This window comes from Desulfosporosinus sp. FKB (genome assembly GCF_002196705.1).
GTDB lineage: Bacteria > Bacillota > Desulfitobacteriia > Desulfitobacteriales > Desulfitobacteriaceae > Desulfosporosinus.
The window spans coordinates 173,015-230,685 of the sequence record NZ_NADJ01000036.1; the positions used below are offsets into that span (position 1 = coordinate 173,015).

The following is a 57,671-nucleotide window of genomic DNA, read 5'->3' on the forward strand; positions in this document are numbered from 1 at the left end:
ATCAGGAGAAATATCTAAGCGAAAAACATATTTCGGCTGAACTCCTTCAAACCCCTTCCCAGTCTCAGCAGACCTGAACCCGCGAGCCACTAAAAATTGCTCCAATTCCTTTTCTGAAGAAGGAACATCCGGATCAACTTTCAGAAAAACAGCCCCTCTTTTCTTGGCCAACTTACGAATCTCCGCCAATACAACGTCAAAAAGTGCGGTATTCTTCCAGTCTAATACCGGACCACGCGAAGCATAAAAAATAGGAATCCCCAGAACGGGAATCTTACGTTCCAAAATAGAAACTGCCGCAACAATTTCTCCCTCTTCCTCAACAACCAACCTCCATGGCGACCAGCCAGTATGGCTCTTAATCTCTCCCCATTCCCAGGACTGAAGCACATGTCCTTTTTGATGCTTGGCCAGAAACATATTAAAACGGGATTTTTCACCTTGATCAATCCAGCGTGCCGTATAAGCCATCCGTCAATCCCCCCTTTAATCATTCTTGCCAGGGTTACCTATAGCTAACCAAAGAAGCCTCTATTACACAGGAAGAGTCCATGCAATCCCCCTTAAGGCCTAGCAGAACTCTCCCAAGTTAAATCATAGTTTTCCTTCCAAAGAACAACCCAATCCGTCCCAAGACCAGGACGCAGTGTCACACGAGCGCGAAGTCTTTACGTAAGCAGAAAAGCAAACTCCGTGAAAGCGACCCCAGATACGGGGCAGCGCACAAGGATTTGTGTCAAGGGGACCGTCCCTCTAATGTGTCAAGGGGACCGTCCCTCTAACACGCCTCTAACACGTAAACGCCCCCTGTTTCAACTACCCTCATCCATTTCCCAAAACTGACGGCGCACATGAAATGTGCCGTCTCCCGAGCCTCCGGTCGGGCCTTAACGTCATCTGAGGAAATACTTAAAGTTCTCCAAAGAACAGCCCAATCGGCCCGAGACCAGGACGCAGTGTCACGCAAGCGCGAAGTCTTTACGTAAGCAGAAAAGCAAACTCCGTGAAAGCGACCCCAGATACGGGGCAGCGCACAAGGATTTGTGTCAAGGGGACCGTCCCCTTAACACGCACCCTTAACACGCAAGTACCCTCATCCATTTCCCAAAATTGACGGCGCACATGAAATGTGCCGTCTCCCGAGCCTCCGGTCGGGCCTTAACGTCATCTGAGGAAATACTTAAAGTTCTCCAAAGAACAGCCCAATCGGCCCGAGACCAGGACGCAGTGTCACGCAAGCGCGAAGTCTTTACGTAAGCAGAAAAGCAAACTCCGTGAAAGCGACCCCAGATACGGGGCAGCGCACAAGGATGTGCGCTGCCGCCATTGCGCCAAGGATGGCGCATATGGTGCGATAATCTCCGGTGGAGATTATCGCCGTAGGCGGGTTCTCCAAAAAATGCTATCGCCGGAGGATGTACCCCGCTCCCCAGAGAAAAAGCTTGAACGGTAGTTTGCTCTGCGTCGTATGACTGAGCGCTGTGTGACACAAGTCCCTACTTAAGCGCCGCCCTAATAAACTCCCTAAACAGCGGATGAGCCCGATTAGGACGAGACTTAAACTCCGGATGGAACTGAGACGCCACAAACCAAGGATGATCCGGATATTCCGTTATTTCAACAAGCCGTCCATCGAGGGACGTTCCCGAAAAACGCAGACCGGCAGCCTCTAACTCACCACGGAACTGATTGTTAACCTCATAACGATGACGATGCCTTTCATAGATCACCTGATCTTGATAAGCTCGAAAAGCCTCACTGCCCTCGACGAGCTTGGCAGGAGATATTCCCAGCCGCATTGTACCGCCCTTCTCCTCAACATCCTTTTGCTCAGGCAGAATGTCAATAACGGGATAGGGTGTATCGGTATCAAATTCCGTACTGTTGGCATTTGTCATTCCGCAAACATTGCGGGCAAACTCAATAATAGCCGTCTGCATGCCTAAACATATTCCCAAAAAGGGAATTTTTTGTTCTCGAGCATAACGGATTGCCTCAATTTTTCCCTCAATACCCCGATTCCCAAAACCGCCGGGAACGAGAATGCCATTAACCCCTTCAAGATACTTTTCCGCAGATTCTTCTTCGATATCCTCTGAATTTATCCAACGAATTTTTACCTTGGCGCCATGCTCCGTACCCGCTGAGCGCAAAGCCTCCGCAACACTCAAATAAGCATCAGGCAGTTCTACATATTTACCTACAATCGCGATCTCAGTCTCTAAGGTTGGAGATTTAATCCTTTCGACCATCTCTTTCCAAGCAGTCATATCGGCCGGAGGGGCCTTAATGCCTGAGCGACGAAGAACAATATCATCGAGGCCCTCTTTTTGCAGCATTAGAGGTACTTCATAGATCGTTGAAGCGTCTACACAAGGAATAATCCCCTCTTGCTCTACATCACAAAGTAAGGCCAATTTTTCTTTCATTTCTTTAGAAAGTTCTTTTTCTGTCCGGCAAATAATAATTGTTGGTTGAATCCCTATACCTCTCAGCTCTTTAACAGAGTGTTGAGTTGGCTTTGTTTTTAATTCGCCCGACATTGGTAAATAAGGGACTAGAGTAACGTGTATGTAAATCACATTCTCCAGGCCGATATCATTTTTCATCTGACGGATTGCCTCAAGAAAAGGCAAGGATTCAATATCCCCAACCGTTCCACCGATTTCAGTAATGACAAAGTCAGGATGACTTTCTCGAGCAACACGATAAACCCGTTCTTTAATTTCATTGGTGACATGGGGAATAACTTGAACGGTTCCTCCCAGATAATCCCCTTTACGCTCTTTGCGAAGAACGGACCAGTAAATCTTTCCTGTAGTAACATTACTGTTTTTCGATACCGGCACATCAATAAAGCGCTCATAATGACCTAAGTCTAAATCCGTCTCTGCTCCATCATCCGTAACAAAGACCTCACCATGTTGATAAGGGCTCATCGTTCCAGGATCAATATTGATATAAGGGTCAAACTTCTGAATAGCCACTTTTAAGCCTCTGTTTTTCAAAAGACAACCCAGGGACGCGGCTGTAATCCCCTTACCTAATGATGATACAACACCGCCCGTTACGAAAATAAATTTTGTCATGCGCTTTACCCTTTCCTTTCAGACCTTAAATAATTGACCGACTCAAACACATAAATAAAGCTAGTCTGCAAATGTACTAGCTTTACTTTATCCCTCAGAAAGACCTTATTGACATGAATACACCGAAGCCATGTCACATTTTTCTTTCTCGTATCCTATTCATCTATTTTAGCTAGCAAGCCCAAGGATGTCAAGCCGGACATCCTTGGGCAAATGCCATTCTTACTCCCATGAAGCTTACCATTTTTCTTCAGACTGTGCCTCAGTTGTTTCTTCAAAACTTTCATCCATCTCAAGGGAATCTTCATCTAACACATCATATTCCAAATCCTCAGCATCAACTTCCAGCTTATTGTCATCATCATCCTCTGAGGGCTTATTCATTAACGTGACAGCAGAAGATCGCCGAGAGACTTTTGCCGGCTCCCAAACCTTTAGCCCCCATTCTCCCCGCCCGAGAAATGCAAAACGAGTATCAAGGTTAATCTTGGTCAGCGCCTCGGCAATCCTCACAGCCTCCTTGGATATCCCTAAATGTTGGAGGACTTGATCAATTAAATTTTGATAATGCATAGGGTTACCATGGGCTTTTAGAACCTCATAAGCAATATCTGCCTCTGTCGGTTTATCCTTTTTACTTAAAGAGTGGCTCAAAGCTCCACCGCCCTTCGTCGTTTTGAATATCACTATATTCGGTCCGCCCCTAAATATTTCCTGCTAATCGCTCCTTCAAACCATAAAAATAATCTCAGGAAACTCACATTTTTTCCGGGGCAGAAACACCTAGAATACCTAACACATTAGCAATAATTTGTTTCGCAGCGCGAACCAAGCTAAGACGGGCTCTGCGCAAGGCCTCATCCTCAACCAACACTCTTTGGCTGTTATAGAATGTATGAAACAAGGCCGCTAAATCAAGCACATAACGGGCCAAACGATGGGGTTCCAATAATCGAGCTGCCGCCGCAATCTCCGTTGGCAAATCCGCCATTTTTTTGAGAAGGTCTCGCTCCTCTGAAGTCGTTAATAATTTAAGGTCTTCTTCAGATGGATTGCCGACATTGCCGAGCTCTTGGGCCTGCCTTAAAATACTGGACAAACGTGCATGAGCGTATTGAACATAATACACAGGATTATCTGAAGATTGAGCCTTTGCCAAATCCATATCGAAATCCACAGTGGAATCCGGATCCCGAAGATTAAAGAAGAAGCGTGCGGCATCTTTTCCAACCTCATCCATGAGCTCCCGCAGAGTAATATATTGTCCGGAACGTTTAGACATTTTAACGACTTCGCCGCCCTGAATCAAGCGGACAAGCTGCATTAAGATAATGGTTAAATTGTCCGCGTCATACCCTAAGGCAGACATCGCCCCCTTCATCCGTGCGACGTGTCCATGATGATCAGCACCCCAAACATTGATAACTTGATCAAAACCACGATCAAATTTATTACGGTGATAAGCAATGTCCGCCGCGAAATAGGTCGGAGTTCCATTACTCCTAACGACTACTTCGTCTTTCTCATCCCCGAACAATGTTGACTTCAGCCAAAGTGCCCCTTCTTTTTCATAAATATAGTCTTTCTTTTGAAGGTCTTCCAAGGCTGAACGCACGGCCCCGGAATCATGAAGAGATTGTTCACTAAACCAGACATCATAGTTGACGCCAAAATCTTCTAAGGTCTCCCGGATATTCCGCATTTTTTCATCAAGAGCATACCTCACCAGAAATTCCCGCCTTAAGTTGGGTTCCACGGAGAGATATTTATCTCCGACTTTAGAAATTAAGCCTTTCACTGTCGTAATCAAATCTTCTCCATGATAGCCGCCTTCCGGAAAAGGAGCATCTTGGCCTAATTGTTGCAAATATCGAGCTTCTAACGATAAGGCAAAGTTTTGAATTTGGTTTCCGGCATCGTTAATATAAAACTCACGGGAAACTTCATATCCAGCCATAGCGAGTAAGGAAGCGAGGCTGTCGCCGAGAGCCGCCCCGCGAGCGTTACCCATGTGTAATAATCCTGTCGGGTTAGCACTTACAAACTCGACCTGAACTTTCTGGCCCTTACCCATATTAACCTGCCCGTAGCGTTCCCCCGCTTGAAGTATTTCATTTATAACACCCGTAAGCCATAATGGATTTAAACGTAAGTTAATAAAACCAGCCCCGGCAATTTCAGAGGCTTCAATCCAAGTGCCTGTTTTATCCAGATGTTGAATGAGCGTTGCGGCGATGTCCCGTGGAGAACGTTTCGCTTGCTTAGCCATGACTAAAGCTAAATTCGTGGCAAGATCTCCGTGCTGCCGTTCCCTTGGCTCTTCTAAAACGAAGTTAGGGAGTTCCTCGAAGTTTAGTTCCCCTTTTTCTTTGGCACTGTTTGCAGCCTGTTCCAAATGACTAATTATTTTTGTTTTAATATCCTCATAGAGACTCATTGAGGGTTATCCTCCTTTATGGTTACCCACAGCAAATTATGACTTACAAAATTATCATCGACAAAAAGGTCATATTCTAGACTAATACGTCCCCTCTGCGCTGTCAAGTCACTCTCAACACGTTGTGGCAAAACCCTCAGCCACAGTTTCCCGTATGGTGTAGAATATTTGCTGATGCTTCGAACACCAACTTGAAATTCTTGCAGTAAATCGACAGAACCTTTACGATTCAACGTTACACAACCCTTTTTACAGGTCAAAAATGTCGTTACTTCTTCAAATCCACTGACACTTTTCGGTTCTTTATAGACAACAGTGAAGGCGTTGTTCCTTTCATAAAAAGTTCCCGGCACAGACAATTCCTGCTGATCTTCGTGGCCTTCAGAGTACTTTTGGCTGCCCAAGATTTGTACAGTCACTTTCTTTTGCAAATGAGTTAACCCCTATCTATTAAAAATTATAATGCCTATTCTCGCTTACAATGAAAAACTCCTTCATAAACGTTTAAATTCCCTTTTAAATTACAAAATCCTAAATAACCTGTTCTTTTATCCTTAATATTGAAGAGCGAGAGGGGACCGTCCCTCTCGCCAATTGACACTTGATCTTAAATTTTAGCCAATCGTAAGACTTCCGCTTCTACAAGTGGGAGTGGTTGATGTTCAGCTTTAGCTGAACGAGTTCACTGCAGATACTCTCCACGCGGCGTCTTGATAATTCGCTGAATTTTTTCCTCAGTACCATTTTGGGCATTAAGATAAATGAGATAATCTTCACCCTGATATCGTCCCCGAAACTCATATGCATAAATTTCCTGATTACCGCTTTTGGCAATAACTGCCAGACGACTCTCTTGTATTTTAAAATTGGTGCGAAGTTTTTGTACGGCCTGGTTCATAGTAATCTTTGCCGGAAAGGTTCTTGTATGATGGAAGGCATAATAGGGTGCTGCATCAAGTCCAACCAGCTGTCCGTTATCTAAAGCCACCATTAATCGGACTTTATCTGGATAAAGTCTTACACCATTCTGCTCAGCGACTGCATCAAATTCTACATAGGATCCGAAGTCCTCACTTGAAGTAATCACAAGATTCCAGCCAAGAGTTGTCAAAATCTTCTTAGCCCTCTGAGCAGCATCGTCAATACTTAGGGTACGTGGATTAATAGAACGTTGGTCCCGATAAAGGGTTACGACACCTCCTTGACGGCTGATCTCAAGGTAGGCATCCTTGTATTTCCAGGAATATCCTTTGAAATCGCCATTGGTTTCTCCGACAAAGCCTGGAGCCGCATCGGCATAACCTACTTTGGTTAAAAAGCTCCGCGCTGCACTTTGGGCCTGTGTTTTGTTGACCTGTCCCGTCGGAAGACCCAGGGGTTTCTGGACAACCCTTGATGAATACTCACCAGTATAGGTGAAAGGAGGTAATTTTTGCAGACTTGCATCTAACTGATCTAATCCCGATCTAACGGATTTAGACGACGCTTCCGAGCCGTCGGCTGCTGCTTCTGCGATTTGCGGCCCTCCAAACCCTAACTTTTGTCTCAGGGAGGGTCCAGGATCTGTCCAGGCTAAATTCTCTGTATCGATCCTCGACATAAGGGTTTGAACCTTTTGATTGACAGGTATCAATTGATCGTGCATCGCTTGAAGAGTTTTCGTATCATCGGCTGTAATCGTCCCTCCACCTGCCACTTTCTGGGCCAATGTCCTCGTAAAATCACCTGACTGCGTTAAAAACTGTCCAATGTAACTCAATCCCGCTTGATCAGCAGGAAGCTGCGAATAATCTTTTAGAGCACCTTCACTTTTACTCGATACCTCACTTAAGTAATATATCTGCTGGTTGGGAGTATTGGCAACGTTGCCCTTCGCCATAACTGTCTCCATTTGATCGAGATGACTCGCAAAATCGCTGAATGCCCTGCGGCTATTATTTTCCGAAGCAAGACGATAATCCCCTGCCAGGCGATATTCATTAATCCCCCAGCCTAAGGAGATCAAAAGAGCAACAGCCAAAGTTCCTATCCATATTCTTTTATGCATGTCTCTTCCTCCTACTTCGTAAAAATATGATTTCCTATTTTGACGAGCTCAGGCCGGGACCAAATATATTTATTGGTCGTTTTTGCGGGGTTAAAAAAGAAGAGTGCACCTTTTGAAGGGTCAACCCCGCTTGCCGCTTCTTGAGCTGCGCGAAGGGAAGAAGCTGTCGGCGACAAATTAATTTGCCCATCATTAACACTTGAAAAGGCACCCGGCTGATAAATAATGTCGGCTATTGTCTTGGGGAAAGCAGGATCTGATATTCGGTTAAGGATAACCGCAGCAACAGCAACCTGTCCTAGATAAGGTTCACCTCTGGCCTCACCATTTACCGCATGGGCTAATAGATTAATATCAACATTCTTATAACCAATAGCCTTCCCCGAAGCGTTCGTACTTTGTCCCGTTAAACGTTTTAGTTCGCTGATAGTTTTAGTCCCTGCCAAACCATCAACCTTTATACCGTGATCTTTCTGAAAGTTACGTATTGCTGCCTCAGTTTTGGTACCGAATTTCCCATCGATGGGACCGACACCATAACCTAACTGTGCCAGCCCCTTTTGCATTTCTTGAACATCCGGGCCGCTGCTCCCTCTGCCCAGCAAGCGATCCCCTAAAGCCCCATAAGCAATGCCTGTTAGGGTAATACTAAGAATCAATCCCACGATGAGAACAATCCACCGAGATCTAAAACGCAAGATCATACCCTCACCTCACTTTTTAATAATCATTAGTGTGGCAAAAGAGTAAGAAAATTATCCAACATATCTTCGAAATCTTCCGACCGAATAAACTGCTATTGATAAAATAATTGGCAGGTACTTTTTAAAAGCTTGTAGAAAAGATGTCAAAACAAAACAATTATTGGAGGGGATACTGTGAATTATGAAGGAATTCTCTATCGTCCGCCCAGTGAAGCCAGAAGCCTTATTCTCCAAATTACCGTCGGCTGTCGCCACAATGCCTGTACTTTTTGCACCATGTATAAAGACAAAACCTTTCGCATAAAATCGCGTTCAGAAATTAAGGCTATGATCACTGAAGGCTTAGTCCAGAACCCAAGAGCAGAGCGTGTTTTTTTGGCGGATGGGGATGCTCTGGCTGTTGACACCTCTCTGCTTCTGGAAATTCTCGATCAACTTTATGCAAACTTCCCTAACCTTCAACGAGTCGGCATTTACGGAGGGCCCAAGGATATTCTCGCTAAAACACCTGAAGAGTTGGCCTCCCTGAAAGCACATGGGCTAACTATCGTTTATTTAGGTGTAGAAAGCGGAAATTCTGAAGTGCTAAACTTTGTCCGTAAGGGGGTCGACCCAGAACAAATGATTAATGCCGGTCGTAAGCTCAAAGCAAGCGGCCTGATTGTCTCTTGTACTGTGATTATTGGTTTGGGCGGAAAGGCCTTAACCCAGGCTCATGCCCGCGATACTGCCCTGGTCATCAGTGAGATAGATCCTCAATATTTAGGTGCTTTGACCCTGATGGTAGAACCGGAAACCCCCTTGTACGAAGTTATTCAGCGAGGTGAATTTCAGCTTCTTGATCCCTGGGAATCTTTAACTGAACTCAGATCTATGCTGGAGAAACTTGATGTTTCCCACTGTATTTTCCGGAGCAATCATGCTTCCAATTACCTGCCTCTTCGCGCTGCGCTTCCTGAGGACCGCACCTCAATTCTAAAAACCCTTGATACAGTTTTAGAAAACTCTGCCCTTGACGAATTGCGTCCGGATTATTGGCGAGGACTCTAAGAGAACTTACGCTAAAACAGAAGGCAAAGAATCATTTTAACCGATTCTTTGCCTTCTGCTTGACGTTATCACCAATTGTAACATTTCTTCAACTGCTCGTTCTGCGGAATGTCCTTCAGAGACCATTGCCGCTTTAGTACGCATCCTTTCGATCTCCTCAGGATGTTCTAAAAAGTAACGCAGCCTTTGATCTAACTCTTCCTCACTTTCAGCGATGCATCCAGCCCCAACCTCTCTGATATACTGTGCGTTTTCTTCCTCTTGTCCGGGAATCGGCCTGAAAATTACCAGAGGCAAGTGTTTCGTCAAGGCTTCCGATACCGTTAATCCCCCAGCTTTCGTAATAATCAAGTCAGAAACAGACATCAATTCTTCAACATTATGTGCAAATCTATAGCGCAGCAAGGGATTTCGGGCCTCTGCGATCACTTCGTCTAAAGAATTATAGAGTTTGTCATTATGTCCACATACAATAAGGCATTGAACAGGTACTTGAGAATTAGCCAGCTTCTGGCAAATTCTTTTGGTGCTTTCACATACTCCATAAGAACTGCCCATGAATAAGACGGTTGGTAGACCTAGCGTTAATCCCAATGTTTTACATATAGACAAACGATCGGCATTATATTCAAATCTTGGACTAACAGGAATACCTGTTACATGGATATTTTGAGCCTGTATCCCCCAAGACATCAACAGATCCTTAACTTTAGCACAAGCTACTATATAGCAATCAACTCCCGGGTGAACCCAATGGCTGTGGGCCGTATAATCTGTGATTACTGTAGCCACCGGAACAAGCAGAATCTGTTTAACTCTTAATTGGGCGAGAATCGAAGATACAGTCGGGTAAGTACAAACAATTAAGTCCGGTTTAACTTGCTGAATGTAATTGAGAAAATTACTCCGCCCAATTTGATTTAACAACCGTTGACTCATCGATTGCGGCTGCTTCTTGCCCGTTTTATAATAAAAACGGCCCCAGAGTTTTGGAGCTCTTCTGAGAAGCCCGCTATAAAAATCTTTTATGATGGAGTTAACTCTTATATTTAAAAATGCACCGAAATCCAAATGAATAATTTCAGCAGAAGGCACTTTCATCTTTATTCCTTCAATAACGGCTTCAGCCGCTCTCAAATGTCCATTGCCAAACGAGGCGGAAAATACGAGAACCCTAAGTTCTTTCAAAGTCGGCCCTCCCTCTCATAGACTAACCTGATACGAATCTTATCTTCGTGGTACCTGTTTCTATTATAGGGATTACCCTTCAAAAAAGAAAGGAAATTAAAAGTATCTGCTAAATTAAAACACTTTCTTAACAACCGTCAAGAAGAATCAGCAAAATAACAAAGGAGCACAAAAATCATGCGTAAAACCAATGCTGCACGTATCCTCGATCAATTGAAACTATCTTATGAACTTAAAGAATACCCTGTCGATGAATCAGACTTATCGGCAATTTCCGTTGCTCAAAAGGTAGGTCTTCCCATCGAACAAGTTTATAAAACCCTAGTCGCCCGCGGCGATAAGACCGGAGTCATTGTAGCCTGTATCCAAGGTGATCTTGAACTCCATCTGAAGGCTCTTGCCGCTCTGAGCGGAAATAAAAAAGTAGAGGTTGTCCCTCTTAAAGAAGTCCAACCTCTGACCGGATATATTCGGGGCGGTGTATCGCCGCTTGGCATGAAGAAATCCTACCCCACCTTTATTGATTCTGCAGTTACTGTCCAAGAAAAGGTTGCTGTCAGCGCCGGTCTGCGCGGACTTCAGATCTTCCTGCCTTCATCCGACTTAATTAAGGCTGCAAAAGCACAAGTCGGCAAGATCACAACCGAACCCAGCTAATTTATCCAAGCGTAAGACTCCCGCTTCGAGAAGTGGGAGTCATTCCCATGCCTTACTTCGGAAGTTCAAAGGAGCTTTTCAGAGATACAATACGATTGAACACGAGATGATCCGCTGAAGAATACAAAGGATCAACATTAAAATAACCATGCCTAAAGAATTGGAATTTGTCTTGAGATTTTGAGGTTTTCATAGTTGGTTCTACAAAACCATCAGCGATCTCCAAAGAGTGGGGATTAATATGCTCTAAAAAGGAAGTTCCATCATCGGTCTCATTTTCTAAAATCAGAGGTTCATATAAGCGAAATTCTGCCGGGACAGCATGTCGGGCATCTACCCAGTGAATCGTACCTTTAACTTTTCTTCCCGTAAAGCCTGTGCCGCTCTTAGTTTCCGGATCGTAGGTGCAATGGAGCTCTATTACTCTCCCAGATTCATCCTTAACAATCTCATTACATTTAATGAAATAGGCATTTTTCAAACGTACTTCGTTGCCAAGATAAAGCCGATGATATTTTGGCGGCGGATTCTCTGCAAAGTCATCCTGTTCAATATAAATCTCCCGGGAAAAAGGAATCATGCGAACACCCATTTCCGGATTTTCGGGATTGTTTTCCGCTTCCAGCATCTCAGCTTGATCTTCCGGGTAATTCGTAATGACTACCTTTAACGGCTTCAGAACGGCCATAGTGCGCGGTGCTTTGAGTTTTAAATCTTCTCGAATAAAATGTTCCAGCATTTTAGTGTCAACCACACTGTCTGCTTTCGCAACCCCTATTTCCCGGGCAAAATTGCGCATTGCCTCAGGAGTATACCCTCTTCGTCGAAGCCCGGAAATCGTCGGCATCCGCGGATCGTTCCAGCCATCAACAATCTTTTCTTCAACAAGTTGTTTAAGCTTACGCTTACTCATAACCGTATTTGTAAGATTCAAGCGGGCAAATTCATATTGGTGCGGCACGTTTTCCATTTCACATTCCCGCACTATCCAGTCATACAAAGGACGATGGTCTTCAAATTCCAAAGTACAGATCGAATGAGTAACACCTTCAATTGCATCTTCCAAAGGATGGGCAAAATCATACATAGGATAGATACACCATTTATCGCCGGTATTATGGTGGGATGCGTGAGCTATCCTATAAAGGACAGGATCGCGCAAATTAATGTTCGGAGAGGCCATGTCAATTTTCGCCCGTAATACCTTTTCTCCGTCTTTAAAAGCTCCGCGCCGCATTTCCTCGAAGAGTTCCAGATTCTCTTCAACAGATCGCTCCCGCCAAGGACTTGGCTGTCCTGGTTCCGTCAGAGACCCTCTTGTTTTCCTGATTTCCTCTGCAGTCAAATCGCAGACGTAGGCTTTTCCCTTTTTAATTAGCAAAATGGCACGGTTATACATTTCCTCAAAATAGTTCGAAGCAAAAAACAATTCATCCCATTGATATCCCAGCCACTGAACATCTTCTTTAATGGACTCGACATATTCTGTATCTTCTTTTGTAGGGTTTGTATCATCAAAACGCAGATGAGTTTTTCCTTTGAATTCATCGGCCAATTCAAAATTAAGAATAATTGATTTTGCATGCCCTATATGTAAATAGCCGTTAGGCTCCGGTGGAAAACGGGTAACAACATGGTCGGCTTTACCCGCTTTAAAATCTTCAAGAATGATGTTTCTTAGGAAATTCGATGAGGATTTATGTTCCATCATGATCAACCTTTCTAAATCGTGTGATCCTGTTTGTGCTTATTTATCCTTAATATTAAATAATACATTATACCTGAAAAGAGTTCAACTTTATGTTTTGAACTTTATCGTTCTAAACCCACTAAAGGTTCCACTATACTCAGAAAAGCTTGCATCTTAGAAAATAATCTCTGACACAAGCAATTCTTCGCACTCTACCAATAGTATGCAGTTCTTCAACAGTTTATCCAATCGTAAGACTCCGCATCTACGACTGGGAGTGATGCCCGAGTTTACTGAGATTTAATCTCTGTCAATGTCACGGACACATCTAAACTCTTATTATTGCGGAATATTGTAACGGTTACTTTATCCCCTGCCTTATATTTGAACAATTCATGCGTCAACTCCAAAGAGCTCTTAATGTCTTTGCCATTAATTTTTGTGACAATATCGCCTGCTGCAATACCGGCTCTCTGGGCCGGTCCTCCCAAAACGACTTTGGAAACGTAGGCCCCGGCAGGCCAACCTCTTTGACTTGCATATTCTGCTGTGTAGCGCGGGTCGATCTGCACATTTAAGCCTGCATGACTGGCATACCCTTTTGCAATTAATTGTTCAATCGTTGGCAAAGCATCCGAGATGGGGATGGCAAACCCCATTCCCTCAAAGCCCTGTTCCTGATTTTTGGCTGAATTAATGCCGATAACTTGACCTTGATAATTAACAAGAGGACCTCCGCTGTTTCCCGGATTAATAGCGGCATCTGTCTGGATAAGATTAAAACTCGATTCACCAGGAATATCCAATATCCGATTCGTTGCTGATACCACTCCTGTCGTAACAGAACGGGCAAATTCTTGACCTCCCGGATTACCGATAGCCACTACAGGTTCTCCAACTTGAAGTTTTGTAGAATCTCCTTCTTGGGTTGCCGTTAATTTGCTGGTATCGCTTATTTGTACCACGGCTAAATCCGTGCGGTCATCAGCGCCTACTAACTTTGCATTGAGATTACGTCCATCTGCCAGACTGACAACCAGTTTTTCCGCTCCGGTTACTACGTGATTATTAGTAACAATATAACCGTGCTGCGCATCAATAATAAAGCCTGAACCACTGCCTGCTTCTGTTAGGCCTCCACCGCCGAACAACGATCCTTGGGATTGAAAATTGGCGATTCCTACAACGGCAGGGCCGACTGCTTTGGCAATTTGTACTACTGGGAAATTAGCTGTACTCCCTGTATTAATGGACGGAGTTGTTCCCGGTCCGTTTAAAATGACTTGATTCGTTGGAGACGCCTGTTTATTTCCATATACGGAAGGAATTAAGGCAACTGCAATAATTCCGCCTATCGCAGCGCTGATTACGGCAATCACCAGGGTTGAAAGGAAACTTGGCCTTCTTTTCTTTGAGTAATCATTTTGGTCGTTATAATAACTCATAGATACCCTCCTTACCTTAATTATTCCCGCAAAATAATTAGTTCATGCGGAGTATGGCGTGGGGCTACATGTACTTTTACCTCAGGGCACGTTTGGGAAACCTTCGATTCCTTGAGGATATTCAGTACAGTTGACAAGGCGATTTCAGGAGTGTTGTTCTCCTCACTTAGATGGGCCAGCACGACCCGTTGGGTATTCTCTTGAATCCACTCCGTTAATCCTCTTGCCAATTGAGAATTTTCCAGGTGTCCAAAATGTCCGCTGATACGTTTCTTTAAATACGCCGGATATGGACCGTTATGCAGCTTTTCATCATCGTAATTTGCCTCGACAACAAATCCGTCACAGCCCTTTAAATATCGGTTCATCTCATCAGTTATTCTGCCGCTGTCAGTAGCAATTCCCACCATTAAGTGGCTCTTGCCCCCTTTTCCCGGCCGCAGGATTTTTAAGCCATAACTTTCGCAGCTGTCATGAGATGTGGGATAGAGCAACACGTCAAGACCCGCGCAGGTGAAGGACGCACTAACTTCGACACACTGATTCCCCGCAAGCTTTCCTAAGAAACGGCCCATGGCCTTCCATAGACCGGCAGTTGCATAAACAGGAATTTTCAACTTTCGAGCCAGGATACCGACTCCCCGAATATGATCAATATGTTCATGAGTTACGATAATTCCCTCAATTTCCGATTCAGCAATATTAAGCTGAGCAAGATTCGTTAATAAACTCTTGCCGCTTACCCCACAATCCACGAGCAGATGCCTGTGTCCTTCACCGACAAGGATTGCATTTCCCGAACTTCCGCTGGCCAACGTTGTAAAATGCAAGATACGTCTCCTCCATCTGATGTTCTCTAATTCTCTGTGAGTGAGTTACTTACCTGCCGGTGCGGGAGTTGAGGTCCCCTTATTCAGAGCCGGATTTGGGTTGGATATACCACCCGATGTCGCGTTAGATCCTTTAAGCTGACTTTGGGCCTGGCTGATCATGGCAGCAATTTGATCCTTTACCGTACCCGCAGGAGCTGCCTTCTCCGCTTTCTGCCACTGGACAATAGCCCCGGATAAATCGTTTTCCGCATACGCAAGAAATATACCATAATTCACTAAACCATTAACAAAGTCCGGCTTGAGGCTCAAAGCTTCTTGATATGTTTTCTCTGCCAAAGCATTTTGACCGCTCTTAAAGGCTGAAGTTGCCATATCTACCATGACATTGGGATCCTTGTTGACCTTTAAGACGTTTTGATATGCTGCTACCGCCTGCTTATAGTTTTCTGCCGACTCTGAAGGCGCTGCCGTTTCTGCCTCCGAGCCCGCATCATAATATTCATCGCCAAGATCCTTTTGCAGAGCAACGTTGCTCGGATCCTTCTTGGCCCTCGCGGCTAAATCAGCCAAACGCGCCTTCTTTGCCTGATAATCCGCAGCAGTGTTCACGGAATTCGTTGCTGAGTTTTGGTTGGGAACCTGAATTCCGCTGCCGCCAAAAAACAAAGCAAATCCCGAACCTACCATAGCGATGATTATGAGGCTCACGAGAATGATAGCAAAAACGCGGTATTTACCTTTCCTCAAACCTCCCGCCTCCCAATCCTGTTTTCCAATTATTGTAACACACTTGCTTTATCTGCCCAACCCAAAGTTAGTCCAAAAACCATTTTCGAATCTGACATCGCATATCGTAGTAGGAAGTGCTTTCTCCAATATCAGAGCATTTACCCAGGATCAATTGATTAACCCCCAGCCCTTCAGACGTTGTCCCTTCGGGAAGGACCACCGTTTGAGGATGAATATCTTCAGATATAGCTACGGAAGCAACAAGCTGCCCGTACACAGTCTCAATGATTGCCCGGTCGCCATGATTGAGACGATATTTATCCGCTAAATCTGGATGGAGAAACATTATGAAGCCATCATCCTGATGGAACTGAGAATGCAAAGCCTTACCAGGATGGGGAGTAATCAAATGCCAGGGGAATCCAGCCTTATCCTCCTGATCCTCTGTCGGCATATATGTTGCCACCGCTTCCCCCTGTTCTTCGCGGGCAAGTTCTGAAGAGAGTTCAATTTTTCCGCTGGGCGTTTTAAAGTCTTTGTCTTCCCATGCCACTCTAGGTATATAAGGTGCATAGATCGGCCCTTGGGCGAGGGTATCAAGAGTTATCCCATATGCTTCGCTCAAAGGTCCAATGACAAATTCCAGCCATTCTCTTGCCGCGGCATAGGGAAAGTCCTTTTCCAACCCCAGTCTTTTCGCTAATTCAATGAAGATCATTGGTTCCGCTTGAGCCTCTCCCTGGGGTTCAAGAACTTTTTGAGCATAATGAATAAGTGGACTCCACGAGGTCCTCACTAATTCCTCCTCTTCGAAAATCGTCGCCACGGGTAAAACTAAATTCGACTGCCTGGCCGTTTCTGTCAGAACCGTATCTAAAACAACTTTAAAGGGGATCTTTCGCCAAAGCTCTCGCCAGAGCAGGGAATTTGGCTGCTGAACTAAAGGATTGGAACGAGTCACAACCGCTAATTGAACAGGGGGATTGGCTTTAAGGAGTTCTTCCACAAGAATCGGGTGGGGGTAAGTTCTTGACTGATAGCGTTCTGGAGACAGCAGCAAGGAATTCATTTTCCCGCGATGATACTGATGGGCATAATGTACTCCTGCGCCTGCCCAGCCAATATTTCCGCTGATAGCGGCCAAGCCGTCAATAGCACGAACTGTATTACCGCCACTCACATAACGTTGAAGCCCATAACCCAGGATAAAGGATACAGGGCGAGAGTGGCTTATAGATCTGGCAAGGTCTGTTATTTCCTTGACACTTACACCGGTTATGGCTTCCACTTTCTCCGGAGAGAATTCTTTACTTCTTCTGGCAAATTCTTCAAAGCCATGAACATAGTCTTGAATAAAACGTGTATCCTGCCAGCGCTCCCGCAAAATGATATGACTAAGTCCTAAGGCTAAAGCTCCATCTGTGCCAGGTTTTACCTGGTAAAAAGCATCTGCGAACTCCGCACTTTTAACACGAATGGGGTTGATTACCAGAACACGGGCTCCCCTTTTCTTAGCCGCTAAGAGATGGGGTATAAGATGAACGTTCGTCACTGCTGGGTCTCTTCCCCAAAGGACAATGGTCCGAGCATCCTCTAAATCGTCCCGGGAATTTGAATAAACCCCGCCAAAATCTAATTCTTGAGCCCGATATCCTGCACCCCAGCACATGCTCCCTCGTGGTTCCGTGACACCTCCCAGGGCTTGAAAAAACCTCTGGTCCAGCTCCCGGAGGACACCGTTATTTCCATAATCGTAATGATGGAAAATCCCCCAGGGTCCGACGTCAGACAGAGTTTCTTTTATCTTTTCCGTCAGTAGAGCGTAGGCTTGATCCCAGCTCAGCCTTTGCCATCCTTGCCCTTGTCTTAATAAGGGAAATCTCAGCCTATCCGGGGAAAAGACACGTTTTGCCAAAGCCTGTCCCTTCGAGCAGACAAATCCTTTCGTAATACTATTTAAAGGGTCCCCCTTCACTCGAAGACCGTTTTTCGTCCTCTCTACGAGAAAGGCACATCCATCAGGACAATTCAACGGACATGCAGAACGTACCAGTGTCATTACTTGTTCCTCCCAAATATATCTGCCTAAAGCACGGCCATCCAAAAATTACAGTTCGTCACAATTTTGTTGGATTTCTTTAATCTTAACGTATAGAGCCACTTCTAAACGTTTTCTTTGCAGTTTACATCCGAGTTCATATACTTCGGTCAGTTTCTGAGTAAAGGCCGTGTTAGCGGCATGACATCCTCCGCTGCAGGCAAAACGCGCCCAGCAATCCTGGCAGGTTGGTTTAGCATAGATATTCGCGGTGCGGAATTCCCGGACTAAATCCGCCTTAAGCTCTAAGGGATCTTGATCATAAAGAGAGCCAAGTCTAAAAGCCTCTTGCCCGACAAATTGATGACAGGGATAAAGATCACCCTCAGGAGAAATAGCCACATATTCGTGACCTGCTCCACAACCCGACAACCTTTTATGCAGGCAGGGGCCATTATCAAGAGCAACATTAAAGTGAAAGAAATTAAAGCCTCGCCCCTGAGCCCGCCGCTCAAGGATTGCCTCGCCTAAGCGGTCATAGGCCTCATAGATTTTAGCCAAATCCCCTTCTTGAAAAGCATAAGGATCCTGCGGTCCCGCTACAACGGGCTCAACGGAGATTTGCTGAATTCCTAAATCTGCCATGTGTAAAACATCACGGTCAAAGTCACAATTAAAATGAGTATATGTACCCCGCACGTAATAATAGGTACCTATAGCATAGGGCGACGTTTTCGGTCTCAGGGAAGTAAATTGCTGAATTCTCGGCACAACCTCCCCGTAACTTCCGCGGCCATCAGCATGAGGACGCATTCGGTCATGAATCTCCGGTCGTCCGTCAAGACTTAACACCACACTGATTTCCTCTTCTTCCAGGAAATTTTGGATCTCTTCATTCAATAACACACCATTGGTCGTTAACGTAAATTTAATTGTTTTGTTTTGAGCTCGTGCTGCTTTTTTTCCATAGTCAACTAAGGCTTTGACGACACCGAAATTTATAAGCGGTTCTCCGCCGAAGAAATCCACCTCACAATGATCCCTATGTCTTGAGGCCGCTAAAACAAAGTCAATTCCCCGTTTACCTGTCTCCAAATCCATTAATGTTCTGCTGCCCCCAAAAGCCCCGGTTCCGGCAAAGCAGTACTCGCAGCGCAAATTGCAGTCATGAGCAACATGGAGGCAAATTGCTTTGACAATGGGTTTCTCAGGATAAACCGCTGCAATCTGTTCCGGTTCTCCGGAGAACAATGTCCCTTCCTGACGAAGTTCCTCTAATTCTACTAAAATTTCGGAGACTGTTTCGTTATGGGTAAAATTCCCGGCCAATCTAAGCGCCTTTTCCAAAGCTTCCTGGGAAAGATGCCCCTCCGTTGAGTTTACATCCTCCAAGGTTTTTAAAATCAAAAAGGTCTCTTCATCCAGCAAATGAATTGAACCTGAATTAACATCGTAACCGATCAATAAATCTCCCTGTTGGAAACAATGAACATTCTTTTTAAAATTATAACCTTCTAGTTCCTTAAAATTTAACATTGACGTCCTCTCTCTCACTTCTTAGTACATAGTATAAATAGAACAGAACCCAGCCCGAAATGGATTGGGTTCTGAGATCATGTACAAATTCAGAGCTACATTATTTAACACACACTTGGTTACCAACCGTGCAAGATGTCTTGCATGCTGATTGGCAAGAGGTTTGACAATTTCCACAACCTCCAGTTTTAACCGTAGCACTTAGGTTTGCTTTCACAATCGTCTGAATGTGTTTTGCCATTCAAACACCCTCCTCTCGAATCATAGGTAATAATCCATCTTTGATTATATCATATGGACAAGAGAAAAGGCAAAACTTCGCCAAGGCCTTTCATACTTAATATCTTGCCGCTCCTCCCTTTTCCCGGCTGCGTCCTGTCGGAGCGTCATTAAGTATCTTTGAGAAATTACAAGCAATCCTGATTAATCAAAGGACATCGAGTGAATATTTAATTAGTAAGCAAAAATGTTGACGAATTTAATAGATTATACATATAATGAAGTAGACAAAAATCTCTGTTAGGTGAGGCTCCTGCATAAACATAAGCCACTGCCCAGAAATGTCGAGAGACGCCAATTGGGTAGAACAGGTATTACCGGCATAAGGTTTTACTTAATGTGGCTGAGATAACCCTCTACGCTATGCAGTGCTAAAACTCAACGAGAAGGGAGGTCACATGTTTTACCCATGACCTTCTATTTTGTGTAGAGGTCTTTTTTATACGTTCAATTATGAAAAAAGTACTCATGGAACATTATAATTTGGGAAGATTTAAGGAGGTGGTTTTGTGGGTTCTGGCCCTTATCATTTATGCAGTTATTATTTTCTTAAGCCCCAAGGGAGTCTTTTTGCCATAAGTGCCAGACTCCGGCATTAGAAGGAGGGATGTCAATGAACGATTTAAAAGTATTAGGTGAGTTCTACTTCAGCCAATTATCCAATAAACCGATCTGGGATGTTCAAGGACACCGCATTGGCCGATTATACGACCTTGCCATGCGTTGGGATAACCTCTCACCCTTGGTTACTGGTATTCGTTATGCCAAAAAAATTCCCGCCCTTATCCCTATCGAATGGGTCGAGTCCTGGAATCATGCAGGCCTTCGTTTAAATGTTACTTTTGATCCTCAACGGACCTGCCCTTTACACGATAATGAAACCTTTATTGGAAAGTGGCTATTAGATAAACAAATTATTGATCTGGAAGGCTCAAGAATTGTACGAGTCAATGATATCTCATTATCCTGGGTGTCTCGCGACGACCACCAATTTATTGTCCTGGTTGCCGTCGATATCGGAATTCGAGGTCTATTCCGCCGTTTGGGTGTTGAATTTTTACTAAATCGACTTAACAATAACTTTGTCGGCTGCCAATATATCAAACCCCTGGAGAATCGAACCTCCTCTCTCCAACTGACGCGGGAAAAGGAACAACTTCGCCAGCTTCACCCTGCAGACATTGCCGACCTTATCGAGGAAATGGATTATAGGCAAAGAGCAACCTTTCTTGAAGCTCTTGATTCTCAACAAACTATCGATGCCTTATCTGAAATGGAATTAGATACCCAAGTCGAAATGATTACTCAGATGGACGAAGAACGTGCCTCTGATATCCTGGAGGAGATGCCTGCCGATGAGGCCGCAGATATCTTAAGCGTCTTGTCCGCCGAGAAATCGGAAGAGCTTCTTCGCCTCATGGAATCAGACGATGCCGAAGATGTACGTGAATTGATGCAATATCAAGAAGATACTGCCGGCTCACTCATGACTACCGAATACATTGGCTTACCCGTATGGCTCACGGCCGATCAAGCCATTAATGAATTAAGGCGCCTTGCTCCTGAAGCAGAAACGATTTACTATCTGTATGTTGTTGACGAACAGGAAACCCTTGAAGGCGTACTTTCTCTCCGGGAACTCATCATTGCAGCTCCTGATACCCCGCTCAGCGAACTTATGCATAAAAAAATTGTTAAAATATCACCCTATGATGATCACGAAAAAGTTGCGGAAATCATCCATAAATATGGTCTTCTCGCTGTTCCTGTTGTCAATGATCGTGATCAAGTTTTAGGGATTATCACCGTCGATGACGTTCTGGAATTATTAATGCCGGATCGTCCGCGTGCTGAGATTCACTCTACCCTAATTGCACGCCGGCGGCTGCTGGCGAAAGGGGGGCATAGTGAATGAACCGCAGAGAACGACTTGGACTATTTCTTGCTGTAATGGGGCCGGGGATCGTGACAGCTTTTGCTGATAATGATGCCGGTGGAATCGCAACCTATGCTGCGGCGGGAGCTAAATACGGTTACTCACTTATCTTTACGATGCTCATAAGTACGGTTCTCTTAGCAATTGCTCAAGAAATATCTGCACGAACGGGTGCCGTGACCGGACGCGGTCTCTCCGATTTAATTCGTGAACACTACGGGGTAAAATGGGCTTTCTTTGCCATGAGTGTTCTCCTAATCGCCAACCTTGGCACGACAGCTTCGGAATTTTCCGGTATTGCTACAAGCTTTGAAATCTTTGGCGTCAGTAAATATATCTCCGTACCTTTAATGGGCGCCATAATTTGGTGGCTTGTCATCAAAACAGATTACGGAAAAATTGAGAAACTTTTTTTAATCCTTTGTTTAACATTTTTTAGTTATTTTATTTCTGGGATTATGGTTAACCCTCCCTGGCATCGGGTTTTAATTGAATCAATTACTCCTAATTTTTCCGGAACCCCGGCTTATTTGATGATGGCAATAGGAGTTATCGGTACCACTATAACTCCTTGGGGACAATTTTATGTCCAGGCTTCCGTCGTGGACAAAGGGATTACAGCCAGGGATTATCATTATACCCGCTGGGATGTCTTAATAGGATCCTTCTTTACCGGGTTTATCGCTTTCTTCATCATTGTAGCTACAGCTGCAACGCTTTTTGTCAACAAAATCCCGATTGAAACAGCTAAAGATGTGGCCCTGGCCTTAAAACCTTTAGCTGGAGAATATGCGACGTTTTTGTTCGGTTTTGGTCTGCTCGGAGCTTCAATGCTGGCCGCCTTTGTCCTTCCTCTAAGCACAGCTTATGCCGTTTGCGAAGCCTTTGGTTTTGAACACGGAATTAGCAAATCCTACAAAGAGGCTCCTATGTTTTTCGGCCTTTATACCGTTCTCATCGTCCTGGGAGCTGCCATAGTTTTATGGCCAAATCTTTCTCTCTATCACGTTATGCTGACGACTCAGGTTGTCAACGGGGTACTTTTACCTCCTATTCTTATCTTCATGGTTCTCATTGCCAGCAAAAAAAGCCTTATGGGTGATTTCGCCAATACTAAATTTTTTAACATCATTTCTTGGGCATTCACCATTATCTTAATCATTCTTACCCTTCTTTTGCTTGTTTCAACTATTTTCCCTAATTTCGTTACTATGCTATTCGGAATGATCGGCATGAGTTAGTTTTAGGAAACCGAAATAACAGTAAGGGTCAGTGTTACTGGAACGAGTTCAGTACACTGACCCTTTTGTTTAATTCCCCAAAATAAAAATTACCCCCTATGAAACTGTTGATCATTTGAGGTAAGACTAAAATCTAAAACTATATCCTGGTTTTCGTTAACCGTCCGCTTATGAAGCTAAACTGCCCAATTCTTTCATTAAATAATACTCATTGAGCAGCCTATCCAAACATTGACTCATATTCACAATTTCCGGATCCGTTAGGCTCTTACTTTCAGCGGTATCATTTAGCTTTCTCCGAGCATCTTCAATTAAGGACATCAAGGCATCCATTTTGACAATCGCACCTCTTTTTCTCAATAAAACCGTGAAAAAAAACAACCGTCTTCCTAGGCAATCCCTTTACTGGTATATTTTAGTATATTGTGTTTAAAAAAGCAAGCACAATTATTATTATCCTCGATTTTTGAGATAGCTCAATGCTGCCGATAGGATACGAATTAACTCCTTACTGTCATGCTCTCCAAGATAATTCGTTAAACCCTTTAAAAAATCAAAGTGTTCTATTCTCATTGCCTGAACTATTTCTTTGCCCTTTTCCGTAGCTCTCACCAGCACAACACGCCGATCTGTTGGATCAGCAAGGCGTTCCAAGTATCCTCGTTCTTCTAAGGTATTGATAATGTGAGTAACGCCGGCGGGCGTTATTTGCAGTTGGACACTTAAGTCTGAAACTTTAATTCCTTTGGAATCACGTTCTGTACACTGAATTATAGTATGAAGCAATGTAAATTCACTGGGTCTTATAGCATGTGAAGATTTGATTTGCCCGCCAAACCTCCTAAATTGGGCCATAGTCCGCTCTAATTCCTCCACAATAGCTTCATTTTTATCAAGTTTCACCTTTTACCACCTAATCTCAACGATCTCATTAGTTAGTAAATTATCTAATATGAGTTTATATTTGTCAAGGAAACGCGCTTCTCTGTCCCAAAGGTTATTCTTATCAAACGATTTTATGAGAGTTTGTATTTTCAGAGACAGTAATCTCTGCTCCCTCTATCCAATCAGGCTTTAAAAATTCCCTGCCTTTGATAACCACCTTTTCAGCATATACCTCTACAACTAAGCCCGGAGCTGATTTAAAAATATGCCGTCTGTTTCTGTCAATCGGATAAGCCAGGGATGAACTGTTGACAATTGCATAATTTGCTTCACTGTCCATAGTATTGTAATCAATTTTATAATGAGTATGCCCATTAAATAGAATCACCTCTGGATGTCGCGCTAAAATATCGTTTAGCCTTTGCCACTGAAGGACATAACCGCGCTGAAATCCTCCCAATGCTGCATATGGAATTGGTTGATGGAGAAAGACAAATACAGGTTTATTAGGTGTTCGATCAATTTTAAGTGTGTTTTCAAGCCAATCAAGCTGTGCATCTGATAAATAAGCTGAATCCATGTACCTTCTATCACTCATACGCGATTTTTCAGTCCCTAAAAAAATAAAATGATAATCTTTGATCCAAGTATCTCCATAAACTTTGTCTCTCTTGGCAAACGTTAGAAACCGATTAATAGCCTGATCATCAGTTTCTTCATTAGGAAATGTTCTCGGTGACCAGTATCCATTTCGATAAAAACTTCCGTAAAATTCATGATTGCCAATCGTCCAATAGATTGGATAATTAATTTCCAGTTTATGCCTGTAAAGTTCGTTACTCAGCAAACGATAATCCCATGGTACACCATCGCCCAGGTCACCAACGACAACCATTGCATCTGGTTTGGAATTAAAATTATCCTCAAGTAAGGCAGAGAAATGATTTATAGCGTTCAAGCGGCCAATGTGTATATCACTGACGACAACAAACGATAATTTTGTGTTTTGATTATCCGTCCATTCTTCAGTACGTAATGATTTTGAAATTGCAGCTTTCGGCAGCATTACATTCCAAGATAGTAATGTTCCAACTCCCAACCCCGCCAAACATTTCAAGAAATCCCTTCTTGTCGCCATATTTTTGCTCCTAACTTTCCTACTATTCTGTTAATTATGGCTAAACTTTAAGTGAAGTGCTTGGTAATGAGCTTATAAAATTTGTTATTATTGTCCATAATATCACAAATATCGACACGATTCTATACCCTTTTTTTGTTAATCCCTCAATTATAATTTATGAAAAAGGCATCCCCATTGTGAGTTCCAAAGAACCTGCAGTTGCCGTTGAAGGGGCCGCTGCAATGCGAGCTAAAATAGTTCGTATTGCAGCGGCCCCTTGTTCACTATAATTATCCGTTTGCTTTACTTTGCTAAAACCGTCAATAAAACATTTTCTTCAAAAATAGAAAAGGAAATATTCGCGATATGGTTATCTTTTTGAGCGACAAAATTTATGACTTTAGTTTCCTCGTTAATGGTCCATCCATCCTCAATTAGAATGGCCTTATAAGCCTCGTAAACTACAGTATCCTTTGATTTATGAACAAGATATTTTGCTTTGCCCAAAGGTTCCTCGGTAGTTGCCGGAGTGAACTCAGTGGCTTGCACCCAGTGGTATGACGGAAGATACGGAAATTCTTTTGTACATGGTATTTTTATGTTTGCAGAATCTTTTTTATCATGATTGCTATCCTGATTATCATTTTTAGAGCCAAACACTCTCGAAAGAAGTTTACCCAATAAAATCACCCCGAATATTATTTCTATGATATTTTAATAGCTAATATTTAATGAATTTTATACGCTTTGACTTAAGATGTCAAACTTAATCTCAATTCATTTTGATAAATTGTTAAGCTTCTTATTTTCAAGTACAAACGGCATTAAAAAACGTGAAATTTCCCAACTTCGTTTTGAAGTTCCTCGGCTAAATTGGCTAAACTTTGACTAGCTGACGCAATTTGTTCAATAGAAGCAGTTTGTTCCTCCGTTGCAGCGGATACGGTTTGAGTATGATTTGAGTTTTCCTTGCTAATATTATCAATTTGGCGTATCGAAGCCACAACTTGCTGGCTGCCGTTAGCCATTTGTTGTGTCGTTGCGGAGATTTCTTGTACTTGAGCTGCCACTTCAGTGACCGATTGCGCGATTTGTATGAAAGCTTCACCTGCTTTAGAAACGACCTCAATACCCATTTGTACATCCTTTGCTCCTGATTCCATTGAGCGAACGGCTTCTTCAATGTTGTCTTGATTTTCATTAATCAACGACGCAATTTTGTTTGCAGCTTCGGCGGATTGTTCTGCTAACTTCCGAACCTCTTCAGCTACCACAGCAAACCCCCGGCCTTGTTCCCCAGCCCTTGCTGCCTCTATAGCTGCATTTAAGGCCAACAAATTAGTTTGTCGAGCGATCTCAGCGATGACATCAGTGATCTCTCCGATTTCTTTAGAGCTTGTTGATAACTTATTAATTGCCGACCCTATTTGAGCGGTCCCGAAGGCAACGGTATCCATTTGCTTAACCGCATTTTCTACAGCTTGTTGTCCTTCTTCTGTAACTGAGGAAGCTGATTGGGTATGCTCGGCAACTGTGGCCGCTGTAGCTGCCATTTGCTCGATGCTTGCAGACATTTGTTCAATTGCAGACGAAGTTTCATCGAGAGCACCAGATTCTTCTTCGACACCAGTGGCAACATTGGCAATCGCACTGGCAATTTGAGCTGAAGCCTGGGAACTCTCTTCGGCACTAGCATTCAATTCTTCAGACGATGAGGCAAGCTGCTCGCTTGTTTTAGTAACATGACCAATTAACGTTTTAAGGTTAGCCGACATCATATCAACGGCCTTTGCCAATACACCTATTTCATCCTTAGTATTCAGATTAACTCTTTCTACTGTGAGGTCTCCTTCTGCTATTCGATTCACTTCTGCTACCACTTTCTTAAGGGGAACCGTAATCATTCTTGCAATCAGCCACCCGATAATCAGAGAAATACTCGCCGCAATAAGTGATAAGCAAATTGTAATTTTAGGGGGGATTTGAAAATAACCTGCGGCACCGACTGCTATCATAAAAAGAGACATTAAAATGACAAGGCCTATGATTCTAGTACTTATAGGAAGATCCCTGAACCACTTCATTTTTGCACACTCCTTAAACTCGTCACCCATAGAAGAGGACCAGCTCATTTTTCATTCATTCTATAAATTTCTTAAAATTGAGAAAGAAAAAGCCGCCATACTACGGCGACAAAAGATTCTTCGGGAGTCTGGCAGCCATCAACTCAATTTGGAAGGCCCATAACTTTGCGTCCTTAGCTTTCGCTAAGTTTGCCCTTGTCGAAGTGTATAGTTGATTAATTTTATTGTTACATAATGTAGAATTATTCACAAAGCCACTGGCATTTATATTGTACTCCTTACCACAATGAATAATTTGTCGAACTTTGGTGAACAAAAAGTTTTTATCCTCAAATTTAATGACGATCTCACCTATACAAAAATTGCGAAAAGCTCACAGCACTTTACCAGCAAAATAGACTATCCTCTTTCACAATAAGTTGACATATTTAATCGTAACGCTTATAATTTTCTTTGTCGGATGAACTACTATTGTTCAAACGGAAATTGATAATCTATTAAGCGGACGTGGCTCAGCGGTAGAGCATTGGCTTCCCAAGCCGAGGATCGCGAGTTCGAATCTCGTCGTCCGCTCCATATTGCTTATTAGTCACTGCATAGAGGCAGTGACTTTATTATTTTTTATAGGCCCCCCACTTCTACAAGTGGGGGTAGATCCAAGTTCACTTATTTTTAGATTGGATAAATCATAAATATTTAAACTTAAAAATAATAAAAAAGAGTTCTAACTCTTTCTCAAAGGAAATAGTCAGAACTCTTATTTTGTGATGTTGTTTAGCTGATTGCATAGTAACGTTAAAATGGTGCCTCAGGACGGAATCGAACCGCCGACACGAGGATTTTCAGTCCTCTGCTCTACCGACTGAGCTACCGAGGCATTTTATGGTGACCCGTACGGGATTCGAACCCGTGTAGCCGCCGTGAAAGGGCGATGTCTTAGACCGCTTGACCAACGGGCCTTTTCTCGTGTGGAGTGGCCCTCTGCTTAAAAGCACAAAACCCAGCTCACAGATATGAATTTTACAGGAAAGCCCGCCTGGTGTCAAGTACTCTTAGAAAAGGAAATTAAACATTAAACCTATTTAAAGCTGCTTGCAATTCTTCAGCCATAGTAGACAGAACTTTACTGGAGGAAGCGATTTCCTGAACAGAAGCGGTTTGTTCCTCTGTGGCTGCAGATACTGTCTGAGTTTGATCTGTAATGCTCCGGCTTGTCTCAAAAACATCTGAAACCGAGGCAACTATTCGTTCGTTGCCCAAGGCCATTTGTTGAATCTCTTCGGAAATCTCTCCGACTTGTGTCGAGACATCTTCAATCAAGGACGAAATCTGACTAAAGGCTTGACCAGCCGTTTCAGCAACCTCAGTACCGAGTTTCACCTGATGTGTTCCTTCATTTATCGATAAGACGGCCTTCTGGGTATCCTGCTGAATTTCGTGGATTAATGCAGCGATTTGTTGTGAAGCCACTTGGGATTGTTCAGCCAGTTTACGAACTTCATCAGCGACTACAGCAAAACCTCTGCCCTGATCCCCGGCACGAGCTGCCTCAATCGCGGCATTCAGAGCAAGCAGATTCGTTTGTTCAGCAATCCCTGATATAGTATCAACAATTTGCCCAATTTCTTTAGACCGTTCCCCTAATGTCATAACAACTTCTGCCGAACCGGTTACAGTTTGATCAATAGTCGCCATTTGTTGAATCGTTTTATCAATGGCCGCACTTCCTTCTGAAGCAGAAAGGGCCGTTTTTTCAGAAGACTGTACGACAACCTTAGCGTTTTCCACCATTTGCTGAATCCCCGCCGACATCTCCTCAACAATAGCTGACGATTCATTCATAGCATTCAACTGTTTTTCAGCCCCTTTAGCAACTTCCATGATGGATGAAGCTACTTGGCTGGATGCTTGAGCAGATTGATCAGCTCCCGCACTAAGTTCTTCTGATGATGCAGCAACCTGTGCTGCAGAGGAGGATACTTGTTGAACCAACTGTCTTAGGTTATCTGTCATAGTATTAAAGGCCTTTCCTAGTTGGCCTAGTTCATCATTTGTATCTGTCTCTAGTTTATTAATATTTAGATTTCCTTTAGCGATTTCAGCGGCAGTATCCGCTACTTCCCTGATCTGCTTCGAAAGTTTGTTGCTCAAAATCGTTCCCAAAACTAAGGCAACTCCAAATGCTAAAATCAGAGACAAAATGGTATAGGTAACGCTTTTCTGTCCAGCTTTCAGAACCTGCTGCTGTTTAACTGCCACAAGCTTATCCATATCATCAACCCAATTGCCCGTCCCAATAACCCAGTTATAGGGCTTAAAAAGCAGTGTATAGCTCCTTTTGGGCAGCGGCACTGTTTGATTCGGTTTGGCGAAGGTATAGTCTGTATAACCCCCGCCGGGTTTCAACCCATTAGAAATAAAATCTTTAACGTAGTATTTACCCTGAGTGTCCTGGGCATTAAGACGTGATTTACCTTCATTGGCAGTTCTGCCCAGCAGGACAACATTAACCCCTTCTGTTGTATCGACCCAGAAATAATTTTCTTGGTCATAACGAAGGTCTCTAACTAAATTAGCCGCCGTGGTTTTGGCTTGCTCAGGTGTTAACTCGCCCTTTTGCTGTCGATTATAGATATCTTGAACTAAGCTATAAGCAGTTTGAACTTCCAGCTTGATTTGTCTGTCGAATTGTTCATACAACGTTGCACGGTATTGAGCTATATTAGCTTGTTCTGAAGTAATGGTACTGTAAATATTATACCCGCCGAGAATAAAAGCCATAATTAATGTAGTGATCAATAAGAGCAGTAGAATCCGATATTTAATTTTTTTCAATCTTGACACCCTTCCCTTCCGAAATAGATTGATTTACTTAAAACAAAATCGCCGTCCGCAAGGGACAGCGACTGAGTCCTTATTTGGTAACTCGGCCATCATCCTTATATGGAAGACCCGTAGCTTTGCGTCCCCAGTTCTCACTGAGTTTGCCTTTTTCAAATGCTCTTTATGTTTCACTATGTAAATCCAGGTTTCACTAAAATTCAGCTAACCTGCCTTTTCGCTCAAACCCCCATGGGTTTCCAAAGAAGGATGGTGAGCCATCCGCGACTCGAACGCGGGACACCCTGATTAAAAGTCAGGTGCTCTACCGACTGAGCTAATGGCTCTTACCGGTCTAAATGTTACAGGAAAGTTACAAATGTGTCAAGATTCAATTTTTTACAACAAACTTTTATTATTTAAAAAATTGATCCCCGTACAATAGTTTGTTCCCGGCCTGGACCAACCGCAATTAACGTTGCAGTAACACCCGTCAATTCTTCAATCCGCTTAATGTAGTGCTGAGCGGCCTGAGGCAGCTCCTCAAAGCGGCGCACCTGGGTCAGATCTTCCTGCCATCCCGGCAGTTCCTCATACACTGGTTTACAAAGATTGAAGATCTTCTGACTTTGAGGAAATTCGTAGATAACTTCATCATTGACCCGATAGCCAACACAAATTTTTACTGTTTTTAATCCTGTAAGGACATCAAGTTTTGTGACTGCAAAATCTGAAATCCCGCTGACACGTGCTGCATAGCGAGCAATCAAAGCATCAAACCAGCCACAACGACGAGGGCGGCCGGTTGTCGTTCCGAATTCGTGTCCATTGGCCCGCATTTCTTCACCTACCTCATCGAGAAGTTCTGTAGGGAAGGGGCCTTCCCCAACACGTGTGGTATAGGCTTTAACAACCCCAACAACACGATCAATGCGCGTAGGGCCAACACCTGCGCCGACACAGGCTCCCCCGGCAATCGGATTGGAAGAAGTTACAAAGGGATACGTACCATGATCTATGTCCAGTAAAGTACCTTGAGCACCTTCAAAGAGCACTTTTTCCCCACTTCTGAGGCATTCGTCTATGGCTAATGAACTATCTGTAACCATCGGGCGAAGCTGCTCAGCATATCCTAAGTAAGTGTCATAGATATCCTCAAATTTCATGGCTTCCTTACCATAAACTTTGACAAAAAGGTTATTCTTTTCTTCTAAATTTCGACGCAGTTTCTCAGCAAACTCTTCTTTGTCGAGTAGATCGATAACACGAATTCCGACTCGTGAGGCCTTATCCATATAAGCAGGACCAATGCCCCGTTTCGTTGTTCCGATTTTATGGTCCCCGCGAGCCTCTTCTTCCAAGCCGTCTAACACCAGGTGGTAAGGCATAATTACGTGGGCATTGCTGCTAATTAGCAGCTTCCCGGTTTTAATTCCTCGCTTTTCTAAATAACTAAGTTCTTCCAATAAAACTTTAGGATCAATGACTACGCCATTGCCAATGACACAAGTCTTGTCCTGGTAGAGAATTCCGGAGGGGATAAGGTGCAGCTTAAATTCCTCTCCATCAGCGACAACGGTGTGTCCCGCATTATTGCCGCCTTGATATCTAACGACCATATTCGCCTTTTCCGCAAGGAAATCCGTAATCTTACCTTTCCCTTCGTCTCCCCATTGAGATCCAATTAATATAACTCCAGCCATCAATAATTCCCCCCGTCTTTCAATCTAACATCCCTTTAAACTAAAGTTCCCAGATCAAAACATTCTACTCTAAACCCAACCGTTTAAAAATATCATCAACATGTTGGAGATGATAGCTCAAATCAAAAAGACTGTGCAAGTCCTTTTCCGTTAAATAATTGCCTATACGCGTATCTTGAGAAACAACTTCGATAAAATCTTTTCCTTGATCCCAAGCTTGAAAAGCATCCTGCTGAACCCAAGCGTAAGCTTCTTCCCGCATACATCCATGTTCCACTAATGCCAGGAGAACGCGTTGTGATGATGTTAAGCCATAGGTTTTCTGTAGATTTCGCTTCATTTGTTCTTCGTGAATTTTCAAGCCGGAGATAATGCGGGTCATTTGCCTGAGCATATGGTCCAGAAGCAGGCAACTATCCGGCAAAATTACTCGTTCCACCGAACTATGGGTCATATCCCTTTCATGCCAGAGAGCTATGTTCTCCATCGCCGCTAAGGCATTGCCTCTCAGAAGTCTTGCCATGCCGCTCACCTGTTCGCAGACAATAGGATTGCGCTTATGAGGCATTGCTGATGAGCCTTTCTGCCCCTCAGCAAAGGGCTCCTCCACTTCAAGAATATCCGTTCGCTGCAGATTTCGAATTTCCGTTGCCATCTTTTCCAAAGAACCGCCAATTAAGGCAAGGGTAGTCATAAAATGAGCATGTCGATCCCGTTGTAATATCTGGTTACTAACTAAAGCCCTCGTTAGCCCTAAATGCTTGCACACTGCATCCTCGACGTCCGGCGAAACATTTGCGTAAGTTCCGACTGCCCCGGATATTTTGCCCGCGCTTACCGAGGATATTGCTTGATCCAGGCGTTCCACCTGACGATCCAGTTCAGCAATCCATAACGCGAGTTTTAAACCAAACGTCAAAGGTTCGGCGTGAATCCCATGGGTCCTTCCCACCATGACCGTATATTTGCTTTCCAAAGCTCTTTTAGCCAGAACATCTCTTAACCCCTGAAGATCCTTCTTGAGCAGCTTCCCTGAATCTCGCAGGACCAGACTTAAGGCAGTATCCTTCACATCTGATGAGGTTAACCCGAGGTGCAAGTATTTTCCTGATTCTCCGATTTCCTCGACAACGGCTTGTAAAAAGGCAATAAGATCGTGCCTGACTATGGCTTCGATTTCTAAAACTCGCTGAGAATTTACCTTCGCCGAACGTCTGATATCTTCCATCGCCTTAAGAGGGATTTCTCCCCGTTCGGTCATAACTTCGGCAACTGCAAGTTCTACTTCCAGCCAGCGCTCATATTCGTAACCGTCTCTCCAGAGTTTTCCCATTTCGGGGTGTGTGTATCGATCCAGCAAATCCTCTGCGCCCCCAATCCATTACTCTTCGGTTGGTTCAATAAACTGCCAAGTAATAGGCTTTCTTATCTATTAAGTTAGGCAGATATGCCTATTCTTATGAGTTCCAATTACTCAGCGAAACTACAGATGGGTTAACCCCATCTGTAGTCTTAATCCTGTAACCATCGTTTTATTCTTTAGATACAATATCCCGTGCTACAACTATTCCCGTCGCGGAAGCCTGCATTAATCCACGCGTAATTCCCGCTCCGTCTCCAATCGTATATAAATGAGGAATTGCCGTTTCAAAATTATTTTTTACCTTTACCTTTGAAGAATAAAACTTGACCTCAACTCCATAAAGCAAGGTGTTCTTAGAATACATTCCCGGAGCAATCTTATCAAAGGCCTTTAGTGTTTCTGTTAACGACGTCAGGTAACGCTCAGGAAACACATAGCTCAGATCTCCTGGTACTGCGGACACCAGTGTAGGGATTGTCGTCGACTTGCGAAGACGACTCTCTGTTGTCCTTCTCCCTTGCAGAAGATCGCCTAAGCGTTGAACCATAACGCCCCCGCCGGTTAACATATTGGCTAATCTGGCAATATACCGACCATATTCGATTGGCTGGTTAAAGGGTTCCGTAAAATGAGTGGAAACTAATAAGGCAAAATTGGTGTTCTTGGTCTTTTTAGCCGCATCAGCATAACTATGACCGTTTACAACCGCAATTCCCCCGTCATAGTGTTCTTCAGATACCACTCCTCCGGGATTGACACAAAAGCTCCGGGTTTTAAGATCATAGGTGTCCGAATAATAAACGAGCTTGGCTTCATATAGTTCTTTGGTTAAATGATCCATAACCGAATTAGGAACTTCCACACGAACTCCGATATCGACTTCATTATTTTCGGTCACGACTCCTAATCGAACCGTTTGTGCTGCAAGCCAATTTGCCCCCCCACGGCCGGGAGCTGCAACAACATATCTTGCCCTTACTTCGTCAAGCTCAGCTTGATCACGACGCTGTATGATTGCTCCTTGGGCTCCGGCAGGATCAGCCAGGATATCCTTAACTTCGGCGAGTTCCCAGAAGGCAGTATTGGTCTCAGTCATTAAGTGTTGATACATGCCTTTTAAAACTTCATAGGCTAACTCAGTTCCTAAATGACGTACAGGACAATGGATCAACTGAATATTATGGCGGGATGCATCATACTGAATCTCCTCAACCCGGCGAGTATCCAGACCATAGACAGTCTCCTGAGCCCCAAATTGTCGGTAAATTGAGTCTGCGTAGTCTATAAGGGCCTGTGCTTGATCGTCCTTCATATATTCCGTCAGACGGCCGCCTACAGCAGGACTTAGGGACAATTTCCCATCGCTGAACGCTCCGGCCCCGGACCATCCTCTCGTGATGGCACAAGGGTTACACCCTGCACAAACACCTGTCGTTCGGGCTGGACATTTTCTTTTCTCTATCGTTCGTCCGCTATCTACAATCAGAATTTTCAGGTTTTTATTATGCTTAGATAGCTCTAACGCTGTAAATATTCCAGCAGGCCCTGCTCCGATAATTAGAACATCAACTTCATGTTTCAAGGTATCCCCTCCGAGAGAGATTTACGTTTGCTTAAGAAGAAACTTCTTATCGCAAACACTCTCATCTTAACAATCCTCCTTCCCATTGTCAATGGAATTACCGAACATTCATCAAGAATACACGATTAACATTCGATAAGATATGACAGCTATTGCCAAATGCAAGCTGAAAAAAGTCCCTGTCCATTCCCTAAAATGAACAGGGTGAGAAAATCATTGTATCTGGTGTTGACGATCAAGATTTACGAATTTCGTAAACTCTTTGAGAAAACCTAGTTCTACTGTTCCAACTGGACCATTACGATGTTTGGCTATAATTAGCTCAGCAATCCCCTTTTTTTCCGATTCCTGATTATAGTATTCATCTCTATAGATGAAGGAAATAACATCAGCATCGGCTTCAATAGCACCTGATTCCAATAAATCTGACATAAGCGGGCGTTTATCTTGACGTTGCTCTACTCCCCGATTCAGCTGGGATAAGGCAATTACCGGCACTTTAAGTTCTCGGGCAAGCCCTTTAAGCGATCTTGAGATCTGAGCGACCTCTTGTTGACGGCTTTCAGCCCTTTTTCCCACAGTTAACAATTGTAAGTAGTCAATAATGATCATACTTAAATTATGTTCTGTTTTTAAGCGACGGGCCTTTGACCGTAATTCCGCTAAAGAAATCCCAACAGTATCATCAATAAAAATAGGTGCCTCGGACAAAGGCCCCACAGCCCTTGTCAGTTTTGGCCAATCCGCATCTAATAATTCACCGGTTCTGACTCGCTGCTGATCAACCATTGCCTCTCCACAGAGCATTCGTTGTACTAATTGTTCTTTGGACATTTCTAAACTAAAAATAGCCACCGGAACGTTGGCCCTGACGGCTGCGTTTTGAGCCATATTTAAAACTAAAGCCGTTTTTCCCATGGATGGGCGGGCGGCGATAATCACAAGATCAGACGGCTGCCATCCTGAGGTCATGCGATCTAATTCCGTAAAAAAAGTTGGTACCCCAGTTAAATTACCTTTATTAGCATAAAGATATTCAATTTTTTCGAACGTATCTAAGAGAATATCGCGAATAATACTAAAGCCGTCTTTAACCCGTCGACGTGAAAGATCAAGAATTAGCTTTTCGGCATCTTCGAGAAGAGTTTTGGCTTCTTCTCCAGGTTCATAGCCGCGTTCATAAATACTGCTGGTTACTTGAATAAGCTGACGTAAAAGCGCTTTTTCACTTACAATTTTAGAATAATAATCTACGTTTGCCGCTGAAGGCACTGAACGAGCAATTTCGGAAATTGTAGCAATCCCGCCAACCTGCTCTATACGGCCCTGTTGACGCAGAATCTCTGCCACACTGACAAGATCGATAGGATCCCCTTTTTCAAAAAGTTCCCGAATGGCTGAGAAAATTAAGCGATGATTATCTCGATAAAAATCTTCGGCCTGAAGAAATTCAAAAATAGAACTGGCAGACTCAGGTTCAAGCATCATAGCTCCTAAGACTGCCTGTTCAGCTTCTAAGTTCTGAGGTGGAACTTTTAGTAGTTCCATATCTGCTTCTCCTCCCAGTCACTCACAGTCATTAGTGCTTAAAAGACATGCTTTATGGCTTCTTCAATCGTACTAACCCCTACAACTTCAATCCCGCGCAAGCTCTGAGGGACATCAACCATATTCTCCAGAGGAATGACGACTTTTTTAAGATTAGCCTGCTTAGCTCCAAAAATCTTTTCATAAATACCGCCAACAGGTTTAACGCTGCCTTGTATGGAAATTTCTCCGGTTACGGCAACATCCTGACGTATGGACTGTTGTTTTAAGGCACTGTATATTGCTAAAGTTGTGGCCAATCCCGCTGAAGGCCCATCAATATTGGCTCCTCCTATAACATTAACATGAACATCATAATTGTGAAGGTTTTCTCCAGTTAGTTCACGGATTACTGAGGTTGCATTAAAGAAAGCATCTCTTGCCATACTTCCAGCAGTTTCATTAAAGCGTACAGTCCCCTTGTCATCCTGAGTTTTAAAGGTTATTGCTTCAATCTCTAAAACTGATCCTAAAAAGCCGGCAACTCCGAGCCCTAAAATTCGACCGATTTCAACATCAGTCCGGACTTTCCGAAAGCCGTAGGGAGTAAGCCTGGCCGAACGCAAGACTTCCTGAACATCCGCACAAGTAATCTTAACAACGTCCCCATCTGAACTTCGAAACCTTGCTAAGCCGTAAGCATCCATAAGAATACTTGTCGCTTTTCTTCCCTCGATAACATATTCACTAATGATCTCAGGAACATTGTCTTCGAGGACAACATCCAGTTTATGAGAGGCTTGCCGGACAATATGCTGAACATCTTTAGGTTCCAGAGGAACGAAGAAAACTTCAGAACAACGAGAACGCAAGGCGGGATTTAGTTCCCTGGGATCACGCGTGGTTGCTCCTATGAGAACGAAATCCGCCGGCGCCCCCTCATCAAAAAGTTTTTTAATCCATTGAGGTACTGAAGGATCACTGGGATCATAATAGGAAGAATCAAAGGTAACACGCTTATCTTCAAGTACCTTAAGCAATTTATTTAAAAGCAGAGAATCCATTTCTCCTATTTCATCAATAAAAAGAATGCCCCCATGAGCATCACTCACCAAACCCATTTTAGGTTCCGGTACTCCTGTGTCCGCCAAATCGCGTTTTGAACCCTGATAGATCGGATCATGGACCGACCCCATAAGAGGATTTGTTACATCCCTGGGGTCCCAGCGCAAAGTTGTTCCATCAACTTCAATAAATGGAGCTTCTTTAGCAAAGGGAGAATTGGAGTGATTCTTAACTGTTTCCAGGGCAACGCGGGCAGCAGAGGTCTTGCCAACTCCCGGAGGGCCATAAATTAAAATATGCTGAGGGTAAGGCGTTGCCAGCTTGGCCAAAAGGGCTTGAACGGCACTTTCTTGACCAATAATTTCCTCGATGGTCTGGGGACGAAGTACCTCTGCCGCCGAACGATTAAGAGAAATCGTATTCATCTTTTCGATGATTGCCAATTTTTTAAGGGTTTGGGCATTTTCAGGGCCGGCCGTTTCCTGAAGAACTTGAATCTTAATTTCTTTTACATAATCTTCATGACGTTCTTGAATCTTTTCCGTGACAATCCGTTCTAAGCGATCTTCAATTGAACGCTTGGCAATTAGTTCGGCAATTTTATCTTCGATATCCTCTAATAGTTTGGGGATCTCCTCTTTATTCGGAAGTTTATAATCAGTTGGATCATCCATCACAATTTTTCGCAGCCCTGCGACTCGTTCAATTAGATTATGCGAACGCATCAAGGCTAAGGCCTCTAATTTACTGGCCTTAAGCACTAATTTATCTGTTCCATAATAATTTGAGATTAGACTATAAAGAGCCTCAACTTCTCGGCCCCATTCTTCCTCATCAAGCAACCGATCTCCAAAATTCGTATGATTCAGCCATTTTGTCAAAATCCCTTTCATTAGGGGTCCCCTTTCACGAGATCAAACTTCGCCAATAATAACTATTGGCTCTTTATTATGCTGCAATGCCGGAAGTACTATTTTGCTATACCAAACTTAAATTGCGGAAACATAGACACGAAGTTTAGCTGTCACATCAGGATGAACCTTTACCGAAATCTCGTAAGTTCCTAAAGCTTTGATAGGTTCTTTTACTTCGAGTTTGCGCTTATCGATTTCAATACCATGTTGTTTTTTCAAACCTTCTGCAATCTCTTTGCTGGTTACAGAGCCAAATATTCGTCCGCCCTCACCAGTCCTGATCTTAACATCAACCTGGAGATCATTGAGTTTATTTCCTAAAACAATAGCATCCTCTTTTTCCTTAGCTTTTCGACGGTCTTCTGCAGCTTTCTTATGAGAAATATCCTGAATATTTCCTGTAGTTGCCTCTACGGCTAACTTTTTAGGGAACAGAAAGTTCCGAGCGTATCCGTCAGCTACTTCACAAACCTGTCCTTTTTTACCTGTTCCTTTAACATCTGCTTGAAGAATAACCTTCATTTGAATTCCCCCTTATGATTCCTCGGGTAGACGGCGAAAGTTGAAAACTAAATCAAAAAGCCCAAACAATATAATGCTGGAAACACTAAAAAAGAAATAAACAAGACTTGCCACAATCAAAATCCATTTGAGAAATCGCGGTATTTTAGGCGATTGAAGCAAATAAGAATAAACAGCAATACCAAGAATTAACGTTACAGCTCCGTATATGACCATTAAATTTATTCCCAAGGCACGAAGAGTTATCCAGGAATACTGATCCCCTAAAAGATAAAACGCTATACCCAGAACAGCCCCCCAGACTGCATACCAGGGCAGCCGCCAATGGGTGAAGGGTATACGTCCTTTCGGGTTCAGCCAGCGTCTAAAAAAATAAAAGGTGAAAGCGTACTCAAGCAAAGCGCTCAAAGCAACAAAACCTGGGAGAATCAAAATGTAAAACTGAATACCCTCTTGCATTAACTGACGCAGCTGCATTTCTGTAATCCCCTGCTGCTGCATCACAGCCAACAAGCCGGAAGCCTGATATTGTTGAACCATGGAATTAATTATTTCCGTTACGGACTTAGGATCAATTCCTTGTCCGGCAAATAGAAGAGCGGGTATCACGCCTAAAGTCGAAGCCAATGCGGCACTCCAAAAAAATGTTACCCGAACCGGCCATCTTTGCCAGCCAAAGACTCCGAGTAATCCCGCCAAGGGAACAAAACTTACTTGACTCAGAGCAGGTAATCCGATGCTAACCAATGGGACAATAAAACCAATCAAGGTGAGAGCCGAGGCAATCAGCAACCCTTTGCGCAATCCAACTAAAAATACAGCTAACAGTATGAGTACGGTCCAAAAAAAACCCCACGTACCCCATACAACTCCCAGCAAAGGAAAGGATAAGAGAATGGCACCAGCTACATAACTGCTAGCCACTTCATCGCGTAAATACATATCCTCTGATTCTCCTATTAACTTAGTCCTCAGGTGCAAGATAACTTAAAAGTAAACTTAAATCTCCCCACTGCTTTTCAAGATTCATTTCGTCCTCATTTTTAATATCTTCAAGACGTTGTAGAAGCATACGGTCCAGACGGGAAAAATCAAAACCTAACCTTCTGGCCATTAAATAGCTCATTCCTACCAAATCTGCCAGACCTTGAAGCATCTCAGTTTCAGATCCACTTAGCGTCCCGTGTTGAATTTGCCACTGGGCCTGAATTAAACCTACTTTGAGTTCTTCGATAGCCCTTAAGCCCTTTACAACATCCACTTCCATATTTTCCAGGGCCGCTCCCTCCTCAAGCTGGATTTCTTCAACATACAATTCGTGATAACTTCGTTAATTTCCTTCACCGTTTCCCTATGAAAATACTCCCAAGGAAACCTATAAAAATCAAAAAGGGAGCTCTCGCTCCCTTTTTCTACTCTACACTATACGGTAACAAGGCAATACTACGAGCACGTTTAATGGCCAAAGTTACTTGGCGCTGATGCATAGCGCAGTTCCCTGAAATTCGGCGGGGTAAAATTTTACCGCGTTCCGTAATATACTTACGAAGTTTATGTGTTTCTTTGTAATCCATAGATTCTACTTTATCAACACAAAAACTGCACACTCGTTTCCGAGGGCGTCGTCCACGTTCACGTTTCATACTAATCTCCCTTCCTTATTTAGAATGGGATGTCATCATCCAAATTCACTTCATGTCCAAAGGAACGAGTTCCGGACTGAGCATTAGGATCCTGCCCTCCGCTGTCTTTGGGACTTAAGAGGTGAACACTTTCTGCTATAACTTCCGTCACCCATCGTTTTTGTCCATCTTGAGCTGTATAGGAACGAACTTGAATTCTTCCGTCGACGGCAGCCATTTTTCCTTTAGACAAATAATTCGCAGTAAATTCAGCGAGCTGCCGATAAACAACGCAAGGTATAAAATCCGTATCTCGTTCTCCCTGAGCATTTTTAAAATTGCGATCAATTGCCAATGTAAAATTAGTTACTGCAACTCCTGTTGGAGTATAACGCAATTCGGGGTCTTTAGTTAAACGGCCAATCAAAACGACCCGATTCAACATGTTTGCCCCACCGCCCTCTTAATCATCTTTTTTAACGGTTAAAAAGCGAATGACATCATCGGAAATTTTCATATTTCTTTCAATTTCCTGGGATGTTTTCCCTTCGGCTTCAAAGTTCATGAGGACATATTGGCCTTCTTTGTAATCCTTGATTTCATAAGCCAAACGACGTTTACCCCACTTATCAACCGTTACATTTTGCCCGCCATTGTTGGAAGCGAGTCCACTTATACGGTCAACAAGAGCATTCGTAGCTTCCTCATCCATATCTGGCCGGATAATATAAAGTATTTCGTACGCTTTCATATTTGCACCTCCCCTCGGACTAAAACGGCCCCGTAAACGGAGCAGGGATATTTTTACTACCAGATAAGAATTATAACATTTTGTCCGCTCAAAAGCAACTATTATCGACTTAAAAATGCTTAAACATTAAAGCGGAAATGGACAATATCACCATTACGCATTACATAATCTTTTCCTTCGAGCCGAACTAAACCTTTATCTCTGGCACCGTTCAAACCATTATTTTCAACAAAGTCCTCATAGGAAACCACTTCGGCTCGGATAAAGCCCCGCTCAAAATCTGTGTGAATTACTCCAGCTGCCTGGGGCGCTTTTGTCCCTTGATAAATTGTCCACGCTTTTACTTCCATGGGACCTGCCGTGAAAAATGTCATAAGTCCGAGGAGATGAAATGAAACTCTAATTAGTTGATCAAGTCCTGATTCCTTTAAGCCTAAATCCTGAAGGAAAACTTCTTTTTCGTCCGCCTCAAGTTCTGCAATTTCCGCTTCAATCTGGGCACAGACGACGACAACTTCTGCCCCTTCCGCGGCAGCAATTTCTCGAACTTGTTGAATATATGGATTATCTTCTGTATTGTCCAAGCCATCTTCTCGTACATTGGCAACATAAAGGACCGGCTTTAAGGTCAGCAGCGAAAGCCCTTTAATAATTTCCTGCTCTTCATCTGAAAAAGTCAGTGTGCGCGCCCCTTTACCCTGATTGAACACATCTTTCAGCCGATTCAAAAGCTCAACTTCAACCTGCGCTTTTTTATCGCCCATTTTTAGAAGTTTGCTCGAACGTTCCGAACGTCTCTCAATACTTTCCATATCGGCAAGAATCAATTCAAGATCTATGGTTTCAATATCCCGTTTGGGATCAATCGACCCTTCAACATGAACAACATTCGAATCTTCAAAACAGCGCACAACGTGTACAATAGCGTCCACTTCGCGGATATGCGAAAGAAATTTGTTTCCTAAGCCTTCTCCTTTGCTTGCCCCTTTAACCAACCCCGCAATATCGACAAACTCAACAGTCGCCGGCACAATTTTTTTAGGATGAACCATTTCGGCAAGTTTATGTAGGCGAGAATCCGGTACCTCTACCATACCTACATTCGGATCAATCGTACAAAAAGGATAGTTGGCTGCCTCCGCGCCAGCTTGGGTAATTGCATTGAATAACGTTGATTTGCCGACATTCGGCAAACCGACGATTCCAGCATGTAATGTCATGATTACACTCCTTTTTCATTTTCCTCAGTGCTCTGAAGAATCTCCTTAATATTGCGCTCAAGCTTTATTCGTGAAATCCACGCTTGATGTTGACATCCCAAACACTGGATCCGAAAATCCATACCGGTTCTCATGATTTTCCAGTCCAGACTCCCGCAGGGGTGCGGTTTTCTTAGCCGTACAATATCCCCTACATTTAATTGAACCATGTTTGTGACTTCCTCCTAATAACTATTCGGTTTTATCAAATCGTAAGACTCTCACTTCTACAAGTGGAGTGGTTCCCATACCTTGCTTCACTCTCGAACTGAACTTTTCGTAGGATCTGTAATAATAACACTTTGAAAGCGAGGTGTTCGTATTCCTTCTTTTAAAAATGCGCTGTGAATTCTGCGCCGTAATTCTCTCTCTAATCCCCACTGTTCATCAGGCTTTGTAAAAGCAATCACTCTGAGAACTACATTTCGTTCTCCAAATTGAGTTATCCCCTGGACAGTAGGTGCCTCAATGATTTTTTCGCCAAATTCGGCGGTTACTTCCTCGCAGACTGCCCGCATCACATCCATTGCCTTTTCAAGATCTTCTTCATAAGGTATCTGAATCTCAACATTTGCTAACATTTTCCCTCTGCTAAAGTTAGTAACCGCTGTTATACTTCCGTTTGGGATAATATGCACTTCCCCGCCCCAGGCCCTCAGGTGAGTTGTCCGAACGCCGGTCTCTTCAACCGTCCCCACGAACTCACCTATTTTCACATAATCTCCTACTGAAAATTGGCTTTCAAAAAGTATAAAAAAGCCGCTGATCATATCTTTGACCAGGCTTTGCGATCCAAACCCCAGAGCAACACCTAAAACGCTTGCTGAAGCCAATAACGTCCCAGTAGGAAAGTGAAAAAGAATCTGAAGTATTTGCAAACCAACCAAGAATGTCATCAAATAAAAGGACATGCTGCGCAAGAGGGAGAACAAGGTATTCGCTTTCCGATCCTCTAACAATATCTTGCCTTTTCGCTCAACTAACATCCGCCTTAAAAAGTAAATCAACAAACCATAGGCCAGACGAGCGAGAATCAAAAGCACAACAATATGCAACAAGCTATTTTGAACAAAGGATACTAGATCTTGCCAATTCAAACCGGTAATATTATGGGGTAGCCATGAGAAATTCATCTTAATTCGTCCTTTTTCTACTGCCTTCTTCTGCTTCTATTTAAACTCGCTTAAACGCCATATTAAGCAATACTTATGCCGATTCACAAATAGAAGCCAATGTTTCCCGCTAAAACCGGCAGTAAGCTATTCAGATGCCAAAAAAGCCCGATATCCTCGCATTAACATCATGAAATCAGCAACTGACGAAACTTCCCAAGGAGCATGCATGCTTAAGAGCCCAACGCCGCAATCTAAAACCTCCATACCGTATACAGCCATAAACTGAGCAATAGTTCCGCCGCCTCCTTGGTCAACTTTACCCAGCTCAGCGATTTGCCAGGAAATCTTATTCTCGTTAAAAATGCGGCGTACTTCGGCTACAAATTCAGGATTAGCATCATTGGACTCGGCCTTTCCTCTAGCTCCGGTATACTTGCAAATAACGATGCCTCGTCCAAGGAAAGCGGCATTTCGTTTATCCATAACCTCAGCAAAATTAGGGTCATATGCAGCGGCGACATCTGCCGAGAGTGCCTTACTATTTGCTAAAGATCGTCTTACTAAAAGACCATTATAACTCCCTGTTTGTAACGCGATGAGTTCTGCAATAAAATTTTCCAAGTAATATGCTTTCATTCCCGTATTAGAAGAGCTGCCAATTTCCTCTTTATCAGCAAAAAGAACAACTGTGGTCCATTCAGGAGTTTCTATGGCTTCGATTGCCTTCCAGGCGGCAAAGGAACAAATTCGGTCATCCTGCCCATAACCAGCGATAAAACTTTTATCCAATCCTGCCCAGCGGGCTTTTCCTGCCGGAACAATCTCTAGTTCAGCGCTGGCAAAGTCTTCCTCGTTCATTCCGTATTTTTCCTTAAGAATATCGAGAATCGCACCTTTGACCCGCTCTTCTCCTTTACCTTCAGCGGGTTTGTGCCCTAACAAAAGATTCAGGCCTTCCCCTGGGATGGCTTCGCGCAATTTTTTATCATATTGATCCTTCGCTAAGTGCGGCAATAAATCATTGATTGTAAATATAGGATCTTCCTCGTCTTCTCCAATGACAACGTCAACTTTCCTGCCATTTTCCAAGATAACCACACCATGAAGAGCGAGAGGAAGTGCTGTCCATTGGTATTTTTTTATGCCGCCATAATAGTGAGTTTTGAAAAAGGCGAGTCCTTCTTCTTCATATAAAGGGCGCGGTTTTAGATCAAGACGAGGTGCATCAATATGAGCGGCAATTAAACGGAATCCCTCGTTTAAGGGACGTTTGCCGGCAATAGCTAAAATACCCGCTTTATCACGGATTCCTAAGCGAACTTTTTCACCCCTTAAGAATGTTCTCGCCTCAGACAGCAGATTAAATCCAGCCGCGGCAGCATATCGTTCAATTATTCTCCATGATTCTCTTTCTGTTTTCCCCTCACTGAGGAATGATAAATAATCGTTTACATTCTGCCCTTCCTTATCCGACAGTGATAGGTCGTCCCAAGCTAACGTTTTCTTTTGATTACTCACAGGAAATCTCCTTACTTTTTATTATGAATTCATAATGAGGATAGATTTTCAACCTCTTATCAAGTCTAAGTTTTCTTCTTCACACCTGAATTTATGTATTAAAACCAAATTCCTTTTTCTTTTATAAGGGGGGCTATTAATTTTTGACTAATTTGAGTCGCAAAAGCTTGATCTATACCATTAAAAATTTTCACTAAATATGGAAAAGCCGTTGAGGTCTGCAGGAGAGCCGCAAAACTGCCGCTGAAGCCAACATTCAAAAGAGGAGAAATTAATCCCGCAAAAACGGCCAACCCTATGGTTGAGCTTAAAGCACCTATAAAAAGGCCTCCCCCTCGGTTGAGAGCGCTCCCCCAAATTCCTAATGGTTTCAATAAAATCGTCATACTTAGTTGAACTAAAAGTACAATGCCATAAAAGGCCAAAGCAAAGGCAAGAAGATTTAGCAGTCTGTCTGTTAACGTTTCTGCTAAACGCTGACTGACTTTTTCAATGGTTTGGGTCATTGGTTGACCTGAAATATTAGAAGAAAAAACGCTCTTCCACTCTTCCGGTAAAGAACCAAGAATATTTCCCAGTATTTGTTGTTCTAAAGATGAGGCTTTTGTCTGAACTAACGGAAGAATTGTTTTATAAACAATAGGCTCAAGCCATTGCCGAAGAGGAAAATATTGTTCTATCCAACGAAGAACAGCACTATATTCCCATGAAGCAACCAGAAAACCAATTACATAACTCAATAAATATATGATACTGGTTAAGAGTCCTTTTCGATAACCAGATAGAGCACCGAACAATATAAATCCCAAGATCAGCACATCAATTAGATTCATACAGTCCCCCCTTTGTTCACTAATTCCAGTTCCCTGAGTTACCTATTCTCTTCTCCAATCCAAAAATCCTTCTCTTTGTTTTCTTACAAAAGGGACCCCACAATGGCTAAAAAGACAGCTTTTCGCTGTCTCATCTCTACGGATATCCATAGTTTGGCATTCTATTCTTAACTACTTAACCATACGTAATTACTATTTATACAGAAACATAAACGGTAAATTTAAAACCCATATTAGTGTTTATTAAATTTTGGCGGGGATGCGTGCGAATCGAACACACCTCGGAACGTTCTGCGTCCCGACACGCGGATTTGAAGTCCGGGAGCAGCACCAGCCACCATCCATCCCCCTTCAACGTCAGTAATTTTAACACATTCTTTTCAAATATGGAAGTGTGTCATCGAGAATCATATGAAATGAGCTTATATATAACTTCAATTAGATTAATGCCTAAGTTAATGAGCCAAAAATAAAAGTGGACGCAACAAAATATCTTGTTAACGTCCATTTAAGTCAGACTGTTCATCTTATATCAGTAATTGACTCAGCGAATATTATAGCCTTTTTCCTCTAATGACGTTTTAACCTCAGTTAGCTGCTCTCCTTGAAGGTGAGCTAATAACTGAAATTTATTTTCTCGCAAATGATAAAAGGCGAGGCTGGAAACATTAGTATCATATTGCTTAAACGTCGATGCGATGTCCAGCAAAACACCTTTTTCATCTTTCCGTTCGATAACAAAACGTTCTCCGGGGCTGCGCGATCCCATAATATCCAAGAATGCATCTAATATATCATAGCCCGTAATAATTCCTACCAGCTTCTCGTTTTCTACAACCGGCAGACCTCCAATTTTATGTTCTCTCATGAGCAATGCCGCATCTTCAATACCCATATTGGGATGACAGGTAATGACCTTTTTAACCGCAATTTCTCGAATTGTCGTTTTGGCAACCAGATAATTGAGCTCAAAGATGCTAAGTGTTGTCGCCGGAGAAGGTGATACTTCCCTAAGATCTCCATCAGTCACAAGTCCAATCAGCTTTTCCTTTTCTACTACAGGCAGTCGGTCAATTTTTTTATCACGCATAAGGGCCATAGCATCAGCAATTGACTCATTGGGCGAGATCGTGAATACTTGGGTGGTCATAAATTGGCGAACATACATGTTTCCTTACCCCTTTCTAGTTAAAAATACTTTAAATAAAAACTAGGTTAACTAGTATAAGGAATATGCCCAAAAGAACAATCTTATCTGTTTCAAGAACATATAGGCGATTGATTGAAAAAGATCATGGTATAACATAAGAATAATCTCTACACAACAACGATACGACAGAGATTAAATTAATTAACCTGCTGTACATAATTATTTTATAATCCTTGCACTATTGTGTCAATTATTTAATTTTGCTTAACAATAATCTTAATAAAGTATCCTTTTATCACCGTTTCGCTTAGTAACCTTTTGCTGATCGAAATATTCGAGCAGTGGAACGGCATATTTTCTTGAGATTCCCAGCAATTCTCTAACCTCTGACACAGCAATTACAACATGATTCTTCAGGAACTCTGTTAACATTTTTTGAGCCGCCTCAATTTCCTTTTGAGGATAATATAATTGATCAATATGAATCCACTCACCTATCTCACATAGATATTGAGCATATTCCGCAGCCTCATTCTTTAAAATACCTACATCTTCTGCCCCAGCTTGTAAATCCGGCGGCATCAGTTTAAATGATTCCCATTTACTTCTTAATTCCTGAAGCCGTTTGGTTATTAACGGAGGCATGCTAACTTCTTCAATTGTTTGAACCTTACTTCCCTTTAGGTAATATGCATTATGTTTTACACCTTGTTCAAGTACTGTCTGCCAGCGACGGTTTGTCCATTGTATGCCGAGACGAGTCTTTAATTCCCCTCGGCTAATTCCAAGTCGTAAGGGATTTTGCTTCACATAGTTCATCACAACCTCAATTAACTTTCGGCGCCAATTACTTGCTGCTTCAGTCCCCCATAATAGTTTAGTATCATCTTCCATAAACAATTCTGCTCTATTATTGGTTTCCAGAGCGGTTATGCGTTTTTCTAATTCCTCGTTGCTAATCTGTAAGCGAGTTAACAGCTCCTCAAAACTTCTTGGCTCATTGATTTCTTTTTCTAATAACTCTAAAGGATCTCCTAAATCTTTTATTCTCATTTGATCCAATACATTTTCTTTAAACCGCTTCTTCTTATAATCGGCTACTCCTAAAACTTTACCTCCGCCAATAGTATGGGTCGGGGAATAAAATCTTAGAACAAATCGGTCCCCTGAAGCCGCTAATACTGGTTCTTCCAAAAGAATTTGAGCAAACCCATTTTGACCTGGAGGGAGTTCCTCATGATTCAGCAAATGAATTCTGCCTAGTATTTCAGTTGTGCCCAAATGAAAACGGACTCTCTGTCTTTGGGTAATCGGTTTAACAGAAGACGAGAGATTATGCAGGGATAGATCAAGAATATTGCCAACTTGAAATACCTTTGGGGAAACTAACACTGATCCCCGCTCAACCTCGGCGACTTCAACTCCTGCAAGATTAACCGCTGCTCGTTGCCCGGCGCCGGCATCTTTAACCTTTTGATTATGTACTTGAATTGAACGAACTTTTGCTGCGATCTCTCCTGGTTCAATTAAAAGTTCTTGCCCTAGCCTTATGGTGCCGCTCTGTAATGTCCCAGTAACTACTGTACCAAATCCCTGAATACTAAACACCCGGTCAATCGGCATTCGTATGGGTCCTGAAGAGTTTTTGCTCTCCACTTCTGAGAGCAATAAGTCGATCTCCTTTTGTAATAAATCTATTCCTAAACCTTTTACTGCAGAAACCCGACATATGGGAGCATTAGAGAAAACGGTATCTTTAAGCTTTTCACGAATATCTTCTTCCATAAGTTCGAGCCATTCCTCATCAACGAGATCAACTTTATTTATAACCACTATTCCGCGAGGTATTTCAAGCAATGTCAAAATATCCAAATGCTCTTTTGTTTGAGGCATTATCCCCTCATCAGCCGCTATCACTAACAAGACGACATCCATACCGCTTGCTCCGGCTAACATTTGACGGATAAATTTCTCATGTCCAGGAACATCTACTATTCCTACCTTCCGTCCGCTTGGAAGTATCATATGCGCAAAACCAAGCTCAATCGAAATCCCTCGCTGCTTTTCTTCTCTCAACCGATCCGTTTCAATACCTGAAAGAGCACGTATCAACTCTGTCTTTCCGTGGTCAACATGTCCTGCCGTTCCGACTAAATAATGTCTCTCAACCATTACTGTTCCCCTTATAGTTTATTTTTTATATTACCTCTTAGTCCTCCATAAATACAAAATAGCAGGCATAAACACCAATCCCAAGTAACCAAATAATGGGTATACAAACTGAACTATCTGAGAGAATTTCACGCCCGCTATAGGCAGAAGAAGAAGCAATAATATCATTGTTGTCCGGTTATAATCTAATTCCCCTATCTCTACAACTCGGGTAACCAGACTAAATCCATTCCCTATGGCGGCTGTGATCATGGCTAACCAAAGTACGACAACGTAAAAGAATGCCGGCCAATCGCCTAGTTTTCCTGCAACTGCAACCATTGGTATTTCCAGTCCCAGCACCTCTGGAAATCTAAGCAATGCTGCACCGATTATAAAAGCAAATATTCCTAAAGCTACTCCACCGAGGATTGCCCCTAATCTTGCCCCTCTCCTTTGTACGTCCTTTCCCAGCGAGGCGAATACTACCATAGCTAATGTTAAGTTGAACGAAACATAAAGAACTGCAGAAAAGATCCAATTGTTTACGATTGGATTTGCTAAAACAACGATTCCCTCGCCATCCCCCGGTTTGGCTATGAAGACAGCTAATGCTGCAATACCCAGACAAAAAGCAAACTTTAAGGGAATTAATACGGTATTGATCCATAATACTCCTTCTCCGCGAAACCATAATGCTAGAGCAATAACAGAATCCGTAAGAATAATCCCATACCATCTTGAGAAACCAAAGTATTCATAGAATAATGCTCCGCTGCCGGATATCATTGCCATCATTCCTACGAATAATAGAACGCTTACAAGTCCATCTGCCCATTTTCCCCATCTTGTATTTAATAAATGGTCAAAGAACATCGGATATGACGAAACTTTCCAACGTTCTTGAAGATCAATCATACACCACCCTAATAGTGAAAACAAAAAAGTACTTATAACGATGCCTGCAAGTCCCCATACGCCAAAGCGGGCAAAAAACTGTTGAATTTCTTGACCCGATGCAAAACCTGCTCCCATAACAGCGCCTACATATGTGGCTGCCACTTGAAACGTCGTTTTCCATTTCATGCACTTTCCTCCTCGCCATCATACTTATGGTCTGAAGAGGGCTAACATGCATAAATGGTTTGTCCTTTGGAAAATATAATAGATGAATAGCCATTTAGAAATAGGAGGGTAGTTTGTGAGTTTCTTTTCATTAATCCATGAACCACAAAAAATTAAAGCCCATGTTGATGACAATTTTGCTAAGGCAAAACTGGAAACAAGGCTTTCGGAGTTATTTGTCTCGGCAAATCAACGTCAGCCAATTATTTTTTGCATTGGAACTGACCGTTCTACAGGTGATGCTCTCGGTCCGCTGATTGGAACTCAGCTTTCCCGTTTAAAGCTCCCTCAGCTTCATGTTTACGGCACTCTTGATGAGCCTGTCCATGCAACTAACCTCCAAAATGCTCTCCAATTAATCCGGGAATCATACCATGAGCCTTTTATCATCGCTGTCGATGCTTGTCTTGGGCGCCTGGATTCAATTGGCTGCATTACTCTTGCGGACGGGCCTTTAAAACCAGGGGCTGGTGTTCATAAAAAGCTGCCTGAAGTTGGGGAAGCTCATATGACCGGTATTGTTAATGTCGGAGGATTTATGGAATTCATCGTTTTACAAAATACTCGCCTTAACTTAGTTTGGAAAATGTCTGAGAACATTAGCTCTCTTATTGCTCGCTCTTATTTAAAAACCTATTATCATTGAATTAGATTTTAGGTCCGTTCATTGCTTTAGAAATTACTTCTTTTTCTTCATTCGCTAATGTATAAGTAGATTCTCCACCGCTGACAGGTTTAGCATATACTCTTGAATCTTCCCGACTATGAATCGAATTTAAAACAATTCCATCGCCGTCTTGATTTAATAATGCTAAGGCAAAGCTCAAATCACTTCCTACATTTTCAAATGCTCGATACCGAACTATCGCTGCTCGATCAACACTTGCTTTCAATTTTAACTCAATTGGATCTAGCCGCTTCCCGCATTGTTCTAACTTTGCCTCATGATCACCTAATTTATTCTTGAACTCATGAAGTATATTTTCTAAATCTCCTCCCGACATGAAAGTTTTCAATGTTAAGTATGCCTCTTCGAATCGTTTCATACGTCTAAATAATATAATGTTAATAACATAGGCAATAATGACTAGGACACCCAATACTCCAATTCCCCACCAGATAGCAGGTAATGTTCCTGATAATAATGTCAAGGGAAATTTCCTCCTTTATTTCAAACCGTTAGATACCCAGATGTAGTTTCGTGAACAAAAGGGTTATCGGAATCGCAATAAAAATGCCTGGTAATAGATTACCCACTTTTACTTCTTTTATTTCTAAGATATTAAAACCGATACCAACAATTAATAATCCTCCGACAGCACCCATTTCTGACACAACTTGACCCGATAATATCCCCTGCAGCAGTCCCGCTCCTAAGGTAATTGCCCCTTGATAAATGAACACTGGAATTGCAGACACTAAAACGCCAAGTCCCATTGAAGAAGCAAATACAACGGCGGAAATTCCGTCCAGCATTGCCTTAGCAAAAAGAATGTTATGGTTACCCTTTAGACCGCTTTCCAGAGAACCCATAATTGCCATTGCACCAACGCAATAAATTAAGCTTGCTGTAACAAACGCCTTAGTAAAACCAGATTTTTCACCTTCTCGAGCAAGTTTGCTTTCCAACCAGCGCCCAAAATTTTCTAAGCGGAGTTCTATATCTATCCATTCGCCTATTATTCCGCCCACTACAAGACTCGCAATAACAACCAGCGTGTTTTTTGTTTGTAAAGCCATCGTTATGCCGATGAGTAAAACTACAAGTCCAATTCCTTGAATTACCGTAGTTTTCATCTTTTCCGACAGAGCTTGTCCAAAGAATAGACCTATGAGGCCGCCAAAGATAATTGCCATAGCGTTTACTATTGTACCTAACAACTTAAGTTTACCACCTTCCGTAACACGTAACTAAATCCAATCTTTGATTATTGTTCCACGTGGAACATCCAGCGAACTTTAATAACTCTGTTCCACGTGGAACAATCGAATGACTTTTAATATCATACTCCAATATGAGGGGTCAAGGAAAGGTGGTTTTTACTCACCATTAATGCATATATCATGGAATAGCGAGAAAGGTTACAATTACTTAGGAAATGGCCTGGATAATTTTTAATGCAGTATTCGAGCAAGATATTCATGAAGAAACCAGATGATCCAGGAATGATCCAAAGTATATCAAGGGTAACTATGAGCGTTGATAATAAGTCAGATAAGGTATTTTGAAGAATAATGAAAACTGAAATGTAGTATCTCAATAAATTCAATGCATAAAGAGCTGAAAATAGTAATAATTGTAGAGCACATAAATTATTATAAGAGCCATCGGTATGAGAAGAGATTAGACTGGATGACACGATTGGAATATCAGCAATTCCTTCTAAGTTCAGGAGTGAGAACTTTACCCACATATTGGGGCCATTTCTGCACCTGCGTTGATCAGGGCAATCTAAATATCCTATCAGACAGTAAATAGGCGTCTGACGGGTTAATGTTCCACGTGGAACATTACAATAATTTTTCCAGTCGGCCCCATTTCCACAAGTAGTCAAGGTTCCCGTACCTTGTTTCGCCAAAGGCATAGTCCACCCTTCAACACGATAGCATATGTTATGGGCTAGACGCCTTCGGCGAAAGGGTCCACAGGACACTTTCGCCATCGAAGCCCTGAAGCTCAGCTTTAACTGGGCGAGTTCACTCAACTTGAATATTCCAGATATCTAATAGTCTGTTTAACTCTTCTTCCGAGAAATATTGAATTTCAATTTTTCCGCGTTTTAAATTACCTTTTAATTGTACTTTAGTCTGGAAATTGGCGCGAAGTCGATCTTCAACATGTAGAAGAGCATCAGGTTGGCTATTAATTCTGGGAGTTGCTTTAATCTTATCTGTGGTTTTTTGCAGACGGTCAATGAGTTCCTCAGTTTCACGAACGGATAATTGCTCTCTAACAGCTTTTTCGGCAGCAATAACTTGTAATGACGTATCTTTAACTCCTAATAAAACTTTTGCATGCCCTAATGACAGTTTTTCAGTTTTTAACAACTCTAGAATTACATCTGGTAATTGAATAATTCGTAATAAGTTAGCGATGGTCGTTCTGGCTTTACCGACCTTCTGGGCAACTTGGTCTTGAGTCAGGCCATATTCCTGAATAAGCCGATGATAAGCCATTCCTTCTTCATAAGGAGATAGGTTAGCCCTTTGAATGTTTTCAACAATTGCTCTCTCAGCCATTTCCTGATCACTACATAACTGAACGATACAGTTAATCTTTGTAATTCCTGCAATTTTTGCAGCTCTTAGTCGTCTCTCTCCAGCAATGATTATATAACGCTCACCAACAGGCCGCACTAAAATAGGTTGAAGTAGTCCATGTTCACGAATTGATTCTGCTAACTCCTTAAGCGCATTCTCTTCAAATTCTCGTCGCGGTTGATCGGGATTTGGCTCAATTTCAGAAATAAGGATTTCCTTAATTACTGGGTTTTCGTCCATCTCGTCCGATAGAAGTGCTTGAAGGCCGCGTCCTAATCCCTTTTTAGACACGTTCTAATACCTCCTTCGCCAGTTCCCGGTATACTTCAGCGCCCCTCGAACGACTATCGTACACATTAATTGATTTGCCATGGCTAGGCGCTTCACTGAGACGGACATTACGAGAAATTATTGTTCGAAAGACTTTTTGGGGAAAATATTTTTTCACTTCATCAACAACCTGAATTGCTAAATTTGTTCGAGCATCAAACATTGTTAATAAGGCACCTAAAATATTAAGATTAGGGTTAATATGTTTGCGAACTCTTTCTAAGGTATTCATTAGTAGTGTCAAACCCTCTAAGGCGTAATACTCACATTGAATAGGAATCAAAACATCCGTTGCAGCTGCCAAGGCATTAAGAGTCAATAGTCCCAAAGAAGGAGGACAATCAATAAAAATAAAATCGTAGTTGGGAAGTACATTCTTCAAAGAAAGTTTGAGCTTCGTCTCCCGAAATTCTTGGGAAACCAGTTCAATTTCCGCACCAGCTAAAAGTATTCTTGCAGGCACCAGTTTTAAGTTTTTTTGATCGCACTTCTGAATCACTTGTTCAATGGGAACATCGTTAATTAGAACATCGTAAACACAACGAATTAACTTATTCTTTGCTATACCCAACCCACTCGTAGCATTTCCCTGAGGGTCTAAGTCAATAAGTAGAACGTTATATCCCAGTTCCGCCAGACAAGCGCTCAAATTTATGGCTGTAGTGGTTTTAGCCACACCACCTTTTTGATTGGCAATTGCGATCACTTTCGATATCAATAGCATACACTTCCTTTTTATCTAACTGCCATTCTGATATGTTTACATATACTTTAAATAGTATCAAACCAATAGTAATAAAAAAAGCGTTTGGAACGCTTTTTTTAGTGGTTTCAAAAATATTTATTTCCGACGATCACTTAAATAATATCAAGGCCCGACATTAATGATTTTAGGGAGAGCTTTGTAAAGACTTTTTTGCAGTGGTTCAGAGCTAACTACTTTTCCATTAACCTTAACCGTTCGTATTGATTTTACAACATATCCAGGTTGCCCCTGTTGTTTAACAACGGACTCGCCATGTTTTAACGTTTTATCAACAACACGCTGTTCTTCAGGTTGTACTACAGATTCAGTTGAATCCGTAATCGTAACTTCCTGGCCAGGATTAACTTTTCCATAGAGATCAATAGTTAAGGTATTTGAAGTTGTTCTTGTGCGTATTAATAAATAACCCGCAGTAGTATTTCTGAATTTCAAATCCAAATCAGGATATGCAACGGTTGCATCTTGTCCAAGAGGTGCATAAGTAATAGCAAGATCATGATTTGATCTTTGAACAACAGAAAGGTTTGCTAAAAGCCCTGTATTATATAACGTGCTGGAAACCTGACAAATTCCGCCGGCTAAACCGGGAATAAATTTACCATTAACAATAATGTAAGCATCCTTATACCCACCTTCGACTGTACGCTCCCCTACAATATTATTAAAAGAAAGAATATCACCAGGTTTAATAACCGCCTTGTCAAGGGCTTTTGCAGCAAGTTGAACGTTTTCAGTACGTGCAGTCTGTGAAGGATCAAAATGAGTTGTGTAGGTAGCTAAGAGACCGGTAATTTTTTCTCCCTCGAGTTGCGCTGCTGTTACCTTTGGTTGTTGATCTTTAAAATTAACATTAAGCCCAGATACAGGTTTTAAATAATTGATTGCTTTGATTTGAGTTTTCAAAGCATCAACATCATAAGTTGATCCAGTTTGTTCAGACTCTATAAGCATCGTATTTTGGTCGGTAATTTTATAAGAGGCATCAATAGCAGGCTTATTATATTGGCCAAATAACTTATCTAAGCTCTCTTGCATTTTCTTATCATCCCACTGTGAAGAGAACTGAAAACTAACCCCTTTTTCAGCATCCATTTTGGCAATAATTCTATGATATACGGAACCCGTTCTGCTGATATCATAGGCATCTTTCAAAGCCTTGTCATCAGAAATCGAAAGCCCTAAATCACTTAATTTAACGTCATTACTATGCTGCCCGTCAGTTAGATTGACAGTTTGATTCAGCAAACGGTCAATTTCCTTATCAGCCGCGCTTTTAGCCTGTGATTGTGTCATGTTACCAACATTAATTCCGGAAATTTTCACGCCGTTAACGATAGTATGACGATCCCAAGTATAGTAACCAACAAGGGTACCACAAGCAAGAAATAAGACCACAACTAACCCAGCAGCAATAAAGAGTACCTTTTTATTAGATGTGCGATTTTTTCTTATCCGTCGGGTTCGGATAGATTTAGTAGCATTAGGTAATGTCTCGGTCGATATCATTTCGGCCTTACTATTAATTCTCTGTTCCAGTGAATCGTCCAAATCGCACCACCTCATTATTAAATAAAACGATATTAATCCTATTAATTCGACGTTAAAATCGTATTCCCTTCATTGAAGTTAAAAAGAGCTTTACCAAATATAGAAGTAAAGCGTTGAAATTGGGCTTTGATTTTCGTCGACTATATAATTTCTTAAATTAATGAAGCGGCGATTTCGTGGGTATACCAGCCTTACGTGGATAGGTGGAAGGCGTTTCCTTAACCTTTTTGACAACAATAATAGCACGATGTTCTGCAGTTTCACCAAAATTATAGGTTTCAAGACACTCAACATTCCCACCTAGAATATTCAAAGCAGCTTGAGATTCTTTCAGCTCTTCCTCGGCGTGTAATCCCTTGAGAGAAATAAATAACCCATTTTTCTTTATTATAGGAAGTGAGTACTCAAGCAGGATTGGAAGACGGGCAACTGCTCGAGAACTGACACAATCAAATGTTCCTCGATATTGGGTATCTCGGCCAAAATCCTCTGCACGAGCATGAACTGTTCTTGTAGTTGTTAACTTAAGTTTTGAAACAACAATATCAAGAAAATCTAGACGTTTTTTCAATGAGTCAACTAAGAATACGTCCAATTCAGGCCGTAATATTTTAATTGGTATCCCTGGAAAGCCGGCACCTGTACCTAGGTCAGCTAATTTATTACCTTTTAGATATTTTTCAATAGCCATCGAATCAATAAAATGCTTTAGGATTATATCTAAAGGTTCAATAATTCTCGTCAGATTTAACTTCTGATTCCATTCAAGTAAAAGATCTCCAAATACACAAAATTGGTTAACCTGCTCGTCTGATAATTCATAGCCTAAATTTGATAACGTCAAATCGTTTATTTGAGAAGCAAACAGATTAAACATTACTTATTTTCCCCCTCGATGCCGTTGTTCTAGGAAAACAAGCAAAACTGAAATGTCAGCCGGCGTAACACCCGTAATTCGAGAGGCTTGACCTACATTACGGGGCCGTACTTCCATTAACCGTTGTCTGCCTTCTGTAGACAAACCCTTTACTTCAGCATAATTAAAATCAGTTACCAAAGTTCGATCTTCCATCTTCGCAAACTTTTCGATATCAGCCCATTGTTTATCAATGTAACCAGCATATTTTGTTTCAATAACTGCTTCTTCTAAAACTTCTTGAGAATAACGTTTTAATTCCGGAATTAATTCAACCATGAGATTTAAGGTTATTTCAGGTCGGCGAATTAAATCAAAAGCATTAATTCCTCCCCGCGGAGGAGTGGAATTTACCTCATCCATTAACTTCTTTAATTCCTGATTAGAAGGAGAAAAAACCGTAGACTTCCAAAGATCATTGATTTCAGAAAGATCCCGTTTTTTATGTTGAAAACGAAACCAGCGCTCTTCATCAACTAAACCGATAAGACGTCCTTTTTCGGTAAGCCGGAGATCAGCATTATCCTGTCTAAGAACTAATCGATACTCAGCCCTGGACGTTAACAAACGATAGGGTTCCTTGACACCTTTTGTTACTAAATCATCGACCATAACACCTAAATAACCATCAGATCGACGCAGCAGAAAAGGTTCTCGCTCCAAGCATCTTAAAGCAGCATTAATACCGGCCATTAACCCCTGAGCAGCAGCTTCTTCATACCCTGAAGTGCCATTTAATTGACCAGCGGTAAATAAACCTGGCAACTGACGAACCTCAAGACTTAACGATAACTGGTGGGGAAAAACATAATCATATTCTATAGCATAACCAGGACGCAACA

At 42.4% G+C, this 57,671-nt stretch carries 54 protein-coding genes, 5 tRNA genes and 3 riboswitches (2 of these 62 running past the window's edge); of the genes, 6 read left to right on the plus strand and 53 right to left on the minus strand.

Going from position 1 to position 57,671, the window contains the following annotated elements:
- The 8 genes from B5Y67_RS14780 to sleB all read right to left on the minus strand — a co-directional run.
- A protein-coding gene (locus tag B5Y67_RS14780; protein WP_088227193.1) for a peptidoglycan bridge formation glycyltransferase FemA/FemB family protein crosses the window boundary here: on the minus strand, positions 1 to 471 show its start. 612 nt of this gene lie to the left of the window's left edge; 471 of the gene's 1,083 nt are visible here — the first part of the coding sequence; its start codon is at positions 469 to 471; its stop codon lies beyond the left edge, outside the window.
- A 605-nt stretch (positions 472 to 1,076) separates the two neighbouring features.
- Positions 1,077 to 1,490: a hypothetical protein gene (locus B5Y67_RS25025; RefSeq protein WP_140419104.1), complete on the minus strand. Its 414-nt coding sequence runs from the start codon at positions 1,488 to 1,490 to the stop codon at positions 1,077 to 1,079.
- Between the two features lie 6 nt (positions 1,491 to 1,496).
- Complete coding sequence (locus B5Y67_RS14785) at positions 1,497 to 3,089, minus strand: CTP synthase (RefSeq protein WP_088227194.1); 1,593 nt, start codon at positions 3,087 to 3,089, stop codon at positions 1,497 to 1,499.
- 237 nt (positions 3,090 to 3,326) lie between these two features.
- Positions 3,327 to 3,776, minus strand: coding sequence for a DNA-directed RNA polymerase subunit delta (rpoE, locus tag B5Y67_RS14790; protein WP_088227195.1), 450 nt, complete (start codon positions 3,774 to 3,776; stop codon positions 3,327 to 3,329).
- Between the two features lie 70 nt (positions 3,777 to 3,846).
- Positions 3,847 to 5,526: an arginine--tRNA ligase gene (gene argS, locus B5Y67_RS14795; RefSeq protein WP_088227196.1), complete on the minus strand. Its 1,680-nt coding sequence runs from the start codon at positions 5,524 to 5,526 to the stop codon at positions 3,847 to 3,849.
- Positions 5,523 to 5,957, minus strand: coding sequence for a DUF1934 domain-containing protein (locus B5Y67_RS14800; protein WP_088227197.1), 435 nt, complete (start codon positions 5,955 to 5,957; stop codon positions 5,523 to 5,525). Before B5Y67_RS14800 ends, argS begins: the two co-directional genes overlap by 4 nt.
- 251 nt (positions 5,958 to 6,208) lie before the next feature.
- Entirely contained in the window at positions 6,209 to 7,573 is a 1,365-nt protein-coding gene (locus B5Y67_RS14805) for a PepSY1/2 domain-containing protein (RefSeq protein ID WP_088227198.1), read from the minus strand.
- A gap of 11 nt (positions 7,574 to 7,584) precedes the next feature.
- Complete coding sequence (gene sleB / locus B5Y67_RS14810) at positions 7,585 to 8,277, minus strand: spore cortex-lytic enzyme (protein ID WP_088227199.1); 693 nt, start codon at positions 8,275 to 8,277, stop codon at positions 7,585 to 7,587.
- A 174-nt stretch (positions 8,278 to 8,451) separates the two neighbouring features.
- Between sleB and B5Y67_RS14815 the strand changes: the two genes are divergently transcribed.
- On the plus strand, positions 8,452 to 9,327 hold the full coding sequence (locus tag B5Y67_RS14815; RefSeq protein ID WP_088227200.1) for a radical SAM protein: 876 nt from the start codon (positions 8,452 to 8,454) through the stop codon (positions 9,325 to 9,327).
- 36 nt (positions 9,328 to 9,363) lie between these two features.
- Here B5Y67_RS14815 and B5Y67_RS14820 read toward each other — a convergent pair whose 3' ends face one another.
- Complete coding sequence (locus B5Y67_RS14820; protein ID WP_088227201.1) at positions 9,364 to 10,515, minus strand: glycosyltransferase; 1,152 nt, start codon at positions 10,513 to 10,515, stop codon at positions 9,364 to 9,366.
- Positions 10,516 to 10,689: 174 nt separating this feature from the next.
- Between B5Y67_RS14820 and ybaK the strand changes: the two genes are divergently transcribed.
- Positions 10,690 to 11,172 (plus strand): Cys-tRNA(Pro) deacylase, encoded by a 483-nt coding sequence (gene ybaK / locus B5Y67_RS14825; RefSeq protein WP_088227202.1) that lies wholly within the window; start codon positions 10,690 to 10,692, stop codon positions 11,170 to 11,172.
- 52 nt (positions 11,173 to 11,224) lie between these two features.
- Here the strand turns inward: ybaK and B5Y67_RS14830 are convergent, their stop codons facing one another.
- From B5Y67_RS14830 to scfA, 7 genes are all read right to left on the minus strand, one after another.
- A complete protein-coding gene (locus tag B5Y67_RS14830) occupies positions 11,225 to 12,880 on the minus strand; it encodes a glutamine--tRNA ligase/YqeY domain fusion protein (protein ID WP_088227257.1) in 1,656 nt (551 codons plus the stop codon).
- Between the two features lie 272 nt (positions 12,881 to 13,152).
- Positions 13,153 to 14,307, minus strand: a complete 1,155-nt coding sequence (locus B5Y67_RS14835; RefSeq protein WP_088227203.1) for a trypsin-like peptidase domain-containing protein — start codon at positions 14,305 to 14,307, stop codon at positions 13,153 to 13,155.
- Between the two features lie 20 nt (positions 14,308 to 14,327).
- Positions 14,328 to 15,137 (minus strand): MBL fold metallo-hydrolase, encoded by an 810-nt coding sequence (locus B5Y67_RS14840; protein ID WP_088227204.1) that lies wholly within the window; start codon positions 15,135 to 15,137, stop codon positions 14,328 to 14,330.
- A 45-nt stretch (positions 15,138 to 15,182) separates the two neighbouring features.
- Positions 15,183 to 15,887 carry a hypothetical protein gene (locus B5Y67_RS14845; RefSeq protein WP_088227205.1) on the minus strand — a complete coding sequence of 235 codons (705 nt, stop codon included), beginning with the start codon at positions 15,885 to 15,887 and terminating at the stop codon, positions 15,183 to 15,185.
- A gap of 67 nt (positions 15,888 to 15,954) precedes the next feature.
- Complete coding sequence (locus tag B5Y67_RS14850) at positions 15,955 to 17,928, minus strand: molybdopterin-dependent oxidoreductase (protein WP_088227206.1); 1,974 nt, start codon at positions 17,926 to 17,928, stop codon at positions 15,955 to 15,957.
- Between the two features lie 48 nt (positions 17,929 to 17,976).
- The gene (gene scfB / locus B5Y67_RS14855) at positions 17,977 to 19,443 is read right to left on the minus strand and encodes a thioether cross-link-forming SCIFF peptide maturase (protein ID WP_088227207.1); all 1,467 of its coding nucleotides are present in this window, start codon (positions 19,441 to 19,443) and stop codon (positions 17,977 to 17,979) included.
- Between the two features lie 100 nt (positions 19,444 to 19,543).
- The gene (scfA, locus tag B5Y67_RS14860; RefSeq protein WP_014829485.1) at positions 19,544 to 19,684 is read right to left on the minus strand and encodes a six-cysteine ranthipeptide SCIFF; all 141 of its coding nucleotides are present in this window, start codon (positions 19,682 to 19,684) and stop codon (positions 19,544 to 19,546) included.
- Positions 19,685 to 19,951: 267 nt separating this feature from the next.
- Positions 19,952 to 20,119: riboswitch (M-box (ykoK) riboswitch) on the plus strand.
- A 216-nt stretch (positions 20,120 to 20,335) separates the two neighbouring features.
- Between scfA and B5Y67_RS14865 the strand changes: the two genes are divergently transcribed.
- Together B5Y67_RS14865 and B5Y67_RS14870 are read left to right on the plus strand one after the other, a co-directional pair.
- Entirely contained in the window at positions 20,336 to 21,637 is a 1,302-nt protein-coding gene (locus B5Y67_RS14865) for a CBS domain-containing protein (RefSeq protein ID WP_088227208.1), read from the plus strand.
- Entirely contained in the window at positions 21,634 to 22,899 is a 1,266-nt protein-coding gene (locus B5Y67_RS14870; protein ID WP_088227209.1) for a divalent metal cation transporter, read from the plus strand. The genes B5Y67_RS14865 and B5Y67_RS14870 overlap by 4 nt, the downstream gene beginning before the upstream one ends.
- A 168-nt stretch (positions 22,900 to 23,067) precedes the next feature.
- Here B5Y67_RS14870 and B5Y67_RS14875 read toward each other — a convergent pair whose 3' ends face one another.
- The 5 genes from B5Y67_RS14875 to B5Y67_RS14900 all read right to left on the minus strand — a co-directional run bounded on the left by B5Y67_RS14875 (position 23,068) and on the right by B5Y67_RS14900 (position 26,988).
- Complete coding sequence (locus tag B5Y67_RS14875) at positions 23,068 to 23,232, minus strand: aspartyl-phosphate phosphatase Spo0E family protein (RefSeq protein ID WP_242975984.1); 165 nt, start codon at positions 23,230 to 23,232, stop codon at positions 23,068 to 23,070.
- Positions 23,233 to 23,352: 120 nt separating this feature from the next.
- Entirely contained in the window at positions 23,353 to 23,802 is a 450-nt protein-coding gene (locus B5Y67_RS14880) for a MarR family transcriptional regulator (RefSeq protein WP_088227210.1), read from the minus strand.
- Positions 23,803 to 23,905: 103 nt separating this feature from the next.
- Positions 23,906 to 24,922: a metallophosphoesterase gene (locus B5Y67_RS14885; RefSeq protein WP_088227211.1), complete on the minus strand. Its 1,017-nt coding sequence runs from the start codon at positions 24,920 to 24,922 to the stop codon at positions 23,906 to 23,908.
- A 285-nt stretch (positions 24,923 to 25,207) separates the two neighbouring features.
- The gene (locus tag B5Y67_RS14895) at positions 25,208 to 25,585 is read right to left on the minus strand and encodes a hypothetical protein (protein ID WP_088227213.1); all 378 of its coding nucleotides are present in this window, start codon (positions 25,583 to 25,585) and stop codon (positions 25,208 to 25,210) included.
- A 143-nt stretch (positions 25,586 to 25,728) separates the two neighbouring features.
- Positions 25,729 to 26,988 (minus strand): HAMP domain-containing methyl-accepting chemotaxis protein, encoded by a 1,260-nt coding sequence (locus B5Y67_RS14900; protein ID WP_170932698.1) that lies wholly within the window; start codon positions 26,986 to 26,988, stop codon positions 25,729 to 25,731.
- A 119-nt stretch (positions 26,989 to 27,107) separates the two neighbouring features.
- A riboswitch (cyclic di-GMP riboswitch) is annotated at positions 27,108 to 27,192 on the minus strand.
- Positions 27,193 to 27,489: 297 nt separating this feature from the next.
- Here B5Y67_RS14900 and B5Y67_RS14905 point away from each other — a divergent pair.
- Positions 27,490 to 27,564 (plus strand) — tRNA-Gly (locus tag B5Y67_RS14905).
- A gap of 225 nt (positions 27,565 to 27,789) precedes the next feature.
- Here the strand turns inward: B5Y67_RS14905 and B5Y67_RS14910 are convergent.
- The 24 genes from B5Y67_RS14910 to B5Y67_RS15020 form a co-directional block, all read right to left on the minus strand.
- Positions 27,790 to 27,865 (minus strand) — tRNA-Phe (locus tag B5Y67_RS14910).
- Positions 27,866 to 27,871: 6 nt separating this feature from the next.
- Positions 27,872 to 27,947 (minus strand) — tRNA-Glu (locus tag B5Y67_RS14915).
- Between the two features lie 106 nt (positions 27,948 to 28,053).
- Complete coding sequence (locus tag B5Y67_RS14920) at positions 28,054 to 29,823, minus strand: methyl-accepting chemotaxis protein (protein ID WP_088227215.1); 1,770 nt, start codon at positions 29,821 to 29,823, stop codon at positions 28,054 to 28,056.
- 82 nt (positions 29,824 to 29,905) lie between these two features.
- Positions 29,906 to 29,987, minus strand: a riboswitch (cyclic di-GMP riboswitch).
- A gap of 92 nt (positions 29,988 to 30,079) precedes the next feature.
- Positions 30,080 to 30,155: transfer RNA gene (locus B5Y67_RS14925), tRNA-Lys, on the minus strand.
- A gap of 72 nt (positions 30,156 to 30,227) precedes the next feature.
- On the minus strand, positions 30,228 to 31,511 hold the full coding sequence (locus tag B5Y67_RS14930) for an adenylosuccinate synthase (protein ID WP_088227216.1): 1,284 nt from the start codon (positions 31,509 to 31,511) through the stop codon (positions 30,228 to 30,230).
- A 64-nt stretch (positions 31,512 to 31,575) separates the two neighbouring features.
- Entirely contained in the window at positions 31,576 to 32,871 is a 1,296-nt protein-coding gene (purB, locus tag B5Y67_RS14935; protein WP_088227217.1) for an adenylosuccinate lyase, read from the minus strand.
- A 172-nt stretch (positions 32,872 to 33,043) separates the two neighbouring features.
- Positions 33,044 to 34,456 (minus strand): FAD-dependent protein, encoded by a 1,413-nt coding sequence (locus B5Y67_RS14940; RefSeq protein ID WP_088227218.1) that lies wholly within the window; start codon positions 34,454 to 34,456, stop codon positions 33,044 to 33,046.
- Positions 34,457 to 34,669: 213 nt separating this feature from the next.
- Entirely contained in the window at positions 34,670 to 36,004 is a 1,335-nt protein-coding gene (dnaB, locus tag B5Y67_RS14945; RefSeq protein ID WP_088227219.1) for a replicative DNA helicase, read from the minus strand.
- Between the two features lie 38 nt (positions 36,005 to 36,042).
- Complete coding sequence (gene lonC / locus B5Y67_RS14950; protein ID WP_088227220.1) at positions 36,043 to 37,941, minus strand: Lon family ATP-dependent protease; 1,899 nt, start codon at positions 37,939 to 37,941, stop codon at positions 36,043 to 36,045.
- Positions 37,942 to 38,037: 96 nt separating this feature from the next.
- Entirely contained in the window at positions 38,038 to 38,484 is a 447-nt protein-coding gene (rplI, locus tag B5Y67_RS14955) for a 50S ribosomal protein L9 (RefSeq protein WP_088227221.1), read from the minus strand.
- A gap of 12 nt (positions 38,485 to 38,496) precedes the next feature.
- Positions 38,497 to 39,426, minus strand: a complete 930-nt coding sequence (locus B5Y67_RS14960; protein ID WP_088227222.1) for a DUF2232 domain-containing protein — start codon at positions 39,424 to 39,426, stop codon at positions 38,497 to 38,499.
- 22 nt (positions 39,427 to 39,448) lie between these two features.
- Complete coding sequence (locus B5Y67_RS14965; protein WP_088227259.1) at positions 39,449 to 39,751, minus strand: MazG-like family protein; 303 nt, start codon at positions 39,749 to 39,751, stop codon at positions 39,449 to 39,451.
- A 145-nt stretch (positions 39,752 to 39,896) separates the two neighbouring features.
- Positions 39,897 to 40,127 carry a 30S ribosomal protein S18 gene (gene rpsR / locus B5Y67_RS14970; RefSeq protein ID WP_014829502.1) on the minus strand — a complete coding sequence of 77 codons (231 nt, stop codon included), beginning with the start codon at positions 40,125 to 40,127 and terminating at the stop codon, positions 39,897 to 39,899.
- Positions 40,128 to 40,146: 19 nt separating this feature from the next.
- On the minus strand, positions 40,147 to 40,551 hold the full coding sequence (gene ssb / locus B5Y67_RS14975) for a single-stranded DNA-binding protein (protein ID WP_088227223.1): 405 nt from the start codon (positions 40,549 to 40,551) through the stop codon (positions 40,147 to 40,149).
- An 18-nt stretch (positions 40,552 to 40,569) separates the two neighbouring features.
- Positions 40,570 to 40,857 (minus strand): 30S ribosomal protein S6, encoded by a 288-nt coding sequence (gene rpsF, locus B5Y67_RS14980; RefSeq protein WP_088227224.1) that lies wholly within the window; start codon positions 40,855 to 40,857, stop codon positions 40,570 to 40,572.
- 119 nt (positions 40,858 to 40,976) lie between these two features.
- Positions 40,977 to 42,077: a redox-regulated ATPase YchF gene (gene ychF / locus B5Y67_RS14985; protein ID WP_088227225.1), complete on the minus strand. Its 1,101-nt coding sequence runs from the start codon at positions 42,075 to 42,077 to the stop codon at positions 40,977 to 40,979.
- A 2-nt stretch (positions 42,078 to 42,079) separates the two neighbouring features.
- Complete coding sequence (locus B5Y67_RS14990) at positions 42,080 to 42,286, minus strand: DUF951 domain-containing protein (RefSeq protein ID WP_088227226.1); 207 nt, start codon at positions 42,284 to 42,286, stop codon at positions 42,080 to 42,082.
- An 87-nt stretch (positions 42,287 to 42,373) separates the two neighbouring features.
- On the minus strand, positions 42,374 to 43,249 hold the full coding sequence (locus tag B5Y67_RS14995) for a mechanosensitive ion channel family protein (RefSeq protein ID WP_088227227.1): 876 nt from the start codon (positions 43,247 to 43,249) through the stop codon (positions 42,374 to 42,376).
- 126 nt (positions 43,250 to 43,375) lie between these two features.
- A complete protein-coding gene (locus B5Y67_RS15000; RefSeq protein ID WP_088227228.1) occupies positions 43,376 to 44,749 on the minus strand; it encodes an aminopeptidase in 1,374 nt (457 codons plus the stop codon).
- Between the two features lie 98 nt (positions 44,750 to 44,847).
- Positions 44,848 to 45,582, minus strand: coding sequence for a CvpA family protein (locus tag B5Y67_RS15005; protein WP_088227229.1), 735 nt, complete (start codon positions 45,580 to 45,582; stop codon positions 44,848 to 44,850).
- A 251-nt stretch (positions 45,583 to 45,833) separates the two neighbouring features.
- A tRNA-Sec gene (locus B5Y67_RS25385) sits at positions 45,834 to 45,931 on the minus strand.
- Positions 45,932 to 46,126: 195 nt separating this feature from the next.
- A complete protein-coding gene (locus B5Y67_RS15010; RefSeq protein ID WP_088227230.1) occupies positions 46,127 to 46,750 on the minus strand; it encodes a CBS domain-containing protein in 624 nt (207 codons plus the stop codon).
- A 258-nt stretch (positions 46,751 to 47,008) separates the two neighbouring features.
- Positions 47,009 to 48,904 (minus strand): selenocysteine-specific translation elongation factor, encoded by a 1,896-nt coding sequence (gene selB / locus B5Y67_RS15015; RefSeq protein WP_088227231.1) that lies wholly within the window; start codon positions 48,902 to 48,904, stop codon positions 47,009 to 47,011.
- Positions 48,905 to 48,934: 30 nt separating this feature from the next.
- Complete coding sequence (locus tag B5Y67_RS15020; RefSeq protein WP_088227232.1) at positions 48,935 to 49,969, minus strand: hypothetical protein; 1,035 nt, start codon at positions 49,967 to 49,969, stop codon at positions 48,935 to 48,937.
- Between the two features lie 115 nt (positions 49,970 to 50,084).
- Between B5Y67_RS15020 and yyaC the strand changes: the two genes are divergently transcribed.
- Positions 50,085 to 50,654 (plus strand): spore protease YyaC, encoded by a 570-nt coding sequence (yyaC, locus tag B5Y67_RS15025; protein ID WP_088227233.1) that lies wholly within the window; start codon positions 50,085 to 50,087, stop codon positions 50,652 to 50,654.
- A gap of 1 nt (position 50,655) precedes the next feature.
- Here the strand turns inward: yyaC and B5Y67_RS15030 are convergent, their stop codons facing one another.
- The 8 genes from B5Y67_RS15030 to mnmG all read right to left on the minus strand — a co-directional run.
- Positions 50,656 to 51,159, minus strand: a complete 504-nt coding sequence (locus B5Y67_RS15030; RefSeq protein ID WP_088227234.1) for a DUF4446 family protein — start codon at positions 51,157 to 51,159, stop codon at positions 50,656 to 50,658.
- A 28-nt stretch (positions 51,160 to 51,187) separates the two neighbouring features.
- Positions 51,188 to 51,889 (minus strand): DUF554 domain-containing protein, encoded by a 702-nt coding sequence (locus B5Y67_RS15035; protein WP_088227235.1) that lies wholly within the window; start codon positions 51,887 to 51,889, stop codon positions 51,188 to 51,190.
- A gap of 122 nt (positions 51,890 to 52,011) precedes the next feature.
- Positions 52,012 to 52,587, minus strand: coding sequence for a hypothetical protein (locus B5Y67_RS15040; protein WP_170932699.1), 576 nt, complete (start codon positions 52,585 to 52,587; stop codon positions 52,012 to 52,014).
- Between the two features lie 118 nt (positions 52,588 to 52,705).
- Positions 52,706 to 53,560, minus strand: a complete 855-nt coding sequence (locus tag B5Y67_RS15045; RefSeq protein WP_088227237.1) for a ParB/RepB/Spo0J family partition protein — start codon at positions 53,558 to 53,560, stop codon at positions 52,706 to 52,708.
- Entirely contained in the window at positions 53,553 to 54,314 is a 762-nt protein-coding gene (locus tag B5Y67_RS15050) for an AAA family ATPase (RefSeq protein ID WP_170932704.1), read from the minus strand. The genes B5Y67_RS15045 and B5Y67_RS15050 overlap by 8 nt, the downstream gene beginning before the upstream one ends.
- Before the next feature lie 153 nt (positions 54,315 to 54,467).
- The gene (locus B5Y67_RS15055; protein ID WP_088227239.1) at positions 54,468 to 55,913 is read right to left on the minus strand and encodes a VanW family protein; all 1,446 of its coding nucleotides are present in this window, start codon (positions 55,911 to 55,913) and stop codon (positions 54,468 to 54,470) included.
- A 157-nt stretch (positions 55,914 to 56,070) separates the two neighbouring features.
- Positions 56,071 to 56,790, minus strand: coding sequence for a 16S rRNA (guanine(527)-N(7))-methyltransferase RsmG (gene rsmG, locus B5Y67_RS15060; RefSeq protein WP_088227240.1), 720 nt, complete (start codon positions 56,788 to 56,790; stop codon positions 56,071 to 56,073).
- A gap of 3 nt (positions 56,791 to 56,793) precedes the next feature.
- Positions 56,794 to 57,671 carry the 3' end of a tRNA uridine-5-carboxymethylaminomethyl(34) synthesis enzyme MnmG gene (gene mnmG / locus B5Y67_RS15065; protein ID WP_088227241.1) on the minus strand. 1,024 nt of this gene lie beyond the right edge of the window, so 878 of the gene's 1,902 nt are visible here — the last part of the coding sequence; its start codon lies beyond the right edge, outside the window; its stop codon occupies positions 56,794 to 56,796.

Bases quoted from the DNA above. Each gene is read 5' to 3' on its own strand.
- B5Y67_RS14785 (WP_088227194.1), bottom strand. From the start codon at position 3,089: ATGACAAAATTTATTTTCGTAACGGGCGGTGTTGTATCATCATTAGGT.
- argS (WP_088227196.1), bottom strand. From the start codon at position 5,526: ATGAGTCTCTATGAGGATATTAAAACAAAAATAATTAGTCATTTGGAA.
- B5Y67_RS14805 (WP_088227198.1), bottom strand. From the start codon at position 7,573: ATGCATAAAAGAATATGGATAGGAACTTTGGCTGTTGCTCTTTTGATC.
- sleB (WP_088227199.1), bottom strand. From the start codon at position 8,277: ATGATCTTGCGTTTTAGATCTCGGTGGATTGTTCTCATCGTGGGATTG.
- B5Y67_RS14830 (WP_088227257.1), bottom strand. From the start codon at position 12,880: ATGGAACATAAATCCTCATCGAATTTCCTAAGAAACATCATTCTTGAA.
- B5Y67_RS14835 (WP_088227203.1), bottom strand. From the start codon at position 14,307: ATGAGTTATTATAACGACCAAAATGATTACTCAAAGAAAAGAAGGCCA.
- B5Y67_RS14850 (WP_088227206.1), bottom strand. From the start codon at position 17,928: ATGACACTGGTACGTTCTGCATGTCCGTTGAATTGTCCTGATGGATGT.
- scfB (WP_088227207.1), bottom strand. From the start codon at position 19,443: ATGTTAAATTTTAAGGAACTAGAAGGTTATAATTTTAAAAAGAATGTT.
- scfA (WP_014829485.1), bottom strand. From the start codon at position 19,684: ATGGCAAAACACATTCAGACGATTGTGAAAGCAAACCTAAGTGCTACG.
- B5Y67_RS14865 (WP_088227208.1), top strand. From the start codon at position 20,336: ATGAACGATTTAAAAGTATTAGGTGAGTTCTACTTCAGCCAATTATCC.
- B5Y67_RS14870 (WP_088227209.1), top strand. From the start codon at position 21,634: ATGAACCGCAGAGAACGACTTGGACTATTTCTTGCTGTAATGGGGCCG.
- B5Y67_RS14875 (WP_242975984.1), bottom strand. From the start codon at position 23,232: ATGGATGCCTTGATGTCCTTAATTGAAGATGCTCGGAGAAAGCTAAAT.
- B5Y67_RS14885 (WP_088227211.1), bottom strand. From the start codon at position 24,922: ATGGCGACAAGAAGGGATTTCTTGAAATGTTTGGCGGGGTTGGGAGTT.
- B5Y67_RS14900 (WP_170932698.1), bottom strand. From the start codon at position 26,988: ATGAAGTGGTTCAGGGATCTTCCTATAAGTACTAGAATCATAGGCCTT.
- B5Y67_RS14930 (WP_088227216.1), bottom strand. From the start codon at position 31,511: ATGGCTGGAGTTATATTAATTGGATCTCAATGGGGAGACGAAGGGAAA.
- dnaB (WP_088227219.1), bottom strand. From the start codon at position 36,004: ATGGAACTACTAAAAGTTCCACCTCAGAACTTAGAAGCTGAACAGGCA.
- lonC (WP_088227220.1), bottom strand. From the start codon at position 37,941: ATGAAAGGGATTTTGACAAAATGGCTGAATCATACGAATTTTGGAGAT.
- rplI (WP_088227221.1), bottom strand. From the start codon at position 38,484: ATGAAGGTTATTCTTCAAGCAGATGTTAAAGGAACAGGTAAAAAAGGA.
- B5Y67_RS14960 (WP_088227222.1), bottom strand. From the start codon at position 39,426: ATGTATTTACGCGATGAAGTGGCTAGCAGTTATGTAGCTGGTGCCATT.
- B5Y67_RS14965 (WP_088227259.1), bottom strand. From the start codon at position 39,751: ATGGAAGTGGATGTTGTAAAGGGCTTAAGGGCTATCGAAGAACTCAAA.
- rpsR (WP_014829502.1), bottom strand. From the start codon at position 40,127: ATGAAACGTGAACGTGGACGACGCCCTCGGAAACGAGTGTGCAGTTTT.
- ssb (WP_088227223.1), bottom strand. From the start codon at position 40,551: ATGTTGAATCGGGTCGTTTTGATTGGCCGTTTAACTAAAGACCCCGAA.
- rpsF (WP_088227224.1), bottom strand. From the start codon at position 40,857: ATGAAAGCGTACGAAATACTTTATATTATCCGGCCAGATATGGATGAG.
- ychF (WP_088227225.1), bottom strand. From the start codon at position 42,077: ATGACATTACATGCTGGAATCGTCGGTTTGCCGAATGTCGGCAAATCA.
- B5Y67_RS14990 (WP_088227226.1), bottom strand. From the start codon at position 42,286: ATGGTTCAATTAAATGTAGGGGATATTGTACGGCTAAGAAAACCGCAC.
- B5Y67_RS14995 (WP_088227227.1), bottom strand. From the start codon at position 43,249: ATGAATTTCTCATGGCTACCCCATAATATTACCGGTTTGAATTGGCAA.
- B5Y67_RS15005 (WP_088227229.1), bottom strand. From the start codon at position 45,582: ATGAATCTAATTGATGTGCTGATCTTGGGATTTATATTGTTCGGTGCT.
- B5Y67_RS15010 (WP_088227230.1), bottom strand. From the start codon at position 46,750: ATGTATGTTCGCCAATTTATGACCACCCAAGTATTCACGATCTCGCCC.
- selB (WP_088227231.1), bottom strand. From the start codon at position 48,904: ATGGTTGAGAGACATTATTTAGTCGGAACGGCAGGACATGTTGACCAC.
- B5Y67_RS15020 (WP_088227232.1), bottom strand. From the start codon at position 49,969: ATGAAATGGAAAACGACGTTTCAAGTGGCAGCCACATATGTAGGCGCT.
- rsmG (WP_088227240.1), bottom strand. From the start codon at position 56,790: ATGTTTAATCTGTTTGCTTCTCAAATAAACGATTTGACGTTATCAAAT.